We start from the raw sequence: 57,671 nt of genomic DNA on the forward strand, positions 1-57,671 counted from the left end.
TGGGCGCGTGCGCGACCTGGCTGCGCGTCACCGCCGACACTCCCCTGCCGACCGAGGTCGTCGTCGACGACGGCACCGACTACGCCGAGCTGCACTACCGGCCGATCGGCGTCGTCGGCGTGATCACCCCGTGGAACTGGCCGATGCTGATCGCGATCTGGCAGATCGCCCCGTCGCTGCGCATGGGCAACACCGTCGTCGCCAAGCCCTCCGAGTACACGACGCTCTCGGGCCTCGCGCTGCTCGCCGTCCTGAACCAGGAGCTCCCCGAGGGCGTGCTGAACCCCGTCGCCGGCGCCGGCGACCTCGGCGCCGCCCTCGTCGTGAAGCCCGAGCTCGGCAAGATCATGTTCACCGGCTCGACCGCGACGGGCAAGCGCATCATCGAGGCATCCGCCGGGAACGTCACCCGCCTCACGCTCGAGCTCGGCGGCAACGACGCCGGCATCGTGCTGCCCGATGCCGACCCGGTCGCGATCGCCGAGAACCTCTTCTGGGGCGCGTTCATCAACACCGGCCAGACGTGCGCGGCGCTGAAGCGCCTCTACGTGCACGACTCGGTCTACGACGCGGTCTGCCTCGCTCTCGTCGAGGTCGCGAAGGCGATGCCGATGGGCGTCGGCCTCGACGAGCAGAACGTGCTCGGCCCGTTGCAGAACCGCATGCAGTTCGGCGTCGTCGACCGCCTCGTCGAAGCGGCCAAGGCGTCGGGCGCCCGCGTGCTGCTCGGCGGCGAGCCCGATCGCGACCAGCCGGGCAACTTCTACCCGACGACGCTCATCGCCGACATCGACCCGCAGAATCCCCTCGTCGTCGAGGAGCAGTTCGGTCCGGCCCTGCCGATCGTGCGGTACAGCGACGTCGAGGAGGCGATCGCCCTCGCGAATGCCGCAGACGTCGGCCTCGGCGCCTCCGTCTGGTCGGGCGACCGCGACGCCGCGCGCGCCATCGCAGCGCGCGTGCAGGCCGGCACGGTGTGGATCAACTCGCACGGCGGCGTGCACCCGATGATCCCCTTCGGCGGCGTCAAGCAGTCGGGCTACGGCCTGGAGTTCGGCACCGAGGGCCTGAAGTCGGTCTCGGCTCCCCAGGTCGTCAACGGCTGAGCCCAGACGCCCGCCGAGGTGCCGCGAGTCCGCCAGGGCTCGCGGCACCTTCGTCTTCAGCTTCCTCCCAGTCCGGCGCATGGAAGAATACCCCAGGGGTATTTTCCCCACCGTGCCCGCTCCGCTCCGCGCCCCAGTCGCGGCCAGACGAATCGAGGAACCCGACCATGTGCCGAGCAGTGACCTGCAAGAAGTGCGGCAAGACCACCTGGGCCGGCTGCGGCCAGCACGTCGACTCGGTCATGCGCGGCGTTCCGCGGGGCGACCGGTGCGGCGGCCACGAGAACGACCCGTCCGAGCCCGGCTTCTTCGCGCGACTCTTCGGCCGCTGAGTCCGCCGCGGTCACGATAGACTGCTTCTCGTCCAGGCGCTCTGCTGCGCCGGTGCTCGAAAAATGGGCACGAAGCCGAACCGCGGGTGATCCCCGCCGCCGCGCGAGACATATACGGAATCCGCATCCGTCTTCGTCTCGAAATGGACACCGCCATGCCTTCGGTCTCCGCGCACGTCGCGCACGCCCTCTCCGCCCACGTCGACCACATCTTCGGCGTCATGGGAAACGGCAACGCCTACTTCCTCGACGCGATCGAACGCGCCACGGATGCCTCGTTCACCGCCGTTCGCCACGAGGCGGGCGGCGTCGTGGCCGCCGACGCGCACTATCGCGCCTCGAACCGCATCGCCGCGGCGACCTCGACGTACGGCGCCGGGTTCACGAACACCCTCACGTCGCTCGCCGAGGCGGCGCAGGCCCGGGTCCCCCTCGTCCTCGTGGTCGGCGACGAGCCGACCTCCGGCCCGCGCCCCTGGGACGTCGACCAGATCGCCCTCGCTTCGGCGGTCGGCGCCCGCACCTATACGGTCGGCCGCACCGACGCGCAGGCGACGACGGTCATCGCGATCGAGCACGCGCTGCAGTATCGGATGCCGGTCGTCCTCGCGATCCCCTACGACGTCGCCGCTGTTGAAGCCGGCCCGCTGCATGAGACGACGAGCCCGCGACGTCCCGCGCCGCTCGCGCCGGCCGGGGAGTTCGCGCACCGCCAGATCACCGAGATCGCGCTCGCGCTCGCGGGCGCGAGCCGGCCGTTCCTGCTCGCCGGACGCGGTGCATGGCTCTCCGGCGCCGGAGAGGTGCTCGGCGAGCTCGCCGCCGCCATCGGCGCAGTGACCGCCTCGACCGCGCTCGGCCGCGGCGTGTTCCCCGAGACCCGCTACGACCTCGGCGTCTCGGGCGGATTCGGCGCCGACGGCGCGATGGAGCTCGTGCGCGAGGCCGACGTAGCCGTCGTGTTCGGCGCGTCGCTCAACCAGTTCACGATGCGTTTCGGCGAGCTGTTCGCGCCGGGTACCCGCGTGTTCCAGGTCGATGTCGCCGCCTCCGCGACCCACCCGAACGTGGGCGGTTACGTGCGCGGGGACGCCTCGCTCGCGGCCCGCGCGATCGTCGACGAGCTCGAGGCGCTCGGCGCAGCGGCATCCGGCTGGCGCGATTCGATCGACGCGCCGGCCCTGCGGGCGTACGAGCCGGGCGATGCGCTCGCCGCCGACGGCCGACTCGACCCGCGCAGCACCGCGCGCCGCATCGCCGAGCTGCTGCCCGAGGATCGGGTCGTCGTCTCCGACGGCGGGCACTTCATCGGGTGGGCGAACATGTACTGGCCGGTCGCCTCTCCCGACCGCATGATGATGGTCGGCACGGCGTTCCAGTCGATCGGGCAGGGGTTCCCGAGCGTCGCGGGAGCCGCGGCGGCCAAGCCCGAGGCCACGGTCGTGCTCACCACCGGAGACGGCGGCGGGCTCATGGCGATCGCCGACCTCGAGACGGCGGTGCGCACCGCCGGAGGTCGCGGTGTCGCGGTCGTCTGGAACGACGCCGCGTACGGCGCCGAGGTGAACCTCTACGGCCTCAAGGGCCTCGCCGAGGCCCCGATGCTGATCCCCGAGGTCGACTTCGCGGCCGCGGCCGCGGCGTTCGGCGCCGAAGGCGTCGTCGTGCGAGGGCTCGCCGACCTCGACCGGCTCGCCGAATGGGCGGCGACCCCCGTGGCGGAGCGCCGCTTCCTGCTGCTCGACTGCCGCATCTCGGGCACCGTCGTCGCGCCCTACCAGGAGGAGATCGTGCGCGTGAACTCGCGCTGACGACTCGGCTCCGGCGCGGCCTGCGCGGCCACCGGACGACGTCGCCACGAACGACGGATGCCCCGGCCGGAAGGTTCCCGCCGGGGCATCCGTGTCTTCGGAACGGCTACTTCACGCCGTAGATGGCGCTCGCCGACTGCTCCGCCTCGTGGTCGGGGCCGAGCGGGATGCCCGTGCGGTCCTTCAGCAGCAGGGTCGCGATGAAGGCGACGACCATGATGCCCGCGATGTAGAACGCGACGGAGGTCGCGGTGCCGGTGGCCTGCACGAGCGCCGCCGAGATCATCGGAGCGAAGGCGCCGCCGAGGATCGCGCCGAGAGCGTAGGTGATGGAGACGCCCGAGTAGCGGATCGACGCAGGGAACAGCTCGGTGAAGTACGCGGCCTGCTGCCCGTAGGTGAAGCCGTTGCCGATCGTGAAGAGCGCGAGCCCGGCGAAGAGCAGCCAGACGTTGCCGGTGTTCACGAGAGGGAACAGCAGGAAGACCGTGGCGAGGAAGGCGATCCAGCCGATGATGTACGTGTTGCGGCGGCCGATCCGGTCGGAGACCGAGCCGGCGATCCACGTGACGATCAACCAGACGACGGCGGACCCTGCGACCGCGAGCAGCACGGGGGTGCGCTCCATGCCGACGAGGCCGCCGTCGGCGATCGGCGTGGTGGCGTAGTTCTGGATGTAGCCGCCGGTCGTCATGTAGCCCGCGGCGTTGTTGCCGGCGAAGGTGAGCGCGGCGAGGAGCACGAGCAGCCAGTGCCGCTTGAAGAGCTGGGCGATGGGCGTCTTCGTCTGCTCCTTGCGGGCGGCGATCTCGGTGAAGACGGGGCTCTCGTCCACGGACCGGCGCACGATCATGCCGACGATGATGAGCACGAAGCTCAGCAGGAACGGGATGCGCCAGCCCCACTCGAGGAACGCTTCGCCGGGCGAGATGACACCCGTCATGAGGGCGAGCACGCCCGAGGCGAGGAGGAGTCCGATCGGCACGCCGATCTGCGGGAAGGCGCCGTAGCGGCCGCGCTTGCCGTCGGGCGCGTGCTCGACCGCCATGAGCACGGCGCCGCCCCACTCGCCGCCCGTCGAGAGGCCCTGCAGGATGCGCAGGAGCACGAGGAGGAGCGGCGCGAGGATGCCGACCTGCTCGTAGGTGGGCAGCACGCCGATGAGGGTCGTCGCAGCACCCATGAGCACGAGCGTCACGACGAGCATCGCCTTGCGGCCGATCTTGTCTCCGAAGTGTCCGGCGAGGAACGCGCCGAGCGGCCGGAACAGGAAGCTCACGCCGATCGTCGCGAACGACAGGATCGTGGCGAACTCGGGGCCGGCGGGTGCGAAGAAGAGCACCTGGAAGACGAGGCCGGCGGCGCTCGCATACAGGAAGAAGTCGTACCACTCGATGGTGGTGCCGATCACGGTGGCGAAGGCGACGCGGCGGAGTTCCCGTCGTCTCGCCTTGCTCTGGGCGGGGGCGGGGGCGGGGGCGGATGTCGTGGTCATGCGGGGGCGACTCCTCTGTCGTATCCGCGGTCAGGGGCAGCTCGTCGTCGAGCCCGAGACGAGCTATCCGGTCATAATATACGATTTGAAATACGAAGAAGACTCGGCGACGCCCCCGACCGCGGACCGTCGTATACGATCACCTCGGAACCCCCTCGATGACGAAGTGGAGCACATGTTGCTGGACCAGACCCGGATCGAAGAGATCGCCGACGAACTCGTCGCGGCTCACCACGATCGAAGCACCGTGCCGCTCCTCACCGCCAGGAACCCCGGCATGACCGTCGACGACGCCTACGCCGTGCAGAGCGTCTGGGCGAAGCGACGCCAGGCCGACGGCGCACGCCTCGTGGGCCGCAAGATCGGCCTCACCTCGAAGGTCATGCAGGTGGCCACCGGTATCACCGAGCCCGACTATGGTGTCATCTTCGACGACATGGTCGTCGAGTCCGGGGCATCCGTCGAGTTCGACCGCTTCTCGAACGTGCGCATCGAGGTCGAGCTCGCCTTCGTGCTCGCCAAGCCCTTGCAGGGCCCGGATGTCACGATCTTCGACGTGCTCGACGCCACCGCCTACGTCGTGCCGGCGCTCGAGATCCTGAACTCGCACATCGAGATGCAGGGCCGCACGATCGTCGACACCATCTCGGACAACGCCGCGATGGGCGCCATGGTGGTCGGCGGCCGGCCCGTGAAGGTCGACGACGTGGACCTCCGCTGGATCTCCGCCCTGCTGTACCGCAACCAGACGATCGAGGAGTCGGGCGTCGCCGCCGCGGTGCTCGGCCACCCCGCCATGGGCGTCGCCTGGCTCGCGAACAAGCTCGCCCAGCACGACCAGTCGCTCGAGGCCGGCGAGATCATCCTCGCCGGATCGTTCACCCGGCCCATGTGGGTCGAGCGCGGCGACACCGTGCACGCCGACTACGGACAGCTGGGAGCCGTGACATGCCGATTCGAATGAACCTCCCCGCGACCCTCACGGCCCGCGTCGCGGCATCCGATCGCCCGCTCGTGGGCATGTGGGTGTGCTCGGGCAGCCCGATCATGGCCGAGCTCGCCGCAGGCAGCGGCCTCGACTGGGTGCTCATCGACGCCGAGCACTCCCCCAACGGCCTCGAGTCGATCCTCGCGCAGCTCTACGCCGTGTCGGCCTACCCGGTCGCGCCCGTCGTGCGCCCGCCGATCGGCGACACCGTGCTGATCAAGCAGTACCTCGACCTCGGTGTGCAGAACCTGCTCGTGCCGATGGTCGACTCGGCCGCGCAGGCCGCCGAGCTCGCGCGCGCGGTGCGCTACCCCGCCGACGGCGTACGCGGCGTCGGCGCCGCCCTCGCCCGGTCGTCGCGCTGGAACCGGGTCGACCGGTACCTGCACGACGCCGCGTCGACGATCAGCCTCACCGTGCAGATCGAGTCGGCGACCGCCGTCGCGGCCGTCGAGGAGATCGCCGCGGTCGACGGCGTCGACGCCCTGTTCATCGGCCCCGCCGACCTCGCGGCCTCGATGGGGCTGCTCGGCCAGCAGTCGCACCCCGACGTCGTCGAGGGCGTGCTGCGGTCGATCCGCGCGGGAGTCGCGGCGGGCAAGCCCGTCGGCGTCAACGCCTTCGTGCCCGCCGACGCGGAGCGCTACCTCGCTGCCGGCGCGTCGTTCGTCTCCGTCGGCGCGGATGTCGCGATCGTCGCCCGCGCCTCCGAGGCGCTCGCCGATCGGTTCATCCCGGCGGATGGTTCGACCCGCGCGAGCTACTGACGATCCGGCGCGAGCACCGCTCGACAGCTCGCGCCAGATCGTATATCATTTCAGATATCTAGAGACGAGGACGTCAATGACCGACGGCATCCCCACCCCCGGCAAGATCATCGCCGTGCACCTCAACTACCCGTCGAGGGCAGCGCAGCGCGGTCGCACGCCCGCCCAGCCGAGCTACTTCCTGAAGCCCGCCTCCTCGCTCGCCCCGACCGGCGCAACGCTCGAACGCCCCACGGGCACCGAGCTGCTCGCCTTCGAGGGCGAGATCGCGATCGTCATCGGCGAGCCCGCCCGGCGCGTCTCCCCTGCCGACGGCTGGAAGCACGTGGCATCCGTCACCGCGGCCAACGACTTCGGCCTCTACGACCTGCGCGCCGCGGACAAGGGCTCCAACGTGCGTTCGAAGGGCGGCGACGGCTTCACCCCGCTCGGTCCGGCCGCGATCCCCGCAGCTGGCATCGGCGAGGGCGACTGGCGCGTTCGCACCTGGGTGAACGGGCGCCTCGTGCAGGAGGACACCTCCGACACCCTGCTCTTCCCGTTCGGCCGGCTCGTCGCCGACCTCTCCCAGCTGATGACCCTCGAGACCGGCGATGTGATCCTCACGGGCACGCCCGCCGGCTCCTCGGTCGTGCTGCCCGGCGATGTCGTCGAGGTCGAGGTCGACGCCCCGGGCGCCCCCGGCGCGCCGAGCACCGGACGGCTCGTCACGACGATCACCCAGGGCACCGCCGAGTTCGGCGACTTCGGTACGAAGCCCGCAACCGACGACCTCCAGCGCGTCGAGGCATGGGGCAGCGACGAGGAGCTCGCCGCTGCCGTCGCCGTCGGCCGCGCATCGGCACCCGCCTCGACCACCGCAGCGGATGCCTCGAGCCCCGCATTCGAGCTCACCGACGAGCTGCGCGCCGACTTCGGCCGCGTCGCCGTCGCGACGCTCTCGGTCGCGCTCCGCAAGCGCGGCTACCACGACATCTTCATCGAGGGCGTCGCCGCCAACCACCCCGGCGACCGCATCGTCGGCCGCGCGAAGACGCTCCGGTTCATCCCCTTCCGCCCCGACCTCTTCCAGAGCCACGGCGGCGGCTTCAACGCGCAGAAGCTCGCCTTCGACACGGTGGCACCCGGTGAGGTGCTCGTCGTCGAGGCCCGCGGCGAGCGCGGCACCGGCACCGTGGGCGACGTGCTGGCCCTCCGCGCCCAGGTGCGCGGCGCCGTCGGCATCGTCACCGACGGCGGCGTCCGCGACTTCGACGCGGTCGCCGGATTCGAGATCCCCGTCTTCTCGCAGGGCGCGCACCCCTCCGTGCTCGGCCGGCGTCACGTGCCCTGGGAGGTCGACGTCACGATCGCCTGCGGCGGTGCAGCAGTGCAGCCCGGCGACGTCATCGTCGGCGACGGCGACGGCGTCATCGTCATCCCGCCGCAGCTCGTCGAGGAGGTGCTGGCCGAAGCGCTCGAACAGGAGCGGCAGGACGCGTACGTGGCCGAGCAGGTCGCGGCCGGGGCATCCGTCGACGGGCTCTTCCCCATGAACGCCGAGTGGCTCGCGCGGTATCGCGCCGCACAGGGGGCGTGATGACCCCGCAGACCGAGCGTTCGACAGAGAGCAAGTCGCAGCAGGCGTACCGCTTCATCCGCACGCGCATCGACGACGGCCGCTACGTGCCGGGCTATCGACTCGTGCTCGGCGCTATCGCGCGCGAACTCGACGTCTCCGTGGTGCCGGTGCGCGAGGCGATCCGACTGCTCGAGGCCGAGGGACTCGTCACCTTCGAGCGCAACGTCGGCGCGCAGGTCGCCCTCGTGAAGGAGACCGAGTACCTGCACACGATGGAGACGCTCGCGCTCGTCGAGGGCGCGGCGACGGCGCTCTCTGCACCGTTCATCTCCCCCGACCACATCCGTCGGGCCCGCGAGGTCAACGAACGGATGCGGCGCACCCTCGACGACTTCGAACCGCACCGCTTCACCGAGCTCAACCTCGAGTTCCACTCGGTGCTCTTCGAGGAATGCCCGAACCCGCACATCCTCGACCTCGTGCACCGCGGCTGGAACCGCATGACGGTGCTGCGCGACTCCTCGTTCAGCTTCGTGCCCGGGCGCGCGCACGAGTCGGTCGAGGAGCACGAGCGCATCCTGCAGCTCATCGAGCAGGGCGGCGACGCCCTCGAGGTCGAGCTCACCGCTCGTCGCCACCGCACCGCGACGCTCGACGCGGTGCTCGCCTACCAATCACGGCAATCGCACCCCGCAGCGGAGGCCGCGGAGGCGCCGCTCGGCTGAGCCGACTCCTGTCCGCCTCGCACCGACATCCACGACCCGGGACCTGAACGGTCCGACCCGCACCGACCGAAGGAAGACCGCATGACGCACTACATCCCCGAGGACCTGCCCGACCGCATCCGCCACTTCATCGACGGCGAGTTCGTCGACTCCGTCGGCGGCGAGACGTTCGACGTGCTCGACCCCGTGTCGAACGAGACGTACGTGCAGGCCGCCGCGGGCCAGCAGGCCGACATCGACCTCGCCGTCGCCGCAGCGAAGCGCGCGTTCGACGACGGCCCCTGGCCCCGCATGCTCCCCCGCCAGCGCTCGCGCGTGCTGCACCGCATCGCCGACCTCATCGAGGCGCGCGACGCCCGGCTCGCCGAACTCGAGACCTTCGACACCGGCCTGCCGATCACGCAGGCCCTCGGCCAGGCGCAGCGCGCCGCCGAGAACTTCCGGTTCTTCGCCGACCTCATCGTCGCCCAGCGCGACGACACCTACAAGGTGCCCGGTCGTCAGGTGAACTACGTGAACCGCAAGCCGATCGGCGTCGCCGGGCTCATCACGCCGTGGAACACGCCCTTCATGCTCGAGTCGTGGAAGCTCGCCCCCGCGCTCGCGACCGGCAACACCGTCGTGCTGAAGCCCGCCGAGTTCACGCCCCTGTCGGCGTCGCTCTGGGCCGAGATCTTCCGCGAGGCCGGCGTGCCCGACGGCGTCTTCAACCTCGTCAACGGACTCGGCGAAGAGGCCGGCGACGCGCTCGTCAAGCACCCCGACGTGCCCCTCATCTCCTTCACCGGCGAGAGCCGCACCGGCCAGATCATCTTCGGCAACGCCGCGCCGTTCCTGAAGGGCCTCTCGATGGAGCTCGGCGGCAAGTCGCCCGCCGTCGTCTTCGCCGACGCCGACCTCGACTCCGCGCTCGACGCGACCGTCTTCGGCGTCTTCTCGCTGAACGGCGAGCGCTGCACCGCCGGCTCCCGCGTGCTCGTCGAGCGCCCGATCTACGACGACTTCGTCGCCCGCTACGCCGAGCGCGCGAAGAACATCGTGGTCGGCGACCCGCACGACCCGAAGACCGAGGTCGGGGCGCTCGTGCACCCCGAGCACTACGAGAAGGTCATGTCCTACGTCGAGATCGGCAAGACCGAGGGCCGCCTCGTCGCCGGCGGCGGCCGCCCCGAGGGCTTGGAGACCGGCAACTACGTGGCCCCCACGGTGTTCGCGGATGTCTCGCCCGACGCCCGCATCTTCCAGGAGGAGATCTTCGGACCCGTCGTCGCGATCACGCCGTTCGACACCGACGAGGAGGCGCTCGAGCTCGCGAACAACACGCGCTACGGGCTCGCCGCCTACATCTGGACCAACAACCTCAAGCGCGCCCACAACTTCGCCCAGTCGGTCGAGGCCGGCATGGTGTGGCTGAACTCGAACAACGTGCGCGACCTCCGCACCCCCTTCGGCGGCGTCAAGGCGTCGGGCCTCGGGCACGAGGGCGGCTACCGCTCGATCGACTTCTACACCGACCAGCAGGCCGTGCACATCACCCTCAACGAGGCGCACTCGCCGCGCTTCGGCACCAACAAATAGCGGCGACCCCCGCGACATCCGCTCAGAGAAGAGAAAGCACCACCATGAACGAACCCATCATCACCCCAGACGCACCGGAGCCCGTCGTGACCGCTGCCGACCCGGTGCCCGCGCCGGTGAACCGCATCCCGACGCCGAAGGCGCCCGCGCCCGACATCCTGCGCTGCGCGTACATGGAGCTCGTCGTCACCGACCTCGAGGCCAGCCGCAAGTTCTACGTCGACGTGCTCGACCTCGTCGTGACCGAGGAGGACGAGAACACCGTCTACCTCCGCTCCTTCGAGGAGTTCATCCACCACAACCTCGTGCTGCGCAAGGGCCCCGTCGCCGCGGTCGCCGCGTTCAGCTACCGCGTGCGCAGCCCAGAAGAACTCGACAAGGCCGTCGCCTTCTACGAGGAGCTCGGCTGCCGCGTCGAGCGCCGCTCGGAGGGCTGGACCAAGGGCATCGGCGACTCGGTGCGCGTCGAGGACCCGCTGGGCTTCCCCTACGAGTTCTTCTACGACGTCGAGCACGTCGAGCGGCTCGCGTGGCGCTACGACCTCTACACGCCGGGCGCGCTCGTGCGCCTCGACCACTTCAACCAGGTCACCCCCGACGTGCCCCGCGCGGTCGCCTACATGGAGGACCTCGGCTTCCGCGTCACGGAGGACATCCAGGACGAGGCCGGCACCACCTACGCCGCGTGGATGCGCCGCAAGCCCACCGTGCACGACACCGCCATGACCGGTGGCGACGGCCCGCGCATGCACCACGTCGCATTCGCCACGCACGAGAAGCACAACATCATCGCGATCTGCGACAAGCTCGGCGCGCTCCGCCGCTCCGACGCGATCGAGCGCGGCCCGGGCCGCCACGGCGTCTCGAACGCCTTCTACCTGTACCTGCGCGACCCCGACGGCCACCGCGTCGAGATCTACACGCAGGACTACTACACGGGCGACCCCGACAACCCCGTCGTCACGTGGGACGTGCACGACAACCAGCGCCGCGACTGGTGGGGCAACCCCGTCGTGCCGAGCTGGTACACGGATGCCTCGCTGGTGCTCGACCTCGACGGCAACCCGAAGGAGCTCGTCTCGCGCATCGACGACTCCGAGATGGACGTCACGATCGGCGCCGACGGCTTCTCGTACACGCGCAAGGGCGATGAGGAGCAGGGCTTCAAGCTCGGCAACACGCTGTAGTCGCTCAGCACGGCAGTCGACGACGCCGCCCTGCGCCCGGATCTCCGGGCGCAGGGCGGCGTTCGCGTGTTCCGGGCCCCCTGAGCGCTGCAGGGATCCGGGGGCTCGGAGCCGCCTCAGGCGATCGTGAGCTCCGCGATCGACCACGGCGGGATCGGCAGGAAGCCCCGCGCCGTCAGCTCCACCCGGATCGGCGCTCCGCCGATCGCATCGCCCGTGACGATCGAGAGCGAGGCCGCCGACGGCGACGGCGTGCTGCACCGGTAGGCGAGCTGCCCCGAGCCCGACGCGTTCAGGACGAAGAGTCGGCGCACCCCGTCGAGCTCGAGGCCGACGACGCTGCCGCCGTACGCCGCGACGACGAGGGTGTCGCCGAGTCGCGCGGCCGCCGACGGGTAACCGTCGACGGGCAGGCCCGCCGTGATCTCGCCGTCGAGCAGCACCCCGCTGAGCTCGCGCCAGACCCCGAGCACGGCAGCGACCTCTGCACGATGCGCCGCCGGAAGCTGCGCGAGCGGCATCGAGATCTGCGGAACTCCGAAGAAGGCGCCGAACAGCTGCCGCGCGGCAGCGGCGGGCGTCGCCGTGGGGTCCCACATGATGGGGTCGGCGTGCACGATCTGCCCGCTCGCCAGCAGGCGCAGGTCGAGGATCGACCGACGGTTCTGGACCGCATCAGCCGGGCAATCATCGGCCCGCACCACATCGGCGAACGACGCGACGGCCGGCGAGACGTACGGCTGGCGGAACTCGATCAACGCGCCGGGACGCTCGAGGTCCACGGCATCGGCGACACCGCTGAGCAGCACGGTCATCGCCTCGCCCACGTCGACGACGTCGCCGGTCGACGGTTCGCCCGCGTACACCATGGCGTTGTTCAGGAAGTCGATCTTGAGCCCGTCGAGGTCGTAGTCGCGCATCAGCCGAGCGCAGGTCTCGACGAGGTGCGCGCGCACTTCGGGATGTCTCGGGTCGAGCACCCAGGCCCGCAGGCCTTCGGAGTAGTGCGTGGCGAAGCGGCGCAGGCGCTCGAACGCCTCGCTCTGCTCGCCGAGCAGGAGCGGCGCGATCCACAGCACGACGTCGAGGCCCTGCGCATGAAGCCGGCCCGAGAGTGCGGCGAGGTCGGGGAACTTGGCCTGATCCGGCACCCAGTCCCCGCAGCCCGCGTACCAACGACCGTCGCCGAATCGCTGCCAACCGTCGTCGACGAAGACCGAGCGGCAGCCGAGTTCGGCCGCGACGGCGACGTCGGACTCGATGAGCTGCTCGGAGATGCGCTGCGAGTAGGCGTACCAGGTCGAGTACACCGGCTCGCGCGACGCCGTCGACGCAGGCCGCACGGGCAGCTCGGCACGCACGGCCTCGGAGACCGCGCGGACCGCGCGAGCGTACGGCATCGTCTCGCCGACGATCACGAGATCGAGTCCGGACTCGAGTTCGGCGAGCCGCCCCTCGATCGGCAGGCGCACGACGAAGGTCTTCTCCTCCTCGGAGACGCCGTACTGCAGCTCGCCCTCGTGCACGAGGCAGTCGAAGCCGAAGGCGAGCCGGCTCGCGCCGTCGGCGTCGTAGAGCGCTCCGATCGGGGCGGACCTCACCGCGCTGAAGCGGTCACGCCCCTTCCAGTCGGCGGGGAGGCCGCGATCGCTCGAGAGACCCGGATTCCAGTACCCGGCGGCGTTGCCCAAGGGCAGTTCGAGCACGACCTGGCCCTCACCCTGCACCGCGAGGCGGATCCGGACGAGCCCGCCGCCCTCGCCCAGCTCGGACACCCGGACTGCGCCCCCGGTGCCGAGGCGGATGCCTCTGGGGAGCTCGGTCCACTCGATGAGCGAGAGGTGGTGGTCTTCAAGTAGCACGTGCAGGACTCCTATTGCTTGACTGCGCCGGCGAGGATGCCGGCGACGAAATGACGCTGCAGGAACAGGAACAGCACCAGGATCGGCAGCACCGACAGGAGGGTTCCCGTCATCAGCTGCCCGTAGTCCGTGGTACCGATGCCCTGCAACGAGGCGAGCGAGACGGGGATGGTGAACGACTCTGGCGTGCGCAGCACGACGAGCGGGTAGACGAACTCGTTCCACTGGCCGAGGAACAGGAAGATCGCGAGGGCCGCGATCGCAGGACGTACCGTGGGCAGCACGATCCGGCTGAACACCCGGAACTCCCCCGCCCCGTCGACCCGAGCGGCCTGGAGCAGCTCATCGGGTACGGCCAGCATCGTCTGGCGCATGAGGAAGATGCCGAACGGCATCGCGAGGCTCGGCAGGATGAGGGCCTGATAGGTGTCGAGCCAGCCGAGGGTCACCATGATCTGGAACAGGGGCACGAGCGTCACCTGCGAGGGCAGCGCGAGGGTGACGAGCACGGCGCCGAACAGCACGCCGCGCCCACGGAACTCGAACTTCGCGAACGCATAGCCTGCTGCGGTGCAGACGACGAGGCCCAACACGGTGTACACGGATGCGACGAGCACCGAGTTCCCGATCGCCCGGCCGAACAGGGTCTCGGTCAACAGGCCCGAGAGGTTGTCGAAGAACGCGGGGCCGGGCAGCAGGTTCGGCGGCGAGGAGAAGATCTCGCTCGAGGGATAGGTCGTCGCGATGATGAGCCAGTAGAACGGCAGGATCATCACGATGCTTCCCGCTGCGATCACCGTCGTCAGTACGAGTGATCTGGTGCGTCGGCCGCGGACTCCGACCAGTGCGTCGGTCATCGGGTCTTCTCCTTGAAGAGGCGGAACTGGATGAGCGAGATCACGGCGATGATGAGCGTGAGGGCATAGCCGATCGCCGAGGCGTAGCCGAAGTCGAAGTACCGGAACCCGTTCTGGTAGAGGTACATGCCGATCGTCAGCGTCGCGTTGTCGGGTCCGCCGTTCGTCAGCACGTACGGCTCGTCGAAGAGCTGGAGCGTGCCGATGGTCGAGAGGATCACGGTGAGCAGCAGGGCGGGTTTCAGCCCGGGCATCGTGATGTTCCAGAACCGCTGCCACCCGTTGGCGCCGTCGACCTGGGCGGCTTCGTAGAGTTCGCCCGGGATCGACTGCAACTGCGCGAGGTAGATGATCGCGTTCTGTCCCGTGTAGTGCCAGGTCATCGCGAGCACGATCGAGATCTTCGCCCAGAACGGGTCGACGAGCCATGGGATCGGACCGATGCCGATCACGCCGAGCATCTCGTTCACGATGCCGTCGCCCGAATCGAACAACGCCCTGAAGAGGATGCCGTAGGCGACGAGGCCCATGACGATCGGCACGAAGTACGTGGTGCGCCAGAAGGCCCGCCACTTGAGCAGCATCGAATTGAACGCGACCGACAGCACGATGCCGAGGGCGAGCATGAGCGGCACCTGCACGACGAGGATGAGGACCGTGTTTCCGAGCGCGGTGTAGAACAGAGGGTCCTGCGCGAGGCGGATGTAGTTGTCGAGGCCGACGAAGGCGGTGACGCCGCCGACGTTCTGCGTCAGGCTCACCCAGAATGCGGAGAGGTACGGATAGAGCTTGAAGGCCAGGAACAACAGGATCGTGGGCAGCAGGAACAGGTACGGCGTGAGCCGGGGATGGCCGATCGATGATCGGCGGCGGCGCGACGGCGGACGGCGGCGGTCGGTCGCCGGTCGTTCGTCGATGGTCTCGAGGAGTGCGTTCACGTTGGGTCGCTTCGTCAGGGGGTGCGCCGGCGGGTCGCACCGGCGCACCCGGCCGGTCAGTCGGACGCGAGCTTGCGGTTCGTCTGCTGCGCCACCTGTTCGGCGGCCTCATCCAGCGCGTCCTGGGGATCGGCCCCCGAGAGCAGCACGCGCGTCTGCGCGTCGGTGAGGGCCTTCAACGCCCGTGCGTAGTCGCTCGTGAAGTTGACCACGGGGGTGTCCTGCGCCAGCTCGGCGATGAAGATCGCATTCGGCGACTGCCCGTTGAAGTACTCGCTCGGTTCGGCGAAGCCCTCGGATTCGAGCATCGGCTTGTAGCCGGGGAACATGCCTCCGCCGTCGTAGACGACCTTCTGGCCCTCGAGCGTGCCGAGCGCGAAGTTCACGAACTCCCACGCCGTGCGCTGGTTCTTGCTCTCGGTCGGGATCGAGAGGTACGTGCCGCCGTTCACCGCCGCGGTGATGCCGCCGGCCTCGACGGCCGGTGGGAGGCGAACGCCCCAGTTTCCAGCCATATCGGGCGCCTCGTTCTCCATGACACCGGCCATCCAGCCGCCGGAAGGCATGATCGCGACATCGGTCTCGCCGCGGAGCGACGCGAGCAGCGTGTCCCAGCTGCCCTGCTCGTCACCGACGATGCCGAGGTCGTTCGCCTTCTTGATGAGCTCGAGGGCGTGCACGCCCGCCTCGTCGTTCATCGTGATCTCGCCCTTCTCATCGAAGTAGAACGAGCCCTGCAATGCTGTGAGGAGCTGCCAGAGTCCGGCGGAATCGGCCGCTGTCGCCGCCTTGTCCTGGTTGTAGAGGTTGACGCCCGTCTTCTCCTTGATCGTGACGCCCGCCTCGAGCAGCTGGTCCCACGTCTCGATCGAGTCGATGTCGACGCCGGCCTGTTCGAAGATGTCGGTGCGATAGAAGAAGCCGGTGGCGTTGACCTCGTACGGGATGCCGTAGACGGCACCGTCAGCGCCCGAGCCGCTCTTCCACGCTCCCGACGGGAACTCGTCGGCGAGCTTGTCTGCGCCGAAGTCGCGCAGGTCCACGAGCTCGCCGGGGAACTTCTCGACGTAGTTGCCCATGTAGTCGATACCGATGTTCAGCACGTCGGGCAGGCCGGAGCCTCCGGCGGCCATGCCGGTCGTGATCTTCTCCCAGATCGCCGGGTTGCCGACGTCCTGCACGTCGATCTCGACATCGGGGTAGAGCTCCTGGAAGGCGGGGATCGCCGCCTTGAGCCCGTCACCCGGAGCATCCCACGTCCAGATCGTGATCTTGCCCGACACGTCACCATCAGTCGCGCCGTTGTCGGCGGAGGAGGCCGAGCATCCGACGAGTGCAGCAACGCTCGCGATGGCGGCTGCTGTGACCGCCACCCCGCGTGATCGCTTGTTCAACGTGAACCTCATTGTTCGCAGTCCTTTCTCGGTGAGTCGCGTCATCGGCGACTCGGCGACAGTAACATATTGCGTGTATATATGCAGCAAGAGTCTGCAAACTTGCAACGGAGGCGATTATGGCTCAATCGGTGTTCCATCTGCGCGCGGGAGGCGTGAGCGTCGTCATCGAGGCATCCGGCACCACCCTGCCGGTGATCTGCCACTGGGGACGCGACCTCGGACCGCTCGACGAGAGCGCCCTCGCCCGCGTCGCCGAGCACGCGCACGGCACTCGCGTGACGAGCGAACCGGATCAGCCGCTCGCGGTCGGAGTACTGCCCGAGCCGAAGCAGGCGTGGATGGGCCCGCCCGGACTCACCGGCGATCGCAACGGGAGTGCAGGGTTCCCCGACTTCGATGCCGTGGTCGCCGACCTCGAGCCGGTCGATTCGGCGACGATCGCGCAGCGGCTCGTCGCCACCGCGACGGATGCCTCGAATCGGCTCGCTGTCCGCTTGGAGTTCGAGCTGCTCCGCTCCGGCCTCCTGCGCCTGCATGCCGCCGTCCGCAATGACGGTGAGGAGCGGTACCGGCTCGACGGGCTCGACCTCGCCCTCCCGGTGCCCGGCCGCACGGCGGAACTGCTCGACTTCTCGGGCCGGCACAACGGCGAACGCCGCCCGCAGCGCACGACGATCACCGACGGCACCCACCTGCGCGAGCAGCGCCGCGGACGCCCCGGGCCGGACGCGGCGACCCTGCTCGTCGCCGGGACCGACGGCTTCGACTTCGGCAGCGGTGAGGTCTGGGCGGTGCACCTCGGCTGGTCGGGCAACCAGCGCCTGTGGGCGCACCGCACGAACGGCGGACGCACCGCCCTCGGCGGCGGCGAGCTGCTGCTGCCGGGCGAGGTCGAGCTCGATCCCGGCGAGGAGTACGAGATGCCCTGGCTGTACGCCGCCTACGGCGACGGCCTCGACGATGCATCCGCTCGCATCCACGAGGCGCTGCGCGCTCGGCCGACGCATCCCGTCGTCGGCCGGCCGGTGACGCTGAACACCTGGGAGGCGGTGTACTTCGACCACACGCTCGAACCGCTCCACGAACTCGCCGAACTCGCGGCCGAGGTCGGCGTCGAACGGTTCGTGCTCGACGACGGCTGGTTCCTCGGCCGCCGGCACGACCGCGCCGGGCTCGGCGACTGGGTCGTCGACCCCGAGGTGTGGCCGCACGGACTCGCACCGCTCGTCGATCGCGTCCGCGAACACGGCATGCAGTTCGGCATCTGGTTCGAGCCTGAGATGGTCAACCCCGATTCAGAGCTCGCCCGCGCCCACCCCGATTGGATCCTCGCGCCTCAGCACCGGGACGCCCCGCTCGCCAGGCAGCAACTGGTGCTCAACGTCGGTCACCCCGACGCGCGCGCCCACTTGCGCGATCGCATCGTGGAGCTCGTCTCCGAGCACCGCGTCGACTACATCAAGTGGGATCACAATCGCGACCTCGTCGAACCCGTCGACCGCGTGACGGGCCGGGCCGGCGTGCATCGCCAGACGCAGGCGGTCTACACCCTCATCGACGAGATCCGCGCGGCCTGCCCCTGGCTCGAGATCGAATCGTGCTCGGCCGGCGGCGGCCGCATCGACCTCGGCATCGCCGAACGCACCGACCGGTTCTGGACGAGCGACTCGAACGACCCGCTCGAGCGCCAGCGCATCCAGCGCTGGACGAGCCTCCTGATGCCGCCCGAGCTGCTGGGAGCGCACGTGGGCGCTGCGACCGCCCATGTGACCGGTCGTTCCAGCTCGATCGACTTCCGCGCGATCACCGCCATGATCGGCAGTTTCGGCATCGAGTGGGACCTGCGCGATGCGACCGTCCACGAGCGTGCCGCACTGGCCGGGTGGATCTCCGAGTTCGTGCGCCTGCGCCCGCTCATCGAACGCGGCAGGCTGCACCGTCTCGAGAGCGAGCCGGCGATCATCGCCCAGACCGTCGTCTCCGCCGACCGTCGGCATGCGATCGCGACGATCGCGACGATCGACTCCCCCGCCCACCTGCCCGGACCCGCACTCCGGCTCGCCGGGCTCGACCCCGCGGCGAGCTATCGCGTGGCCCGTGTGCGACCCGACGTGGCCGCCGACCCGACGTCGACCCGGCGGCAGCCGGCCTGGTGGACGGAGGCGGGCGTCTGGCCCGGCGCCGTCCTCGCCGAGGTGGGGCTGCCGATGCCGATCCTCCGCCCCCAGGAGGCCGGCCTGATCGAACTGGTCGCCCGATGACCGGGCTCCGCATCGAGACCGACGACGCGATGCTCGCCGAGATGTTCGGCTGGGCCGTGCGGACGGCCGCCGGTTTCGTCGTCCCCGATGGTCGACGCGGGCCGCTCGACGTGTCCGAAGCCGACCCCGGCCCGTACCGCACGGCCGACTACCGGGAGAGTTACCACGCCGGCTACAAGTTCCGCAGCGGCTACTACCTCCGCGACTTCGCGCATCAGGCGGTCGGTGCGCAGCTGCTCGGGCTGGCCCGGCACAACGCCTCCATGCTCGAGAGCTTCGTCCGCACTGCGACCCCCGAGCACGGCGGTTGGCCGGTGTGGGCGCTGAACTTCGACCGGGTCACCCCGCTCGCCATCGACTACCACGGCCCCGATCACTTCGTGCGGGAGCTGCCCGCCGTGTTCGAGCTCGTCGAACTCGTGCACGTGCTCTACCGCTGGACGGGCGACCGCTCGCTCCTCGAGCATCACGGGTACTGGCGACGCACCCTGACCGACTTCGTCGCAGCCCACGACCGGGTCCTCCCGAACGGCGTGGCGGAAGCCGACGGTCCCGGCATCTTCGACGGCGCAGCGAGCTACAACGAGCGGCCCGCTGGAGCACTATTGGAAGCCGGCGATGCGTTCGCGGCCCAGTACGCGGCCAACCGCCACGCCGCGGGCCTCGAGGCAGCCCTCGGCGAGCATGAAGCGGCCGGCCGGTTCGCAGTGGCCGCCGAGCGACTCGCCGCGGTCTTCGCCGCCGAGTGGGGCCCTGCGGATCGATCAGCCGGTGAACTGGTCTCCGCTCGGGATGCCGAAGGGAACCCGGTGAGAGAATGGCTGAAGGAGGCGAACTGGTTCCCACCCCTCAAGGGTCTCGTCGACACCGACCACCCGAACCGCGCCGCGGTGCTCGAACACATCGATCGCACGTGCCGTCTCGACGCCACCGCGCCGCGCAACGTGGAGGCCCTCAGCTACGTGCCCGAGGTGTTCCTGCGGCACGGACGCCCCGACACCGCGTACGAGTGGATGCGCACCGTGTACGACGCGCGCGCCGAGCAGCACGAGGTCGCCGCGCAGGGAGCGAACGGCGACTACCCGGAAGTGTCGTTCACCCTCATCGCGCAGATCGTCGCAGGGTTCCTGGGCCTCGAGCCGGACGCGGCCGCCTCGGCGGTGACGACCCGGCACGCGCTGCCGCGCGGCGTCGGCCGCCTCGCCGCATTCGACGTCCCCTTCGGCGACGGAGGCATCAGCGTCGGCGTGCAGCTCGACGACGAGCTGTGGCTCGAGAACCTCACCTCGCGCGAGCTCGAGTGGACGCCGGTCGTCGCCCGCGACGACCGGTTCCACGATCCGCACCTCGGCCCGCCGCGCTCCGAGGACGCCCACCGTGTCGGGCCCGGCGAGCGCCGCACGATCCCCCTCTGACTCGGGGGCGAGCGAGGTCAGATCGGAGCCGGCCCGGTCGACTGCCGCAGCCGCAGCTCGGGGTCGATGAGCGCCTCGGTCGCCTGCACCGCGCGGTTCTGGATCATGGTGACGAGGGTCCGAACGCAGCTCTCGGCGAGGCTCTCGACCGGCTGCCGCACGGTCGTGAGCGGCGGATCCGTGAAGTCGAGCAGGTAGGAGTCGTTGTAGCCGATGACCGAGAGGTCCTTCGGCACCTCGAGGCCGCGCCGGGTGGCGGCCCTGATGGCGCCGAGCGCCATGTCGTCGCTCGACGCGACGATCGCCGTGACCCCGAGCGGCAGGAGTTCGTCGGCGGCGTGGCGTCCGCCGTCGACGCTGAAGTGGTGTCGCACGACGAGGTCTTCCGCGTCACTCAGCCCCCGCGCGTCCATCGCCTCCAGGAAGCCCTCGACGCGTCGATCGGCCGGAGTGTTGCCGACCGGCCCCGCGCACATCCCGATGCGCCGGTGACCGAGGTCGTACAGGTGCGACACCGCGATCTCGGCGGCCTGCCAGTCGTCGGTGGAGACGACGGGGGTGCGGGAGTTCGCGAACGCGCCGTTGACGCTCATGTACGGGATGCCGCGTGACTCGAGCAGCTGCCGGGCGACCGGATCGGCGTTGCGGAGCGTGTTGCTCGAGGACAGGAACACCGCCGCGGCGATCCCGGCGTCGAGCATGACCTCGATGTAGTCGCGTTCGACGACCGAGCCCGGCACGACCGGGCAGATCACGGCTCGCAGTCCGTGCGGGCTCAATTCGCTCTCGACCGCAGTGCACATCGCGGCGAAGATCGCGTCCTTGAGCGCCGGGATGAGCAGCAGCACGATCTCGCCCTTGACCGGGCGCTCGTAGCCGATCTTCGCCAGTGCGCGTTCCACCTGCTCTCGGGTGCTCGCCGAGACGCCGTACTTGCGGTTGAGCACGCGGCTCACGGTCGCCTCGCTGACGCCGGCGATCGCAGCGACCTCGGCGAGGCGCACCGTTCCGGCCGGCGACCGGGTTCGACGAACGGCGCCGACCTTCGGCGTCTCATCTGCAGTCGGATCTCCCATGCGATCCATTCTTGCGGATACTCCGCCTCCCGCACCGTTCCGCGGGCGCTTCGGAGCGCTCCGCCTCGATGGCACGGCATCGCACGGCGTTCACCTTCCCGACGTCCGCGGGTCATCCGTCGTCCCTACCGTCGGTGGCGGCGCGCCCGACCGCACGCCGCCCGACGAACAGGAGAACGATCGATGCCAGGCAAGACGCCCCTCAGCCGCCGGACCATCCTCACCGCCGGAGGCCTCGGCGTGCTCGGCGCCGCCGCGCTCCCGACGGCCGCGCATGCCGAATCCGGCGATGCCGAACAGCGCGGCGCCGCCGGCAGCCCGCACGCCAAGGCGCCGAAGCTGCGGTTCCGCGACGACGGCACCTTCAAGGTCGTGCAGTTCAACGACACCCAGGACGACGAGCTGACCGACCGGCGCACCGTCGAACTCATCGAGAAGACCCTCGACGCCGAGACGCCCGACTTCGTGCTCATCAACGGTGACGTCATCACGGGTGGCTGCGAGACGCGCCTCGCCGTGAAGCAGGCGATCAACAACGTCGTCTGGCCGATGGAGAGCCGCGGCATCCCGTGGGCCGTCACCTATGGCAACCACGACGAGGACTCGCTGCCGCAGTCGGGGGTCGACGAGGCGATGATGCTCGACTTCTACCGCAGCTACGACTTCAACATGAACGCCGAGAACATCGCGGGCGTCACGGGCACCGGCAACACCGTCGTGCCGATCCGCGCGGCGGGCCGCGGCAACGACACGGCCTTCAGCCTCTGGCTCCTCGACTCCGGCCGCTACGCGCCCGGCGCCATCGACGGGCAGGACTTCGCCGGGTACCCCGCGTGGGACTGGCTGCGCATGGACCAGGTGTCGTGGTACCGCGAGGAGTCGCAGCGCCTCGAGCAGAAGTCCAAGCGCAAGGTCCCCGGCCTCATGTTCATCCACATCGCGCTCTGGGAGCACCGATTCATGTGGTGGGGCGGCGTCGACACCCGCACCGAAGCGGATGCCGCGCGCGGACGCACCCGTCATGGCATCGTCGGCGAGCGCAACGAGGACGAGTGCCCCGGCCCCTTCAACTCGGGCATGTACAACGCGATCCTCGAGCGCGGCGACATCAAGGGCGTCTTCGTCGGCCACGACCACGTCAACGACTACGTGGGCAACTACTACGGCGTGCTGCTCGGCTACGCTCCCGGCACCGGCTTCGGCGCTTACGGGCTGCCCGGTGCGGAACGCAACCGCATGCGCGGCGGTCGCGTCTTCGAGCTCACCCAGTCGGGCGACGACGTCGACATCGCCACACGCGTCGTCTACGCCCGCGACTACGGGATCGACCTCACCGCGGACGACCAGCCGATGGAGCCGACGCCGCTCGCGCCCAAGCAGGCGGCGATCTGACGTTCGCCTCACCCGAACCGCGGGGCGGGCGAGCGCTCGTCGCCGGCCCGCTCCGTGGTCACGCCGTCGCGAGGAAGGCGATCGCCGCGGACTTGAACGCCCGTGACGTGAGCGTCGAGACGTGGTCGCGACCGGGCACGGAGACGAAATCGGCGCCCCACTCGCGGGCGAGCTCCTGGGCGCCGACTGGCACGGGATCGTTCTCACCGGCGACGAAGAGCACGGGGATGCCGCCCGGAATCGCCAGCGGCGCGCCGGAGACGCCCTCGATGACGGCGAGGAGGGCTTCGCGGTCGGCGCCCGCCCTGATCGCGGGGCGGAGCACCTGCTCGATCACCGGGTCGCGCGGCGCCTCGTCGCGGAGCAGCACGGCCCTCGCGTCGTCGATCGCCCACGTGGCGAAGAGCTCGTTCGGTCCGGCGCCGCCCACGACGACCCGGCGCACCCGCTCGGGGGCACTCGTCGCGAACGCGGAGACCACGCGGTTGCCCATCGAGTAGGCGATGACGTCGACGACCTCGGCGCCGGCCGAGTCGAGCACCGCGATGAGGTCGGCCCCGAGCAGTTCGGGCGCGTACGACTCGGCATCGACGGGCTTGTCGCTCGTGCCGTGGCCGCGCAGGTCGAGCGTGATCACGGTGCGGCCGGCGTCTTCGAGGGCGCGCACCCAGCCCGTGCCGTCCCAGGTGATCGCGGCATCGGAGGCGAAGCCGTGCACGAGGAGCACCGGCGGCAGCGCGGCATCCGCTTCCCCGCCCGCACCGGCCGACTCGGCCGACTCGGCCGCGTGCACGCGATACCCGATGAGCACCCCGTCGGGGGCTTCGGCGTAGAGGGTCGGTGTCGCAGCCGGGCCGGCCTGCCTCACGAGGCGGCCTCGTCGAGCACCGTCGACTCGGCGATGACGACGCCGGCATGGCCGAGTTCGGCCAGCGCGGCCGCCGACGACTCCGCAGCGACCCCCGCGATGAGGTCGGTGAAGACGCGCACGTGCTGACCGTGCTCCACCGCGTCGAGCACGCTCGCCCGCACGCAGTAGTCGGTGGCGATGCCGACGACGTCGATGTCGGTGATGCCCCGGGCGGCGAGCACGTCGGTCACGCTCGCGCCGGCGTCATCCGTGCCCTCGAAGATCGAGTACGCAGGCACGCCCTGCCCCTTGCGGATGTGCACGTCGACGGCCGAGGTGTCGAAATCGGGGTGGTACTCGGCGCCCGGTGTGCCCTCGACGCAGTGCACGGGCCAGGTGTCGACGAAGTCGGGATCGGCATCGCCGGCGAAGTGGCCGCCGTTGTCGTGTTCGCCCGAGTGCCAGTCGCGGGATGCCGCGACGAGTGTGTACTCGTCTCGGTGCTGTTCGAGCAGGCGGGTGACGCCGGCGGCGACCGCGGCTCCGCCCTCGACGGCGAGCGCGCCGCCCTCGGTGAAGTCGTTCTGCACGTCGATGATGAACAGGGCGCGGGTCATGGCTCGCTCCTTCGCGCGTCTCTCACGGCACGGCTCGGCCGATGCATCCATTCTTCCAGCTTCCGGCGACCGTCGGCATCGTGCGGAGTTCAGCGCTCGGCGAACCGCGCCGTCACTGGTTGGAGAGGTTGTCGCCGCAGAGGAAGAAGCCCGTCGTGAGCGTGTCGATCGCCTGCTTCGCCTCGTCGGTGACATCGCCGAGGGCGTAGATCGCGAACGTCAGGGTCGAGCCGTCCTGCGCGCGCACGACGCCCGAGAGCGTGTACCCGGTGTCGATCCATCCGGTCTTCGCCGAGACCGCGCCATCGGCGACCGCGTTGTCGCCCGAGAAGCGGTCGTCGTAGCCGAGCGAGCCGCGCTGGCCCGCGACCGGCAGCCCGTCCATGAGCACGCCGAGGTTGCCCTCGCGCGCGTTGATCTTCACGAAGAGCCGAGTCAGGTACGAGGGCGGCACGGCGTTGTTGTCGGAGAGGCCGGAACCGTCGACGACCGTGATTCCCGTGGTGTCGATGCCGTAGGCCGCGAGGCCCTGCAGCACGCCGGCGTTGATGGCGCCGAAGGAGTTGCCTGCACCCGTCTCGATCGCCACGAGTCGGGCGAGCATCTCTGCGGCGGTGTTGTCGGAGACGACGAGCGCCTTGTCGACGAGCTGCGCGACGGTCGGCGATTGCACCTGGCCGAGCTGCTGCGCGCCGGCGGGCGCGACGCCGCGCTCGATCACGCCGATGCCGCCGAGTTCGCCCGCGAACGCCTCGCCGGCCCGGCCGACCGGGTCGTCGCTGCGCCACGAGGTGTTGGCACCGGGGTTGTCGCGGTCTCCGTCGACCATGAGCGCGGCCATGTTCGACATGTAGCCGTCCTCGCGCTCCTTGAGCGCCCAGCTCGGCTCCCACTCGTCGCCGCTGAAGTAGCTCGCATCGAGGATGAGCTTCGTGAGCGGCGGGTTCGACGGATCGGCGGCCCACGCCGCTTCGACCTGCGCGGCGAGGTCGTCGAGGTGCGCCGCGCCCGGGTACACGGTCTCGGTGCCGCTCGACGTGCGGGAGAGCGTCGCATCGCCGCCTCCGACGAGCACGACGGAGCCCGGCTCCGAGCCCTTCACGACGGTCGTCGGCGTGCGGTAGTCGGGTCCGAGCACCGAGAGCGCGGCGGCGGAGGTCAGCACCTTCATGACGCTCGCGGTGCGCGACGCGGTCGTGCCGCCGCGGTCGTAGAGCACCTCGCCCGTCGAGGCGTTCATCACCTGCGCCTGGAAGTTCGCGAGACGCCCGTCGGCTGCTCGATCGGCGACCGAGCAGGTGCGGAGCCGGCTCGCCGCCGCGATCGTCGCAGGCACCGGTCGCGCAGGGTCGATCGTCGGCGTGGGCGTCGGGGTCGAGAGGGCGACGGATGCCGCTCCGCCGCCGCTGCTCGCGATGCCGGCCGCGACCGCGCCCGCACCGATCAGCCCGAAGGCGACGACGCCGCCCGCGATCATGAGCGGGAGGCGGTGCCTGCGGGTGAACGCCGCGATCGCTGCGAGCACGCCCGACTTCGGGGATGCGGCTACCTCGGGGGTCGAGGGCTCGGGGGTCGAGGGCTCGGGGGTCGAGGGCTCGGGGGTCGAGGGCTCGGGGGTCGAGGGCTCAGGGGCCGAGGCGTCACCGGCGTCGGGGGTCTCCCCCGCGGCATCCGTCTCGTCGATCACCCGGGAATCCTACGCGAGCCATCCTCAAGAGAACCTGATCATGCGCGGAAACCGGTGCCGCCGATCATTCTCCCGGGTAGACCAGGTCGATCTGTCGGCGGATCTCGTCGAGCGACGCCATGATCGCCACGGTCTCGTCGATCGGCAGCAAGTCACCGGTGAGGGTCCCCGCCGCGACGAGCCGCTCGACCGCTTCGGCCTGGAAGTGCATGCCGCGGCCGGTGACCTCGGAGTGGTACTCCTCGAGGATCGCGCCGTCGGCGGAGACGACGCGGAACGTCGTCGGCGAGTACCAGACGCGGTCGATCTCGATGCGGGCCTTCGTACCGAGCACGACGGCGGTGTTGGCACCCTGCGCGTTGCTCGCCGAGTGGGTGACCGCCATGCGCCCGCCGTCGTAGCCGAAGACCACGGCGACCTGTGCGTCGGCGCCGGTCGCCTTGAACGTCGCGGAGGCCTGGATCGTGCTCGGCGCGCCGAAGAGGTCCCATGCGAAGGAGACCGGGTAGATGCCGAGGTCGAGGAGCGCCCCGCCGCCGAGTTCGAGCGAGTTGAGTCGGTGCGCCGGGTCGTCGGAGAGCAGCTGCGTGTGGTCGGCGATCAGCGTGCGGAGGTCGCCGAGCGTGCCCGCCGCGATGATCTCGCGGATGCGCGCCATGTGCGGCAGGTACCTCGTCCACATCGCCTCGAGCACGAGCAGGCCCTTGGCCGCAGCGAGCTCGGCGAGGGCGCGCGCCTGGGCGGCGTTGACCGTGAAGGCCTTCTCGACGAGCACGTGCTTGCCGGCCTCGAGCGCGAGCGTCGCGCCGGCGGCGTGCATCGGATGCGGCGTGGAGACGTAGATCACGTCGACCTCAGGATCGGCGACGAGCGCCTCATAGCTGCCGTGCGCGTTCGGGATGTCGAACTCCGCCGCGAACGCGTCGGCCGACTCCTGCGTGCGCGACCCGACGGCCTGCACCGTGAATCCGTTGAGCTTCAAGTCGTTGGCGAAGGCGTGCGCGATGCCGCCGGTCGCGAGGATGCCCCACCGCAGTCGATCCGTCATGCCGACAGCCTATGCCGCCATGGAGCTCCCCCTGTTCGGGGATCCTGCGGAATCCTCATGAATGGGTCTAGCGTTCAGCCATGACGGCTGTATTCGCATGGAAGGGCCGCGTCATCGGCAGTGCCGCCGCGGCCATCATCGCCCTCGTGGTGATCCCCGCGGGGATCGCCGGCCCGGCTGTCGCCGCGCCCCCCGCATCACCCTCCTCGTCGTCGTCCGTCGCCAAGTACGTGGCCCTCGGCGACTCCGTCGCCGCCGGCCAGGGCGCCGGCGGCTATGTCGACGCCTGCCTCCGAAGTCCGAACGGGTACCCCGCACTGCTCGACGCCGAGCCGCGCACCAACCTGCTGCGCAACCCGTCGTGCAGCGGGGCCACGATCGCGGAGGTCGCGGCCGCCCAACTCCCCGAGCTGAACCGCGGCACGACGCTCGTGACGCTCACGGTCGGCGCGAACGAGGTGGATCTCACGGGCATCCTCGTGGCGTGCACGCCGCCGGCTCCGGTGGAAGCGTGCGCAGCGGCGATCTCGACTGCGACCGCGTATCTCGTCTCGGGGCAGTTGCCCATCGATCTGGGCACGCTCGTCGCAGCGGTCGCCTCGCGATCCCCGGGAGCAGAGATCCTCGTGACCGGCTACGCGATCCCCTTCACACCCGGGTACAGTCCGCTGACCGATCAGGTGAACGTGCTCACCGCCGTGCTGAACTCGCAGATCCAGGCGGGCGTCGCCGGGGTCGCGGCATCGGGTGTCGATGCGGGCTTCGTCGACGTCACCCTGTGGTTCGCCGGCCATGGCGTCGGCACCGCCGATCCGTGGCTCGGGGCCGATCCGAGCGACCCGGTGTCGTTCCTGCATCCGAACGCCGCCGGCTACGTCGCCTATCGGGACGCGCTCCTCACCGCCCTGGCCCTGCCGTGATCGAGACGTCCCGGCCACGCATCGCGCTCGCCGCAGCGCTGCTCACCGCGCTGATCGTCCTCGGCTCGGTCGCGTCGCCGTCGCTCGCCGCCACCACAGGGAAGGGCAAGCCCGGCGGCGGCAACGGGAACGGGAACGGCAACGGCGGCACCGCCCAGCTCGCCTATGCCGCTCTCGGCGACTCGTATGCGGCGGGCCTCGGCGCCGGCAGCTACCTCGAGACGAGCTGCTACACGAGCTCGAAGGGATATCCGGCTCTGCTGGACGCCGATGCGAACCTGGCGCTCGCCGCGCGGCCGGCCTGCCGTGGTGCGACGACCGCCGACGTGATCGCCACGCAGGTTCCCGCGCTTCCGGCGAACGTCGCACGCGTGACGCTCACGGCCGGCGGGAACGACGTGGGATTCGCGAACGTGATGCAGAACTGCTTCGTGCTCGTCAACAGCACGTGCGAGTCGCACATCGTCGCTGGAGAGACCATCGTGCAGAGCGGCGTGCTCGCCCAGAACGTACGCAACGCGATCGCGGCGATCGTCGCGAAGGCGCCAACCGCCCGGGTGGTCGTGACCGGATACCCGCTGCTGTTCGCGCCGACGTCGCGGTACCAGTGGGCGGCACGGGTCAACACCGGCACCGTCGCCCTGAACGACGCGATCGAGGCCGCCGCCGCCCAGGCCGGTGCCACGTTCGTCGACGTCGAGGCGCCATTCGCCGGGCACGGCATCGGCAGCACCGCGCCGTGGATCAACGACTGGAGCTGGCTGCGCTCGAACGACTCGTTCCACGCCAACGCGAGCGGGTACCAGGCATACGCCGCCGCCCTGCGCCCGGCGCTCACATGACCCCTCAACCACACGCGTTCTTCCTCGCGTGAGATGCGAACGGCCCGGAGACCCCGGGCCGTTCGTGTGCGCGGGCGACCAGAAGACCTGAATATCCTGAAACGACGAAAGGCCCGGATCTCTCCGGGCCTTTCCATTGGAGCCGCCTGTGGGAATCGAACCCACGACCTTCTCATTACGAGTGAGACGCTCTGCCGACTGAGCTAAGGCGGCGTGGCATCCGGGCGCTTGAGGCGCACCGGCTGGCACGAGAATCTATGTTAGCGGGTTTCGGGAGCTCCGTTGACCACCTTCAGCACTTCGGGTCGCCGGCGGGCACGGTGCCGTCGAGGAAGTACGATTCGACGGCGTCGTTCACGCAGGCGTTCGACTTGTTGTAGGCCGTGTGCCCTTCGCCCTCGTACGAGACGAGCACGCCGCTCTCGAGCTGCTCCGCGAGCGCGACGGCCCATTCGTACGGAGTCGCGGGGTCGCCGGTGGTGCCGATCACCAGGATCGGCGCGGCGCCCTCCGCGTGGATCTCGGCGCGTTCGCGGTCGCCCTGGTAGGGCCAGTTCACGCAGCCGAGGTCACCGAACCCGAAGTACGGGCCGATGATCGGTGCGACCTCGGCGGTCGCGGCCGCGCTCTCGCGCATCACCGCGACATCGGACTGGTACGTGTAGTCGAGGCAGTTGACCGCGGTGAACGCCTCGGCCGAGTTGTCGAGGTAGGTGCCGTCTTCGCTGCGGCCGTTGTAGCCGTCGGCGAAGGCGAGCGCCATGTCGGCCTCGCCGAACATCACCGACTCGAACATGTCGTTCAGGTACGGCCAGGAGTCCGCACTGTAGAGCGGGTAGATGATCGCCGTGACGAGGGTGTCGGCGCCCACGAGGCGGCCGTCGGTGCCGCGCAGCGGGCTTGCTTCGACGGATGCCAGCAGCCGGCTGATCTCGTCTGCGGCCTCGTCGACCGTGCCGTCGAACGGGCATTCGCTGCCCGAGAGGCAGAACTCCAGGTAGGCCTTCAGCGCGTTCTCGAAGCCGATGGCCTGGGCCTGGGACACCTCGGACTCGCTGGCGGAGGGGTCGATCGCGCCGTCGAGCACGAGCTTGCCGACCTTGTCGGGATAGAGCTCCGCGTAGGTGGCACCGAGGAACGTGCCGTACGAGAAGCCGAGGTAGTTGAGCTGCTCGTCGCCGAGGATCGCGCGCAGCAGGTCCATGTCGCGCGCCGCGCTCTCGGTGTCGACGTTGCCGAGCAGAGCGCCGGTGTTCTCGGCGCAGGCCTCGCCGAAGGCCCGTTCGGTGGACTCGACCTCGGCGATCCACTCGTCGCTGCCGCGAACGCCGGGGGTGATGCCGTAGAGGTACTCGTCCATCTCGGGAGCGTCGTAGCAGGCCACACCCGACGATCGGCCGACGCCGCGGGGATCGAAGCCGACGACGTCGAAGCGCTCCTGCAGGGGCTGCCCGACGGCGTAGTCGAGCGAGTCCATCACGAAGTCGTAGCCCGAGCCGCCCGGGCCGCCGGGGTTCACGAGCAGCGAGCCGAGCTTGTCGCCCGTCGCCACGTGGCGCACGAGGGCGAGCTCCGTCTCGCCGGCCGAGGGATCGCTCCAGTCGAGCGGAGCCTTCGCCGTGGTGCAGCCCATGCCGTCGCCGCAGGGCTCCCACTTCAGCACCTGGCTGTAGAACGGCTCGAGCTCGGCGTCGACCTCTTCGCCCGTCGGCGTCGAGACCGGCTGCTGCGGGGTCAGGAACGAGGGCGCGCAGCCGCTCAGCGCGAGCAAGGCCGCGAGGGCGCCGACGATCGCGACGGCACGCGTGCCACGCGGCATCCCTTCGACAGCCTCAGTACGGCGCCGTCGTCTGGCGGTGGTCGTGTCGGTCATGCGGCCCCTCGTTCGGTGGTCGGTCGTCGGATGGCGGAGACGAGCATCGCCTCGAGCGCGAGCGCCGGCGAGACGTTGCCGTCGATGCGGGTGCGCGCCTGCTGGATCGCGTCGAGCGTCGCGAGCGTGCGAGCAGGCGAAGCGGATGCCGCGGCCCGCTGCATGCCCGCTTCGAGCTCGCGGTTCACGAGCGGCACGTCGGCGTCGAGCTGGATGAGCAGGATGTCGCGGTAGAGCGACGCGAGGTCGACGAGGATGCGGTCGATGCCGTCGCGGAGGCTTCGAGTGGCGCGGCGCTTCTGGTCGTCCTCGAGCGCCTTCAGCTGCGGACGCAGTGCGTTCGGCACGGCCTGGCCCGGCGCGACGCCGAGCGAGTGCAGGGCGCCGGCGCGCTCTTCGGCATCGCGCAGCTCGCCGATCGCCTTGGCGTCTTCGCCGGCGATCTCGATGAAGCGAGCGGCGGTCGTCACCGCGCCGGACGCGGAACGAACGGCGAGCGCGAGCTCGAGCGTCTCGGAGCGGCGCCGCCGCGCCTCTTCGTTCGTGGCGAGCCGGTGCGCCATGCCGATGTGGCTCTGCGACTCACGGGCTGCCCGCTCGGCGAGCACGGGATCGACGCCATCGCGGCGCTCGAGGAGCGCCGCGACATCCGCGATGCTCGGCACCTGCAGTCGCACCGAGCGCACGCGGGAGCGGATGGTCGGGATGAGGTCCGCCTCGCTCGGTGCGCAGAGGATCCACACCGTGCGCTCCGGCGGCTCCTCGAGCTCCTTCAGGAGGAAGTTCGAGGTCTGCTCGGTCATGCGGTCGGCGTCTTCGACGATGATGACCCGGTGCCGGCCGATCGACGGCGCGTAGTGCGAGCGGCGCACGATGTCGCGCACGTCGTCGCGCTTGATGATGACGCCCTCGGTCGCGAGCACGTGCAGGTCGGGGTGGCTGCGGGCGTCGACCTGGGCGCGTGTGCGTTCGTCGCCGTCGGGCAGGCCCGAGATGAGGGCGGTCGCGAAGGCGTAGGCGAGGTTCGAGCGGCCCGACCCCGGCGGGCCGGTGACGAGCCACGAGTGGGTCATCTGCTGAGCGGCGGCTCCGGCACCCGTGGCACCGTCGGCGCCGCCGACACCGGCGGACTCGGCGGCCGCGCGGAACAGCGCGATCGCAGCATCCTGCCCGGTCAGCTCACTCCACACGCTCACGGTTCAACGCTACCGTCAGCGGCTGACGATGCCCTCCGCGTGATCAGAGCAGCCCGGTCACTCGGGCGCGGATCGCGGCGGCGATCTCGTCGACGGGCGATGCGGCGTCGACGACGAGGAACCGATCGGGTTCGCCGGCCGCGAGTTCGAGGTAGGCGCCGCGCACCCGGTCGTGGAACTCGGATGCCTCAGCCTCGAGCCGGTCGTAGCGGGTGCGCGCGCTGTCGAGTCGCGCGCGCGCCGACGCGGCGTCGAGGTCGAGCAGGATCGTCAGGTCGGGCGCAAGACCTTCGGTCGCCCATTCGGAGAGCCCGCGCACCGCTTCGGGATCGAGCACGCGACCCGCTCCCTGGTAGGCCACCGACGAGTCGATGTAGCGGTCCTGGATGACGACCTCGCCGCGCCCGAGCGCTGGTCGCACGATGGTCGCGACGTGGTGCGCCCGGTCGGCGGCGTAGAGCAGCGCTTCGGCACGAGGCGCGATGTCGCCGCGGTGGTGCAGCACGATCTCGCGCACCTCGACGCCGACCTCGGTGCCGCCCGGCTCGCGAGTGCGCACCACCGTGCGCCCTGACTCGACGAGCCACGCGCCGAGGAGCTCGGCCTGGGTCGTCTTGCCTGACCCGTCGCCGCCCTCGAGGGTGATGAAGAGTCCGCCGCTCACTTCTCGGTCGCCGCCTTCTTCGCGGGAGCCTTCTTCGCCGGAGCCTTCTTCGCGGGAGCCTTCTTCGCAGGGGCCTTCTTGGCGCGCGGCGCCGCCGGCCCCTTGTCGCGCTTGATCTGCAGCAGCTCGACGGCGCGTTCGAAGGTGATGTCCTCGACGGACTCGGCGCGCGGGATGGTCGCGTTCGTGGTGCCGTCGGTGACGTAGGGCCCGAACCGGCCGTCCTTCACCTTGATCGGCTTGCCGCTCACGGGGTCGGCGTCGAACTCCTTGAGCGCACTCGAGGCAGTGCGGGCGCCGTACTTCGGCTGCGCGAACAGCTCGAGGGCTCCGTCGAGGCCGATCTCGAAGATGGCGTCTTCACTCGGCAGGGTGCGCGTGTCGGCGCCCTTCTTGAGATACGGGCCGTAGCGACCGTTCTGGGCGGTGATCTCGACCTCGGTCTCGGGGTCGACACCGACGACGCGCGGCAGGTTCAGGAGCTTCAGTGCGGTCTCGAAGTCGATCTCGGCCACCTGCATGCTCTTGAAGAGCGACGCGGTGCGCGGCTTCTCGGCCGCGGGCTTCTTCGCGGCACGCTTGGCCTTCGGCTTCGGCGCGTCGACCACCTCGCCGGTCGCCGGGTCGACGGTCGCTGCGGCCTCGGCCTCGGGAGCCGCGACGGGCTCGGGGTCGAGCTCGGTGACGTACGGTCCGAAGCGGCCGTCCTTCACGACGACCTCCTTGCCGTTCTCGGGGTTCACGCCGAGCACGCGGGCCTCCTGCACGGGCGCCTCGATGAGCTCGCGGGCCTTCGCCTCGGTGAGCTCGTCGGGCGCGAGGCCCTCGGGCAGGTTCACCCGTCGGGGCGCCGCGTCGGGAGCCGCGCCCTCGTCGACGATCTCGAGGTACGGGCCGTACTTGCCGATGCGCAGCGTGATGTCGGCCGCGATCTGCACCGAGTTGATCTCGCGGGCGTCGATCTCGCCGAGGTTGTCGACGACCTGGCGGAGACCCCGGTGCTTGTCGGAGCCGAAGTAGAAGCTCGAGAGCCAGTCGACGCGGTCGGCCTCGCCGGCGGCGATGTGGTCGAGGTCGTCCTCCATCTCGGCCGTGAAGTCGTACTCGACGAGGTCGCCGAAGTGCTCTTCGAGCAGCCGCACGACCGAGAACGCGACCCAGCTCGGCACGAGTGCCTGGCCGCGCTGCGTGACGTATCCGCGGTCCATGATCGTCGAGATGATCGAGGCGAACGTCGAGGGGCGGCCGATGCCGAGCTCCTCGAGTCGCTTCACGAGGCTCGCCTCCGTGTAGCGCGGCGGCGGCGACGTCTCGTGACCCTTGGCCTCGAGGTCGGCCATGGCGAGCGACTGGCGCTCCTTCAGCGGGGGCAGCTTCGCCTCGCCGGGCGTCTCTTCGGCGTTGCGCTCCTCGTCGCGGCTCTCCTCGTATGCGGCGAGGAAGCCGCGGAAGGTGATGACCGTGCCGCTCGCGGTGAACTCCGCGATCGTGCCGCCGACCGGCGCCGACGCCTCGGCGGGAGCCGGGGCATCCTCTGCCGTGGGCCCGACCTCGATCGTGACCGTGGCCGTCTGGCCCTTCGCGTCGGCCATCTGCGAGGCGACCGTGCGCTTCCAGATCAGGTCGTAGAGCTTGAACTCGCTGCCGCGCAGCACGCTCGCCAGCTCGGCGGGCGTGCGGAACACCTCGCCCGACGGGCGGATGGCCTCGTGCGCCTCCTGCGCGTTCTTCGACTTGCCGACGTACACCCGGGGCTTGTCGGGGATCGAGTCGGCTCCGTAGAGCGCGGTCGCCTGCGTCCGCGCGGCGGTGATCGCCTGCTGCGACAGCGACGACGAGTCGGTGCGCATATAGGTGATGTAGCCGTTCTCGTAGAGCGACTGCGCCACGCGCATGGTGTCGCGCGCCGAGAGGCGGAGCTTGCGGGCGGATTCCTGCTGCAGCGTCGACGTCGTGAACGGGGCAGCCGGGCGACGCGAGTACGGCTTCGACTCGACCTTGGAGACGGTGCGCGAGACTGCGTCGTCGGACAGTGCGGTCACGAGCGCAGCTGCGGTCGCCTCGTCGAGCACGACGGCCTTGCTCTTCAGCGTTCCGGCGTCGTCGAAGTCGCGGCCGGTCGCGACGCGCTCGCCGCCGAGACGCACGAGCTTCGCCTCGAACGAGGTGGCGCCCTCGGATGCCTCGGCGGAGAAGCGCCCCGCGAGGTCCCAGTAGCCGGCGGCGACGAAGGCGAGGCGCTCGCGCTCACGGTCGACGACGAGTCTGGTGGCTGCGGACTGCACGCGGCCGGCGGACAGGCCGGGGCCGACCTTGCGCCAGAGCACGGGCGAGATCTCGTAGCCGTAGATGCGGTCGAGGATCCGGCGGGTCTCCTGCGCGTCGACGAGTGCGGTGTCGAGATCGCGGGTGTTGTCCTTCGCCTTCTGGATGGCGTCTTTCGTGATCTCGTGGAAGACCATGCGGCGCACCGGCACCTTGGGCTTCAGCTCCTGCAGCAGGTGCCACGCGATGGCCTCGCCCTCGCGGTCCTCATCAGTGGCGAGGAGCAGTTCGTCGGCGTCCTTCAGCGCTCGCTTCAGTTCAGCGACGGTCTTCTTCTTGGAGTCGGAGACCACGTAGTACGGCTCGAAGCCGTTGTCGACGTCGACGGAGAACTTGCCGAGCGGGCCCTTCTTGAGCTCTGCGGGCAGGTTCTTCGGCTCGATGAGATCGCGGATGTGCCCCACGGAGGACAGCACTTCGTAGCCGTCACCCAGGTATTGGGCGATCGACTTCATCTTGGTGGGCGACTCGACGATGACCAGTTTTTTCGCGCCTGACACCAGACTCCTCTTTGTTGACAATTGGGACGAGAACGCACATTCGAAGCCGCGCCCCCGAGCGGTGTGCCATCAGCCGGCGAAAATGCTGCGCCGACAGCCACACCATACACACACTGGCCGGGAGGAGGCGCACCGGGCGAATCGGAATCGACCCGACGACGCGCGCGGAACCCCTTGCGCTTCGCGCGGCGCCGAGGAGAATTGCCCGCATGGACACCTCAACGACGGGCTCGTACACGGCGAAGCTGATCGACGGACCACTCGAGGGCAAGACGGTGGCCACCGCCTTCCTCGAGTCGGGAGATCCACGACCGCGCATCGAGCTGAACACCGACCAGGGCAAGCACTACATCTACTCCCGAGGTGCCGGCATGGAGTTCGCGGCGCCCGGCGACGATCGACCCACCGCGATCGACTATCGATTCGTGGAGACCGTCTTCGACTGAGCGATCGGACCGCGCCAGACGGTCGACGACCGCTTCGTGGAGACCGTCTTCGACTGAGCGATCGGACCGCGACGACGTTCACCCCATCCAGCCGGGAGGCCCCGCTCGCGCCGAGGCGGTGACCGAGAACCCCGGCACCGCCTCGATGACGACCGTGACGGATGCCGCGGGGCCGTCGCCCTCGCAGGAATCGAGCCGAGCGCCGTTGCGCGCAGCGATGGCGGCCGCGAGTCGACACGGCACGCCCGGCACGGCGCCCGAGATCGCGTCCGCCGCGGCGAGGGCGGCCGCGTCCGCGGCATTGGACGCCCGCTGCGACACGACGAAGACGCCGAGCAGTCCGATGAACGCCACGGCGAGCGCGGTCATCGCGCCGATGATGCCGACGGCGAGCACGGATGCCGCACCGCGCTCGTCTCCGCGGCGCACTCGCGCGTCACGCCGCGATGCGTCGGCCGACACCGGCGCGCGCATCACCGGCCACCCGTCACTGCGCAGGACTCGGCGCGCAACTCGATCGCCGCGAGCAGCCCGCCGCCGGAGGCGCTGAGCGTCGCGCACACGAACTCGCCCTCGATCGCCGCGGAGAGATCGGCCCCGCCCGAGACGCGGTCGGCGATGACGCCCGCCTCGGCCGCGGATTCGCCGCGCCCGAGTGCGCGGGCGGCGTCTGCCGAGGCATCCGTCAATCGCACCTGCTGCGCCGCCAATTGCACCGAGGCGAGGCAGGCGGCGAGCACGAGCGCGATGGCGGGAAGCGCGACCGCGAACTCCGCGGTCACGCCCCCGCGCTCGCTCTCAGCCGACCGTGAGCGCATTCCGCACAAGGTCGGTGAGGATGCCGCGCACCTCGTCTCCGCGGAGGATGATGACGAGGAGGCCGGCGAAGCCGACCGCCGCCATCGTCGCCACCGCGTACTCCGCGGTTGCTGCACCCCGCTCGCCGGCGAACCGCACGGCGATCCGTCTGACGATGGTGCGCGCACGGCCTCGACGAGTGCGCCCCCGGGGGCGTTCGATACTGGAGTTCGCGTGCATGGTGTTCCTTCCTGTGGTGCCGGCTCGCCGGCGGTCGGGTGGCACGAGTCGGGTCGGGTCACACGGCACCGCCGAGGGTGCCGGTGACGACCGAGATCATGAGCGGCGCGACGCCGAGCAGCACGAAGGCCGGGAGGACGCACAGTCCGAGCGGCAGCATCAGGCGCACTCCGAGCGCGGCGGCCCGTTCGATGCCGGCCGACCGCGCCGCGCGGCGCAGCCGGAACGCCTCGGCCCGGAGGAGCTCGGCGACCGGGGCGCCGGCGCGCGCCGCGAGGCCCAGCACGGCATCGACCTCCGCGCCGTCGCCGGCGTGCGGCACGTACCGCTCGATCGTGCCGCGGGCCAGGGCTCGTGCGCGGTCGATCGAGACTCCGCTCGACATCGCGATCGCGAGCAGTTCGAGTTCGAGGCCGGCGTCGGCGCGCGATCGCCCGGCGCGGGCGGCCAGCGCCGTGTTCCACCGGTGGCCGCCCCACAGGCACGCGAGGCCGAGCGCCAGGCAGACGAGTCCGATGGGGTTGCCGAAGAGCACGCCGAGCGTGTCGAAGCCGAGCGTCGCCCCGAACAGCACCGCGATCGCGGGCAGCGCCATCACGAGTCGTGCGCTCGCCGCCGGGCCCGCGAGCGCGGCACGCACCTCGCGGCGGAGTTGTGCCTCGTCGCGGAGCACCGCGGCGAGCTCCCGCAGGCTTCCCGCGAGCGGTGCACCGGACTCTGCGGCCACGCGCCACGCCGCGGCGAGCACCGGCCAGGCAGCGGATGCTCCGGGGTGCGCCTGCAGCGCTTCGGCGATCGCCGGCGCAACCGGGTCACCGCGTTGCGCGGCCGACGCCGCGAACGAGAGCACCTCCGCGTCGGGCGCCGGCGCCGACTCCGCGCCGACGTGGCTCCACGCGCTCACCGCGGGCACGCCGGCCGCGAGCAGCACGGCGAGTCGCTCGGTGAGGGCGGCGATCGCGTCGACCTCTGCGGCCGGGTCGCGCCGCCGTCGCAGCCCGAGGCGGTGGAGGAGTCGGGAGGGCCGCGGCATCCGCTCGCTCACATCGCCTCGACCACGAGGCGGTCGTCGCGCTGCTCGAAACGGCCCATCTGCGCGAGTCGGCGTCGGCCGTCGACGCGCTCGAGGTGGAGCACGATGTCGAAGGCGCTCACGGTCTGTCGCGCGAGGGCGTCGGGCGAGAGGCCGGCGATCGACCCGAGCGCCTCGAGCCGTGCCGGAACGTCGGCGAGCGAGTTCGCGTGCAGCGTGCCCGCCCCGCCGTCGTGGCCGGTGTTCAGCGCCGCGAGGAGTTCTCTGAGCTCGGCCCCACGGCATTCCCCGACCACCAGGCGGTCGGGTCGCATGCGCAGCGCCTCGCGGAGCAGCGCGTCGAGCCCCACACGACCGCTTCCCTCGAGGTTCGCCTGCCGCGCCTCGAGCGAGACCACGTGCGGGTGGTCGATCTGGAGCTCGGCGACGTCTTCGATGACGACGAGTCGCTCGTGCACAGGCGCCTCGGCGAGCAGCGCCGCGAGCAGCGTGGTCTTGCCCGTGCCGCCCGCCCCGGTCACGAGGAGGTTCCTGCGCGCGCCGACCGCCTGCCGCAGCACCGCCTCCTGGGCGGCGTCGACCATGCCGGCCCGCGCGAGGGCGGCGAGCGGGAATCCCCCGGGCCGGGGAACGCGCACCGAGATCGTGGTGCCTGCCGCCGACACGGGCGGCAGCACGGCGTGCACCCGGATGCCGGCGCCGAGGCGCACATCGACCGCGGGCGTCGCCTCGTCGATGTGCCGCCCGCCCCGCGCGATCAAACGCACGGCGAGCGCGCGCACCTCGGCCTCGTCGGCCGTCCAGCCGTCGTCGCGCTCCGCGCCGCCGCCGCGATCGATCCAGAGGCCGCGATCGCCGTTCACGAAGAGATCGGTGACCGGTCCGTCGAGGGCGAACGGTTCGAGCGGCCCGAGCACGGACAGATCCGCCCCTGGCCGGTGCACCGCGTCCGTCGACGCGGAGCTGCGACCCGCATCGAGGTCGCGAGCGAGCTGCGCATCGCGCGGTGCGTCGGGAGCCGCCGGGGCGCGCGACGGCGAGCCGCCGGCGTCCCGAGGACCGAACGCGCGCTCGGCAGCCGGCGGGACGAGTGGTTCGCGCTGCCAGGACGGCGACGCCACGAAGGCATGAGTCATGTCGCGAGCGTAGGAAACGACTCGGCACCCGAGGCATCCGCTCGACCGCGGATATGGAAAGAGCCTCCCCCACGCCGTTGTGGAGGAGGACTCGATCGGATGCAACGCCGACAGGGCGATGCTTCTTTAACAAAAGGGGGCGGCACCCATTGGGGGGAACAGGTGCCGCCTCGGCAGCGCAAGGATTGGGGGGAATCGCGAGCGCTGCAGGCCACGAAACGAGTGTTCGGGCGGTACTCAGCATACGGCTTGCGGAAGGATGCGCAAGCATTTTTTGTCCTCATTTGTGCCGACACACAGAAATCTCTGCGCTTGGACACAGGAAGGCGCGCCCTTCGACCGGAAAATCCATCTGCGACGCTACACGACGGCAGGATTCCTCACCTCATCGGAGCGGCGGGTAGTGTGCTGCGTGGGGCAGGCGACCCATCCGAAGAACACTCGCGAAGGAGCGACTGAAGAACCATGACCGTTCAGATCGATCACGCGCTCGAGGAGATCCGGCGATTCCGCCCGAGCCCCGAGTTCGCCGCCCAGGCCGTCGCCGATGAGCGTCTCTACGAAGACGCAGCGGCCGACCGACTCGGCTTCTGGGCCGACCAGGCCCGCGGCCTCCTCTCCTGGAGCACCCCGTTCACCCAGACCCTCGACTGGTCGAACCCGCCGTTCGCCAAGTGGTTCCACGACGGCGAACTGAACGTCGCGTACAACTGCCTCGACCGGCACGTCGAGGCCGGGCTCGGCGATCGCGTCGCCCTCCACTTCGAGGGCGAGCCCGGCGACAGCCGCTCGATCACCTACGCCGAGCTGACCGCCGAGGTCAAGCGCGCGGCGAACGCGCTGCTCGCACTCGGCGTGCAGGCCGGCGACCGGGTCGCGATCTACCTGCCGATGATCCCCGAGGCCGTCATCGCGATGCTCGCGTGCGCCCGCATCGGCGCCGTGCACTCCGTCGTCTTCGGCGGGTTCTCGTCGAAGAGCCTCCAGTCCCGCATCGACGACGCGCAGGCCGAGGTCGTCATCACGGCCGACGGCGGCTACCGCAAGGGCAAGGCGTTCCCGCTGAAGCCGACGGTCGACGAGGCCATCGCGGCCGCCGAGACCACCGTTCGCTCGGTGCTCGTCGTCGACCGCACGGGCGGCGACATCGACTGGGTCGAGGGGCGCGACGTGTCGTGGAGCGAACAGCTCGCCGCCGTCGACGCGGAGCACGAGGCACAGGGCTTCAACGCCGAGCACCCGCTGTTCATCCTCTACACCTCGGGCACGACCGGGAACCCCAAGGGCATCCTGCACACCTCGGGCGGTTACCTCACGCAGGCGGCGTTCACGCACAAGAACGTCTTCGACCTGCATCCCGAGCGCGACGTCTACTGGTGCACGGCCGACGTCGGCTGGATCACCGGTCACTCCTACGTCGTCTACGGACCGCTCGCCAACGGCGCCACGCAGGTGCTCTACGAGGGCACGCCCGACACGCCGCACCCCGGCCGCTGGTGGGAGATCATCGAGAAGTACCGGGTCTCGATCCTCTACACGGCGCCCACCGCCATCCGCTCGTTCATGAAGCAGGGACGCGACGTCGTCCGCGACTACAACGTGCGGTCGCTGCGCCTTCTCGGTTCGGTCGGCGAGCCGATCAACCCCGAGGCATGGATCTGGTACCGCCACGTCATCGGCGGCGGCTCGATCCCCGTGGTCGACACGTGGTGGCAGACCGAGACCGGCGCGATCATGATCTCGGCGCTGCCCGGCATCACCGACCTGAAGCCCGGTTCGGCGCAGGTTCCGGTGCCCGGCATCTCGATCGACATCGTCGACGACGAGGGCAACCCGATCGAGGGCGAAGGCGGCGGACTCCTCACGATCACCGAGCCGTGGCCGTCGATGCTGCGCGGCATCTGGGGCGACCCCGAACGCTTCAAGGAGACGTACTGGGAGAAGTTCGGCGACAAGTACTTCGCCGGCGACGGCGCCCGCCGCGATGAGGACGGCGACATCTGGCTGCTCGGCCGCGTCGACGACGTCATGAACGTCTCGGGCCACCGGCTCTCGACCGCCGAGATCGAGTCCTCGCTCGTCGCCCACCCGTGGACGGCCGAAGCAGCGGTCGTCGGCGCCTCCGACGAGGCGACGGGCCAGGCGGTCGTCGCCTTCGTGATCCTGAAGGCCAGCCAGGCCGACCATGTGACCGACGTCGCGGCGGCCAGCGACGAACTGCGCAAGCACGTCGCCCAGCAGATCGGCGCGATCGCCCGGCCCCGTCAGGTGTTCATCGTCAACGAGCTGCCGAAGACGCGCTCGGGCAAGATCATGCGACGCCTCCTCCGCGACCTCGCGGAGGGCCGCGAGATCGGCGACACGACGACGCTCGCCGACACCTCGATCATGCAGGTCATCGGCGAGCAGGTGAAGTAGCCGCTCAACGGCCTCGAAACGACGGATGCCGCGTCGGGAGCGATCCCGACGCGGCATCCGTCGTTCGTGGTGAGGCTCTGCTAGGCGAACTCGACCACCAGTTCGAGCTCGACCGGCGAGTCGAGCGGCAGGACCGTGACCCCGACCGCCGAACGGGCATGGCGGCCGGCGTCGCCGAAGATCTCGCCGAGCAGCTCGGATGCGCCGTTGATGACGCCCGGCTGGCCGGAGAACGACGGGTCGGATGCCACGAAGCCGACCAGCTTCACGATGCGGGTGACCCGGTCGAGCGAGCCGATCTCGGCACGCACGGCCGCGAGGGCGTTGAGCGCCGCAGTGCGGGCGTACGCCTTCGCATCGTCGGCCGGCACGAGCCCGTGACCGTCGCCGACCTTGCCGGTCGCCGGCAGTGCGCCGGCCGTGAAGGGCAGCTGGCCCGAGGTGTAGACGTGGGCGCCGGTGACGACGGCGGGCACGTACGCGGCGACGGGCGGCGCGACGTCGGGCAGCGCGATGCCGAGCTCGGCCAGACGCGCCTCGACGGCGGCCATCAGGCCTGTCCCTCGAACTGCTTGGCGGCCTGCGCAGCGGCGGCTGCGCCCGCGGATGCCGCGGCCGACGACTCGCCGCCGGTCGGGCGCTTCAAGTAGGCGACGAGGCCGCCCTCGGGCCCCTGCACGATCTGCACGAGCTCCCAGCCCTCGGAGCCCCAGTTGTTCAGGATCGCCGCCGTGTTGTGGATCATCAGCGGAGTGGTGATGTACTCCCAGGTCGTCATGGTTCCTCGTCTCTCTGTCGCTTCGCGTCGATCGCGCGCTGCGCCGGTGTCGGCGGAGCGCGGAATTCCCGCGCATCGGCGCGCCTCCGCCGCGATGCCGCGTTCAGCCTGCATAGCGGGATTTGTCAGCCTTCTCCGTTAAGCTCCACTATATGTCTGCCCAAAAACGTACGATGAGCGACGTCGGCGCCGGAATCCTCGGCTTCGTCGGCATGAGCGCTCTCGCCGGCGTGCTCGTCACCGCCGCAGTGACTCCGGCCCTCGCCGTCACCGGCATGGCCGCGAACAACAGCATCACGATGTTCGAGAACCTGCCCGGCTACCTGCAGCCCGGCGAGCTGTCGCAGAAGTCGAACATCTACGCGACACAGGCCGACGGCTCGCGCTTGCTGCTCGCATCGTTCTTCGACGACAACCGCGAAGAGGTCGGTTGGGACGCCATCAGCCAGTACGTGAAGGACGCCGCGGTCGCAGGTGAGGACCCGCGCTTCTACGAACACGGCGGCGTCGACATCCAGGGCACGATCCGTGGAGCGCTGAAGACGTTCACCGGCGAGGACACCCAGGGTGGCTCGTCGATCACGCAGCAGTACGTGAAGAACGTGTTGATCAACAACAACACGAAGAAGGCGACGAACCAGGAGGAGTTCGAGAAGGCCTACGACGAGGCGACCGAGGTCAGCGTCTCGCGCAAGCTCAAGGAGATCCGCTACGCGATCGCCCTCGAGAAGGAGGTCCCGAAGGACGAGATCCTGAAGGGCTACCTGAACATCGCCGCGTTCGGCGGGCGCGTGTACGGCATCGAGTCGGCAGCCCAGTACTACTACGGGAAGACGGCGGCGACCCTGGCACTGCCCGAGGCCGCGAGCCTCATCGCCATCGTGAACTTCCCGGATGCGCTTCGCCTCGACCAGCCCGAAGACGAGGAGAACGGCGCAGCCACCGTCGTCAAGGGCGAGGTGGTGCCGTACGCGCTGAACAAGGATCGTCGCGACTACATCCTCGACAAGATGCTCGAGTACAAGAAGATCACGGCCGAGGAGCACGCGGCCGCGGTCGCGACGCCGGTCGCCCCGGCGATCACCGCGCCGAGCACCGGCTGCCAGACCGCCCCCGGGGCTGCGACGTACTTCTGCGACTACGTCACATGGGTCATCAAGAACCACTACGACGACCCTGCGACCACCGATGTCAACGAGGGCTCCATGATGCTCCGGACCGGCGGCCTCGACATCGACACGACCCTCGACCTCGACCTGCAGGCCCGTGCCGAGCAGGCGATGGCTGAGAACGTTCCGATGGTCGACGAGCGATTCGACGTCGGTTCGGTCGCGGTGAGTGTCGAGGTCGGCACCGGCAAGGTCCTCGCGATGGTGCAGAACAAGAAGTACTCGCAAGACGAGGAGCAGCTCAATTCGAGCGCCGAGTTCGAATCGATCAACTACGCGACCGACTACGCGTACGGCGGCTCGAACGGCTTCCAGCCCGGGTCGACGTTCAAGGTGTTCACCCTCGGCGAATGGCTCAACGAAGGCCACTCGCTCAGTGAGTCCTTCAACGGCAATCGCCGCGTCTTCACCTCCTTCCCCGACAGCTGCAACGGCACCTGGCACGGCTCCTTCGATCCGAAGAACGACGATGGGAGATCAGCGAACAACGCCGTCGACGCGACGAAGTACTCGGTGAACACCTCGTTCGTCGCCATGGCGCAACAGCTCGACCTCTGCAAGATCAAGGCGACCGCCGAGGCCTTCGGTGTGAAGCGGGCCGACGGCAATCCGCTCGGCACGCCGGTCTCCGAACCCGAATGGACGTTCCAGCCCTCCGCCGTGCTCGGCACCGAGGAGGTCTCGCCCCTCAACATGGCGAACGCCTTCGCCGGCATCGCGAACAACGGGTCGACGTGCTCGCCGATCGCGATCACCGCGATCACCGACGCCAACGGCGAACCGGTGGCGCCGCCTGCCTCGACGTGCACGCAGTCCGTCGCGCCGAACGTCGCCGCCGGCATGTCGTACGCGATGGCCCAGACCTTCAACGGCGGCACCGCGGGCGCATCGAACACGTACACCGGCGTGCCGCACATCGGCAAGACCGGCACGACCGATGACAACAAGGACACTTGGATGAACGGCGCCTCCACTCGCGTCGCCACCGCGGTCTGGGTCGGCAGCGTCACCGGCGAGGCCGACCAGCGTCGCCTCGACGACTGGGACAGCGGCCCGGTCGCCACGGCTCGCCACCGCATGTGGAAGTCGATCATGACGCTCGCCGACGAGAAGTACGGCGGCGGTGACTTCACGAAGCCCGACCAGTCTGCGTTCAAGCAGGTGCTCGTCGACATCCCGCAGGTCTCCGGACTCTCGTTCGACGCCGCGAAGCAGGCGATCGAGACCGCGGGCTTCGTCGCCGAAGACGGCGGGCAACAGGATTCGAACCTGCCGGCAGGCACGGTGTCGGGCACCGACCCGACCGGTCAGGCCGGCAAGGGAACCACGATCCGGATCTTCACGAGCAACGGCTCGATGACCGGCGTGCCGGACGTCGTCGGCATGACGGGCGACCAGGCCGAGGCCGCACTGAAACAGGCCGGCTTCAAGGTGCAGCGCCAGAACGAGAACACCGTCGACCCGACGAAGGTCGGCGTGGTCCTCTCGCAGAACCCGGCGGGCGGCGGTTTCGCCAAACCCGGTGACCAGATCACCATCACGGTCGGCAAGCTCGGCGGGGGCGGCACCGCTCCCGGCGACGACTAGCCGTCGTTCCGTGGGCAAGGAACAGACCTCACCCGCCGCGGCGATCGCCATCGCGATCGCCGCGGCGGGCGCTGCCGCATTCGCATACGGCTCGCTGATCGAGCGCACGCGCTGGACGCTCCGGCGAGCCGATGTCCCGGTGCTCCCCCCGGGCGCCGAGCCGATCCGCGTGCTGCACCTCTCCGACCTGCACATGGCACCCTGGCAGCGCGACAAGCAGGAATGGGTGCGCAGCCTCGCCGGCCTCCGTCCCGACCTCGTCGTCGACACGGGAGACAACCTCGGGCATGAGCGCGGCATCGAGGGCATCCGCCATGCGTTCGAGCCCTTCCGCGGAGTTCCCGGCGTCTTCGTCAACGGGTCCAACGACTACTTCGGACCGGTCCTGAAGAATCCGTTCGGCTACTTCACCGGGCCGTCGCGCCTCGGCGCTCGCGCGAAGCAGCTCGACATCGGGGAGCTGCACGCGTTCTTCGACGAGCTCGGCTGGCAGGACCTCGACAACACCGCTGCCGCACTCGACCTGCGCGGCACGCACTTCGAGTTCTTCGGCGTCGACGACCCGCACAAGGGCTACGACCGGCTCGATCTCATCACCGCGGCCATCGACGAGCTGCGCGCCGACGACCCGCTGGGCGAGGAGACGTGGCCCGACGGGGCATCCGCTGCGTCGCGCCCCACCGTGACCGTCGGCGTCACGCACGCGCCCTACCAGCGTGTGCTCAATTCCTTCGTGAATCACGGGGCGCAGCTCATGCTCGCGGGGCACACGCACGGCGGACAGGTGTGCGTGCCCGGCTACGGTGCGCTCGTCACGAACTGCGACATCCCGCGCGACCAGGTGAAGGGCCTCAGCGTCTGGCGGCACGGACTGCGCTCGGCGTTCCTCAACGTCTCCGCCGGCCTCGGCACGTCGATCTTCGCTCCCGTTCGCTTCGCCTGCCCTCCCGAGGCGACGTTGCTCACGCTTCTGCCCACGGAGTAGTCGCCGCGCACTGCACGGCCGTCGGCCGGCCGGCCGAGGTGGTCTGCGGGCCTCGATTTATCGGCTATTCTGGTTGAGGCCCGCAAGGGCCGACCCGGGGTGTGGCGCAGCTTGGTAGCGCGCGTCGTTCGGGACGACGAGGTCGCAGGTTCAAATCCTGTCACCCCGACCGGGTGAAACCCCCTCCTTCGGGAGGGGGTTTTCTCATTCCCCGGGCGATGAGCCGCGTGCCCCGCTGCGAGGGACGCGAGCACGGCCGCTACGGCCGGCCGATGCCGCGGTATCGCCAGCCTGCAGCGCGCCACGCCGCGGGGTCGAGCACGTTGCGCCCGTCGATGACGCGCCGCTCCCCCACGAGCCGTCCTGCGGCCTCTGGATCGAGCGTGCGGTACTCGTTCCACTCCGTTGCGAGGATCACGAGGTCGGCGCCCGACAACGCCTCACGCATCGTCGACGCGTAGCGCAGGCCCGGACGCCGCTCACGGGCGTTCTCGATGCCCTCGGGGTCCGTTGCGACGACGTCGGCGCCGAGCTCCTGCAGACTGGCGGCGATGTCGAGCGCCGGCGAATCGCGCACATCGTCGGAGTCGGGCTTGAAGGTCACTCCGAGCACCGCGACCTTCTTCCCGATGGCCGAACCGCCGAGATCGGCGACCGCGAGGTCGACCACGCGACGGCGTTGCCGCAGGTTGATCGCGTCGACCTCCGCAAGGAAGGCGAACGTCTCGCCGAGCCCGAGCTCCTCGGCCCGGGCCGTGAAGCCGCGGATGTCCTTCGGCAGGCACCCGCCGCCGAACCCGACGCCGGCGTTCAGGAAGCGCCGGCCGATGCGGGCGTCGTGGCCGATCGCATCGGCGAGCGCCGTGACATCCGCACCGGTGGCGTCGGCGATCTCCGACATGGCGTTGATGAAACTGATCTTGGTCGCGAGGAACGCGTTCGCCGCGACCTTCACGAGCTCGGCCGTCGCATAGTCGGTGACGATGCGCGGAGTGCCCGCCTCGATCGCGGCGCGATAGACGTGATCGAGCACGGATGCCGCGTGGTCGTCGCCCTTCGCGACGCCGTAGACGAGGCGATCGGGCGCCAGCGTGTCCTTGACCGCGAATCCCTCGCGGAGGAACTCGGGGTTCCAGGCGAGACTCGCGTGCCCGGCCTCGGCGGCGAGCCGGTCGGCCAGGCGAGCGGCGGTGCCGACCGGCACGGTGCTCTTGCCGACGACGAGCGCTCCCTCGACGAGATGCGGCAGCAGGGCGGCGAAGGCCGCGTCGACGTGGGAGACGTCGGCGGCACCGGTATCGGCCGCCTGCGGGGTGCCGACGGCGAGGAAGTGCACCTCGGCGCCGGCGGCATCGGCGATGTCGGTGCTGAAGCGCAACCGCCCGCTGGCGGTCGCCGAGGCGAGGATCTCGGGCAGGCCGGGCTCGTAGAACGGCGGCCGACCGGCGGCGAGCGCCGCCACCTTGCTCTCGTCGACGTCGATGCCGACGACGTCGTGGCCGAGTTCGGCCATGGCGGATGCGTGCACCGCACCCAGATAGCCGCAACCGATCACCGAAATTCGCATGCCGACCCTTCGTCCTGGGCTTCCATTCTGCCGTACCGGCCCACCCGATAATCTGGACGGATGCCGGCCAAGCGTCGAACGATCGCCCGAGCAGTGCTGGGTCCGTACCTCCTGGCGCTCGCCATGATCGTGTTCCTGCCGGCACGTGATGCACAGCAGGTCACCGGCGTCGTCGGCTGGATCGCCGACGGGTTGGCCGCGATCGGCGTGCCCAGGGAGCCCGCGGCCGTCGCACTCGAGTTCCTCGCGAACGTCGCGCTCTTCGTGCCGTTCGGCGCGTTGCTCGCGCTCGCGTTCCCGAGAACTCCCGTCTGGGGCATCGTCGCGATCGGCACGGCTGTCAGTGTCGGCATCGAACTCGTCCAGCTCGCGCTCCCCTCGCGCGTCTCCACGATCTCCGACGTCATCGCGAACACGATCGGAACCGCGCTCGGACTCGGGCTCACTCTGTGGTGGGCGCGCGCGCGGCATCCGCTCGACTCCGCCCGCTCGCCCATCTGAGCAACCGCTCGAGCGGACCGCGGCCGAGGTACCGGCGCCACAGCCAGGCGAAGAGCATCGACCCGACGACCAGCCCGAGGAGCAACTCGGTGGAGTCATCCGTGTAGGTGCCGTTCTCGACACGGATCGACGCGGCGATCACCACGAGGTGCAGGGTGTAGACGCTGAGCGGCATCGACCCCATCGCGGTGATCGGCGAGAGCACCGCACCGGCGATCCGGCGCACCGTCGGCCGGGCGAACGCGGTCAGCAGCAGCATCCCCGCGACGACGACCACGCCGACGCCGACGTTGCCGACCGCCTCGAGCGAGGTCCGCAGCGCCGAGGTCCAGCGATCGGCTTCGTCAGCGGATGCCCCGGCGTTGCCGCCCGGCATCAGTGCGACGATCGGCAGCAGCACGGCGGCCACGGTCGTGCCGACGGCCGCGGCGACCCCGACGACCCGTGGCGAGGTCAGGTCGAAGCGCGCCAGCGCGAGCCCGATGAGCATGACCGGCACCCACACGACGACGGGGTAGGCACCGCTCACCACCCAGCCGACGAAGAGGCCGAGCGGCCCCGATTCCAGTTCGACGACCGGGTCGGTCTCGCTCGCGAGCTCGGCGAGCCCCGGCATGACCGCGAGCAGGGCGATGCCCAGGCCCAGGGCGATGCGTGGCGGGACGAACAGCAGCGGCAGCATGAGGAGGAATGCGAGGCCGTAGACGTCGAGGATGATGTAGACGAGCGGGTGCAGGGTCGAAGCGATGAGCAGCCCCAGCACGATGAGGATCACGGCCCGGATCGCGATCTGGCGACGGAGCCCCGCGCGGCCGTCGCCGATCGGCCGGGTCCCACCCGAGATGAACGCCAGCCCCATGCCAGCGGTCAGGGCGAAGAGCAGTCGCGGCCGTTCGTCGGCGATCTCGAGCAGCGAAGCCAGGTCTGCGGATGCCGCGGCGGGTGCGACGTGCGCGACGAACATGCCGATGAGTGCGAGGCCTCGAGCCGCGTCGACGCCGTCGACCCGCACCGCTGTTCGCCCAGCGGGTGGCTCCGTGGCGAGGCGGGCGGCGTCGCTGGTCACCTGATGACGACCGTCGGCGCCGTCAGGTTGGCGAGCACTCCCTGGCTGACGGATCCGAGCAGGAACCTCGCGATCGCCCCTCGCCCGTGACTGCCGACGACGAGGAGGCGCGCTTCGGAGGCGGCCTCGGCGAGTTCGTTGACCGGGTCGCCGGCCGCCACGACCCGACGGATCTCGAGGCCGGGATGGGCTGCGGCGATCGGGGCGAGTGCCGCTTCGAGGATCTCGGTCTCGGCCCGGGAGAGGTCTTCGGCCGCGATGAGCGGAGCGCCGTAGCCGTACTCGCCTCCGACCATGGCGGCGACGTCCCACGAATGCACGGCGACGAGTGGCTCGCCGAGACGACGGGCCTCGTCGACCGCGAATGCGAGGGCGTGGTCGGAGGCGTGGGAGCCGTCGACGCCGACGACGATGCCTCGTCGGTCGCCCGGTTCCAGGTCGGGGACGACCGCGACGGCCGAGCGGCTCACCGCGGCGATCCGCAGGCCGAGCACGCGGCGTCGGCTGGCCCGTCGGCCGCCATGCCAGTCGCTGCCGACGACGAGCATCCCGACCTCCCCCGAGATGCGCTCGAACACGTCGACGGGCGAACCCTGCTCGAGGGTGGTGACGGTCTCGATGCCGGCGTCAACGGCGGCCACCGCTGCCGCGGCCTCCTCGAGGCACTCGTGCGCTCGACGCTCTGCAGCGCGCCGCACGTCGTCATCCGCCCCCGCCTCACCGCGCATCGCCGAGATCGAGCTCTCATCGACGACGTGCACGAGCCGAAGCGTGCTGCCGAACGCTGCAGCCCGTTCGGCGGCCCATCCGACCGCTCGCATCGTGGCGGAGCCCCCGGTGCCGACGCCCACCGCGATCTCGTTCATGGCGCACCTCCGTGGAGTCTCACTCCATCTTCACGCGCCGCGCGCCGAAAGCGCCAGCCCCGAACCGGCGATCCGGCTCGCCGACCCGCCGATGACGCCGCTTTGCCGACACCGCAGCCTCAGTGGCGCCCGTTCAGTACGCCGCTGCTCTCCTCGAGGTAGCAGACGCCGCAGAGCGACTCGTAGGTGACCGATTCACCGTCGATCGCGACCTGGTCGCCGTCGAAGACGAATCGTCCCTCGATGAGCCGCGCATTGAAGATGGCCTTTCGCCCGCAGCGGCAGATGGTCTTGAGCTCTTCGAGGCTGTGTGCGACTTCGAGCAGCCGCCGGCTGCCGGGGAACGCCACGGTCTGGAAGTCGGTGCGGATGCCGTAGGCGAGCACCGGCACGCCGTCGATGAGTGCGATGCGCAGCAGATCGTCGACCTGGTCGGAGTTCAGGAACTGGGCCTCGTCGACGAGCAGGCAGCTCACCTCGCGCCCGCTCTGCGCCACCACGACGCTGCGATGGGTGTCGAACAGCTCGCGAACGCTCGAATCGGGCGCGATGGTGAAGTCCACCTCGCGCACGACTCCGAGGCGCGACACGATGTCGCAGTCGCCCTTCGTGTCGATCGCGGGCTTGGCGAGCAGCACCCGGTGCCCGCGCTCCTCGTAGTTGAACGCCGCCTGGAGCAACGCCGTCGACTTGCCGGAGTTCATCGCCCCATAGCGGAAGTACAGTTTCGCCATCTACTCGAGGTACCCGTCCTCCGCCGCTCGGCGGATCAGCTCGGCTTTGCGACTGGCAGGGCGCCCCGCCTTGGCGTACTTCTCGCGTACGCGTCGCAGGTAGGTCTTGGCCGTCTCGTAGCCGACCTCCATGCGCCGGCCGACCTCGACCGTGCTGAGACCCTGCGCATAGTACCGAAGTGCCTTCTCCTCTGCGGCGCTCAGGGCGACGCCGTGGTGATCGACCACGTCGCCTGCGCCCGCAGCATCCGTGCGCGATGCCGCTGCCGGATGCCGCGGCAGCCGCTCACCGTTCATCACGCGCCGTGCGTAGTCGACGAGCTGGTCGGCCGGCAGCGTCTTGGATACGAACCCTGCGGCCCCCGCCACGAGCGAGCGTCGGCGCGACTCGTCGTCGTCGATCGCGGTCACCACGACCACTTTCGCTCCGGCGGCACGACAGGCCCTGATGCGCGATTCGATCGAGACGGTGTCGCCGAGTTGCAGGTCCATCAGCACGAGGTCGACTGGGAACTCGGGGTCGCGGACGAGATCCATCCAGCTCGTGGCACGGATCACCACCGTGAAGTCCGAGGCGAAGTCGGTGAACCATCGCGCGAGACCGTCGACGATCAGTTCATGGTCGTCGAGGATCGCCAGCCGATGCGGCGGTGTCGGCACCGGTGTCGGTGCGTGTTCAATCGATGTCATAGCTCAACCCCACAGTCACATTCTCTCGCGTCAGCGACGCATCCGCTCTGAATGCGACCGCTCGTGCCACCGCGACGAATCGATCGAGTTCCCGACGGCTCGGCGGGGACGTCCCCGTTTCGGCGACGAGCGTGATGTCACCGTGCGTCTCGCCGTCGGCGTCCGCGGCGAACGACACGGTGATGAGCTGCGATCGCGCGGCGTCGCCGAGCCAGGAGATGAGCGCGGTCAGCGCGGAACGCTGATCGGCGGTGAGCGCAGCAGCCGCGCCGGTGGGATCGTCGACGATCGTGTCGACGCCGCGATTCATCCGGATGTTGGCAGCGAGATCGTCGAGCCAGGTCGACTCGATACCGGCCCGCAGCGCCCGCCGGAGCGCCTCCGCGAGCTCGCGTGCACGGTCGGCATCCGCCACGGAGATGCGGTCGGCCGTCATGACTCCCGCGAGGAACGGCAGCACCTCCCGGCCGAGCACCGACACTCGGCTCTGCTGCACCGATCGAGCGATGCCGGCGCGCAGCTCAGTGTCCCGCTGGAGCGCAGCGCGATTGGCCTCCCGCTGCCAGGAGAGCGTCTCCGCCACGATCCCGTACGAGTACCCGGCCGCCGCCGCCGACATCGCGAGCACCGATGCCGAGTTCAAGGTGATGAGGGCGGCGACCGGTGCGGTCGACTCCGTGTACATGGACGCGCCGACGACGAGGATCGACAGCACCGCCGCCGAGAGCACCCCGGCCAGCGCCGCCGACACCCACGTGCAGAACGGCGCGAGCGAGAGGATCAGCATGCCGATGACGGCCGGCCCGAAGTCGTCGTAGAGCTGGCGGTTGTTGCCGATCGTGCTCACGTACTCCGCGATCGCTGCGCCGACCGCCAGCATCACGACGAGCCAGAGTCGGTCGTTCGTGAACGGCGCACGAGCCGGCGAGGCCGCGAACGAGGCGGCCGTGCCGGCCGCCGCGACGAGCACGAGCGCGATCACCGCAGCCAACGGCGAACCGACCTCGCCCCAGTGCGACCACGTCAGCCCGGCGGCCAGCAGGAACGCGAGCGTTGCGCCGATCGCCACGATCGGCGACGCGCTGATCGCCCCGACCGGGTCGGCCTCCTGCTGGGTGAGGCGCAGATGTCCGCTCATTCGCCGCCCTCCGGCACCGTGAGCACGATGGTCGTGCCGATGCCCTTCGTCGACCAGAGACGCACGGTCCCGTGCTCCTGCTCGATGCGGGCGCGGATCGAGGTGCGCAGCCCGATGCGGTCGGGCGGCACCTCGCTCTCCTCGAAGCCCACACCGCTGTCCATGACCGCGACGGTCACCTCGCCACCGCCGAGGCCCAGTGCGAGCTCGGCCTGGTCGACGCCGGCGTGCCGAGCGACGTTGATGAGGCATTGCGCGACCGCCGCGTCGAGTGCGGCGACCCGGCGCGGGCCGAGGGTGCCGAGCACGGCGAAGTCGCCGGTGACCCGCACCTCGAGGCCGGCGTTGGCGGCCGACGAGAAGGCGTGCGCGAGCGATGGCACCGTCTCCTCGACGGGTGCTCGAGCGTCTGGAGCGACACCGCCGCGTGCACGGCCGCGCCATCCGTTCTGCCGTCCGTTCCGCGCGGGCGGGGTGTCGGCGGCCGGCGCGAACGAACGGGGTCTGCCGGCGCTCCGGACGCCCGGCCCTGCATCGGAGTTCTCGCCCAACGCGTGGTCGATCGCCCAATCGCGCCCCACGATGAGCCCGAGGTCCTGACGAATGCCGACGCGCAGGCGTTCGTCGACCGGGCCCGATCCGGCTGCGGCGATGGCCACCAGATGACTGAGGGCGGTGTCATGCAGTCTCGCAGTGGCGCGGAGCTCGTAGTCGTGGCGGATCGCGAGTTCTCGGGTCTGCTGGCTCGCTCGGTGCAGACCGGTGTCGCGTCGCATGTCGGACAGGCGCGTGACCCCGTCGAAGACCCGGACGATCACGACGACCGCGAACGCGAAGCAGACGGCGAAGTTCGGCGAGTACACGCCGCCCGCGACGGCGACGCCGAGGAACGCCGCCGCCTCGCCGAGTCCGAAGCCGAGCGTCGCCCAGGTGAGGCCGATCGCCGAGCCGCTGCCCGCGCCCCCGACGAGGAGCAGCGCAGTGGCGGGCAGAGCGAGCACGGCGTTGTTCGTCGACGGGAACTCGCCGTCGTCCATCACCATGACCGTGACCGTGAACACGACGCCGGCGCCGACGACGAGGTAGAGCACGGTGAGCGTGACCGTGGGAAAGCGCGCGACGAGGGCGAGCAGGGCGATCATGACCAGCGCGAGCAACGACCCGACCCACCGGCCCGGTTGCTGGCCGAAGGTCGCCATGACGGCGCCGAGCACCACACCGATCGCCAGGCAGGTGAACGCCGCCCAATGACCGGCGTTCGCAAGTGCCCGGCTCAGCGATTCCCGCGCGAGGTGTCCCGGCAACCCCAGGGTCATCGTGGTCCTCCGCTCGTACAGCCCCTGCGAACACCGATGTTCGGGCCTCTGCGGATTATCCCAGTTTCCGGGCTCGCCGCGCGGACGACTCGGTCAGAACAATGCGGACGGGTCGGGCGGAAGACTGAGTGAACCGGGCAGATCGTCTGCTGCTGCGAGCGATCGCGCACCACCGAGGGGCCGGCGTCCGGAAGCCGGACCGTTCGCGAGGGCCGACGACCGCACTCCCCCGGTGACGGGGTCCTCACGACCGTGCTCGAGGCCGTGCGCCCTGATCAGCGGCCGGATCCGCTGGCCGAGCCACTGTCGATAGGCCTTCGGCGCGTAGGCGTTCGTGCCGTAGTACATGGAGCGGTACTTCGGCACGAGTTCGGGGTGGGCACCCTCGAGCCACTGCATGAACCACGGCTTCACCCCGCCGCGCAGATGCAGCGCCGAGTAGAGCACGCTCGTGCCGCCCGCCGCCTTCACCGAGCGCAACGCCTCGTCGAGGTGCGCCTTCGTGTCGGTGAGGTAGGGCAGGATCGGCATCAGGAACACCGCGCAGTCGAGCCCGGCCTCGCGCACCGCCGTGACCGTCGCGAGCCGCGCCTTCGTGCTCGGCGTGCCCGGTTCGACGGAGTGCTGCAACTCGTCGTCATAGATCGCGATCGACATCGCGACATCGACGGGCACGAGCCGGGAAGCCTCGACGAGGGCCGGCAGATCGCGTCGCAGCAGCGTGCCCTTCGTGAGGATGCTGAACGGAGTGCCGCTCGACGCGAGCGCCTCGATGATGCCGGGCATGAGCGCGTAGCGCCCCTCGGCCCGTTGATACGGGTCGGTGTTGGTGCCGAGGGCGACGGGTTCGCGCCGCCACGACGGCTTCTCGAGCTCGCGTCGCAGCACGTCGGCGACGTTGACCTTCACGATGATCTGCCGGTCGAAGTCGTCGCCGGCGTCGAGGTCGAGGTAGGTGTGCGTCGGCCTCGCGAAGCAGTTATGGCTGACGACGCCATTCGCGATGAAGTCCCCGGTCGTCGTGGTGATGTCGAGCATGTCGACGACTTCGTCGAGCTGCTCGATCGAGACGATCTGCAGGTCGCTCGCGGTCTTCACGGCAGAACCCACGAGCGCGAGCTTCCTCGTGATCGCCGGTCTGGAAGTGTCCGACGAAACTCCTCTGCCGCGGTTTCCGAATCCCATCAGCGAGTTCGACGTCGTCAGGTACGGACGTCGGGCGCTCCCGGACATGCGGCCCGTCACGTGCTTCCACCCTCGCGCGGTGAGGAACCGATGGTCACCGCTTGCGATGAGCTGTGTGCCGTCGGCCAGTGTGACTCTGTAGGCCGGCTTTCGAGTCGACCATTTCGCAACGATCTTCGACGTCGTGTATCGCCGATACCGACCGTCGACCCGCGTGCCGAGCACCTCGTCGCCGACCTCCACCGAGCTCAACACCTGCTCGCGCCCGTCGGCCATGGTGATGAGGGTGTCGGGGTGCAGGCAGTACGTGCATGCATGGGTGCAGCCCCGGTAGGGATTGATGGTCCACCCGAAGGGCATCGCCGACTGGCCGGGCACGCGATTGAGCGCGGACTTCGCGAGCACCTCGTGGAACGTGACGCCGGCGAAGTCGGGCGTCTGCACCGAGCGCACGAGGTTGTTGAGCTTCGCGAGCCCGGGCAATGCGCCCGACTGCTCGACGCCCAGCTCCTGCCCGCTCCACCGCATACGGACATTCGAACACATGTTCGAATGAAGTGCAAGCGGATGCCGCGGCGACACGCCCCGCGGCATCCGCTCGCCTCACCGGAGCGCCGCAGCCGGCACCGCGCTGCCCGCGGCCAGCTCGAGCGTCCCGCCCGACCACCGTCGACGGAGCCACCGGTCGTGGCTCGCGATGACGACGGCGCCGGGGTAGGCGCCGAGCGCCTCCTCGAGGTCGGTGGCGAGCCCGAGCGAGAGGTGGTTCGTCGGTTCGTCGAGGAGGAACACGTGCGGCGGCCTCGCGATCACGAGCGCGAGCGCGAGCCGGCGCTGCTGCCCGACCGAGAGCGCCCCGACCGGACGCGACTCGTCGCGCGGCGCGATGAGCCCGAGACCGCTGAGCGGCACCTGCTCCGCACGCCGCTCCCCGAGCACGCGCTCGTACAGGCGTCGCGGCGTGGCATCCGGCTCGGCGAAGCGCACGTCCTGCTCGAGCAGCTGCACGCGCAGTCCCTTGCGCCGGTGCACGACGCCGCGATCGACGCGCTGCGCGCCCGCGAGCACGTTCAGGAGCGTCGACTTGCCCGCGCCGTTCGCACCCGTCACGAGCAGCCTGGTGAGCGGTGCCACCTGCAGCGCCTCGAGCGAGAGGCGGCCATCGACCGCGACCTCCGACAGGTGCAGCAGGAGGCCGGATTCCTCGTCGAACGCGTGCGACCCCGACGGGATGCCGGCGAAGACGAGCGGCGCAGGCGGCTTCCGCACCTGCTCGCGCTCCAGGGTCGCGAGCCTGAGCTGGGCGTTGCGCACCCGCCGGCTGACCTGCTGTTCGACCCGGTCGCCCCTGCGCCCGAACGCCATCTTGTTCCGGTCGGAGATCGGCGCATCGTGCGAGACCGCGCGTGCGGTCTCGGCGAAGCCGATGCGGAGGCGCCGCAGTTCCTCCTGCTCGTCGTCGTACTGCCGGAGCCAGCGCTCGCGCTCCTCGGCCTTCACCTCGAGGAACTCGCTGAATCCGCCGCCGAAGACGGCGCCGCCCGAGGCGGCGAGCGCCTCCTCGCCGGACGCCTCGTGGCCCGCTCCTGCCCCCGCACCCGCACCCGCACCCGCGAGCGCGAGCGCGCCGGCCCGCCCCGGGTCGAGGTCGAGCAGCCCGGTGGCCGCGCGGTCGAGGAACGCACGGTCGTGGCTCGCGAAGACGACGGGGCCGCGCCAGGCGCGGAGTCGATCCTCGAGGAACGTCGCGGCCGCGTCGTCGAGATGATTCGTCGGCTCGTCGAGCAGCAGCGCGTCGGGCGCGCTGAGGAGCAGCGCGGCGAGCGCGAAGCGCGATCGCTGACCGCCGGAGAGCTCGTCGATGCGGCGGTCGAGACCGAGGCCGGCGACGCCGAGCCCGTCGAGCAGCTCGTCGCGGCGTGCCCCGGCGCTCCAGACCTCGGCGCGTTCAGCGGCGTCGAGCGCAGCCGAGTAGCGCGCGGCGGAGACGGCGGAGTCGCCTCCACCGAGCGCTTCCGCTGCAGCATCGAGCTCGCGTTCGATGGCGCGGACCTCCGCGAGCGCGGCCTCGAGCACCTCGCCGATGCGTTCCTGCGGCTCGAACGGCAGCTCCTGCGAGAGCAGCGCGGTGCGCCGCGGCCTGGTGATGCGGCCGGAGGTCGCGGCTTCGGAGCCGACGGATGCCGCGGCATCCGCTCGCTCGAACCCGCCGGCGATGAGCCGCAGCAGCGTGGACTTGCCGACCCCGTTCTCGCCGATCAGCCCGAGGCGCTGCCCCGGGGAGACCGCGAAGCCGAGGTCGGAGAACACGCGTCGATCGGAATACGAGACGGAGAGCCCGTCGACGCGGAGATGGTGGGAATGGATGACGGATACAGCCATGCGGTACGCCCTTTGCGCAAATGCCCCCGGGCGGCCGTCGGATGCCGCGGCGCGCGTCTCGTTCGCACGATGCACCGAGCTGGCGGAACGCGGGCGCGCGGCGCCGGCGACCGCCCGGGAGCGGAGAGGAGTCCCGCCGGGCATTGCCGTGAACGGGTGCACGCGAATGCTCGCGCGGTCAGCACGGGGTGATCAGAACCGTGCGCACACCCGATGTCAACGGCGCCTCAGGCGCGGGACGGGGGTGTGTGCTCACTTCATAGCGGGTACGACGGTACCAGAGCCGGCCCGGAATGCCAACCGGCACCGGGCCGCCACGTGCTGACGACCGGGAGCGTGCGTCAGGCGGTGAGGTCGAGCACCTTC

General features: G+C 70.3%; 50 protein-coding genes and 2 tRNA genes (2 of these 52 cut by a window edge). 20 read left to right on the top strand and 32 right to left on the bottom strand.

The genetic code is table 11. From position 1 onward, the window contains the following. The 3 genes from ASE14_RS06010 to ASE14_RS06015 form a co-directional block, all read left to right on the top strand. Positions 1–1,106 carry the 3' portion of an aldehyde dehydrogenase family protein gene (locus tag ASE14_RS06010; protein WP_056652285.1) on the top strand. It extends 304 nt beyond the left edge of the window, so 1,106 of the gene's 1,410 nt are visible here — the last part of the coding sequence; its start codon lies beyond the left edge, outside the window; its stop codon occupies positions 1,104–1,106. 167 nt (positions 1,107–1,273) lie between these two features. After that, positions 1,274–1,438: a hypothetical protein gene (locus tag ASE14_RS20910; RefSeq protein WP_200953284.1), complete on the top strand. Its 165-nt coding sequence runs from the start codon at positions 1,274–1,276 to the stop codon at positions 1,436–1,438. 155 nt (positions 1,439–1,593) lie between these two features. Next, a complete protein-coding gene (locus ASE14_RS06015; protein ID WP_056652290.1) occupies positions 1,594–3,249 on the top strand; it encodes a thiamine pyrophosphate-binding protein in 1,656 nt (551 codons plus the stop codon). A gap of 106 nt (positions 3,250–3,355) precedes the next feature. On the opposite strand, the gene ASE14_RS06020 is transcribed toward ASE14_RS06015, so the two are convergent. Beyond that, on the bottom strand, positions 3,356–4,744 hold the full coding sequence (locus ASE14_RS06020; protein WP_056652292.1) for an MFS transporter: 1,389 nt from the start codon (positions 4,742–4,744) through the stop codon (positions 3,356–3,358). A gap of 178 nt (positions 4,745–4,922) precedes the next feature. On the opposite strand from ASE14_RS06020, the gene hpaH reads away from it, so the two are divergent. The 6 genes from hpaH (at position 4,923) to hpaD (ending at position 11,550) form a co-directional block, all read left to right on the top strand. Next, on the top strand, positions 4,923–5,708 hold the full coding sequence (gene hpaH / locus ASE14_RS06025) for a 2-oxo-hept-4-ene-1,7-dioate hydratase (RefSeq protein WP_056655883.1): 786 nt from the start codon (positions 4,923–4,925) through the stop codon (positions 5,706–5,708). Continuing rightward, positions 5,693–6,499: an aldolase/citrate lyase family protein gene (locus tag ASE14_RS06030; RefSeq protein ID WP_157372838.1), complete on the top strand. Its 807-nt coding sequence runs from the start codon at positions 5,693–5,695 to the stop codon at positions 6,497–6,499. Before hpaH ends, ASE14_RS06030 begins: the two co-directional genes overlap by 16 nt. A gap of 76 nt (positions 6,500–6,575) precedes the next feature. Then, positions 6,576–8,078 carry a fumarylacetoacetate hydrolase family protein gene (locus tag ASE14_RS06035; RefSeq protein WP_056652295.1) on the top strand — a complete coding sequence of 501 codons (1,503 nt, stop codon included), beginning with the start codon at positions 6,576–6,578 and terminating at the stop codon, positions 8,076–8,078. Continuing rightward, on the top strand, positions 8,078–8,785 hold the full coding sequence (locus ASE14_RS06040) for a GntR family transcriptional regulator (protein WP_056652300.1): 708 nt from the start codon (positions 8,078–8,080) through the stop codon (positions 8,783–8,785). Before ASE14_RS06035 ends, ASE14_RS06040 begins: the two co-directional genes overlap by 1 nt. An 81-nt stretch (positions 8,786–8,866) precedes the next feature. Continuing rightward, positions 8,867–10,363, top strand: coding sequence for a 5-carboxymethyl-2-hydroxymuconate semialdehyde dehydrogenase (gene hpaE, locus ASE14_RS06045; protein ID WP_056652303.1), 1,497 nt, complete (start codon positions 8,867–8,869; stop codon positions 10,361–10,363). 44 nt (positions 10,364–10,407) lie between these two features. Continuing rightward, positions 10,408–11,550, top strand: coding sequence for a 3,4-dihydroxyphenylacetate 2,3-dioxygenase (gene hpaD / locus ASE14_RS06050; protein WP_200953285.1), 1,143 nt, complete (start codon positions 10,408–10,410; stop codon positions 11,548–11,550). Positions 11,551–11,666: 116 nt separating this feature from the next. On the opposite strand, the gene ASE14_RS06055 is transcribed toward hpaD, so the two are convergent. The 4 genes from ASE14_RS06055 to ASE14_RS06070 are packed head-to-tail and all read right to left on the bottom strand — an operon-like array spanning position 11,667 to position 16,613. Next, positions 11,667–13,412 (bottom strand): glycoside hydrolase family 36 protein, encoded by a 1,746-nt coding sequence (locus ASE14_RS06055; RefSeq protein WP_056652306.1) that lies wholly within the window; start codon positions 13,410–13,412, stop codon positions 11,667–11,669. Between the two features lie 11 nt (positions 13,413–13,423). Continuing rightward, positions 13,424–14,269, bottom strand: coding sequence for a carbohydrate ABC transporter permease (locus ASE14_RS06060; protein ID WP_056652309.1), 846 nt, complete (start codon positions 14,267–14,269; stop codon positions 13,424–13,426). Then, positions 14,266–15,207 carry a carbohydrate ABC transporter permease gene (locus tag ASE14_RS06065; protein ID WP_200953286.1) on the bottom strand — a complete coding sequence of 314 codons (942 nt, stop codon included), beginning with the start codon at positions 15,205–15,207 and terminating at the stop codon, positions 14,266–14,268. Before ASE14_RS06065 ends, ASE14_RS06060 begins: the two co-directional genes overlap by 4 nt. A gap of 56 nt (positions 15,208–15,263) precedes the next feature. Beyond that, complete coding sequence (locus tag ASE14_RS06070) at positions 15,264–16,613, bottom strand: sugar ABC transporter substrate-binding protein (RefSeq protein ID WP_162257710.1); 1,350 nt, start codon at positions 16,611–16,613, stop codon at positions 15,264–15,266. Positions 16,614–16,720: 107 nt separating this feature from the next. Here ASE14_RS06070 and ASE14_RS06075 point away from each other — a divergent pair, with 107 nt between their 5' ends. Both ASE14_RS06075 and ASE14_RS06080 read left to right on the top strand, forming a co-directional pair. Beyond that, positions 16,721–18,865, top strand: a complete 2,145-nt coding sequence (locus ASE14_RS06075) for an alpha-galactosidase (protein ID WP_056652315.1) — start codon at positions 16,721–16,723, stop codon at positions 18,863–18,865. After that, a complete protein-coding gene (locus ASE14_RS06080) occupies positions 18,862–20,280 on the top strand; it encodes a hypothetical protein (protein WP_056652318.1) in 1,419 nt (472 codons plus the stop codon). Before ASE14_RS06075 ends, ASE14_RS06080 begins: the two co-directional genes overlap by 4 nt. Positions 20,281–20,297: 17 nt before the next feature. Here the strand turns inward: ASE14_RS06080 and ASE14_RS06085 are convergent, their stop codons facing one another. Next, on the bottom strand, positions 20,298–21,356 hold the full coding sequence (locus tag ASE14_RS06085; RefSeq protein ID WP_082600247.1) for a LacI family DNA-binding transcriptional regulator: 1,059 nt from the start codon (positions 21,354–21,356) through the stop codon (positions 20,298–20,300). A gap of 183 nt (positions 21,357–21,539) precedes the next feature. On the opposite strand from ASE14_RS06085, the gene ASE14_RS06090 reads away from it, so the two are divergent. After that, positions 21,540–22,748 carry a metallophosphoesterase family protein gene (locus ASE14_RS06090; protein WP_056652319.1) on the top strand — a complete coding sequence of 403 codons (1,209 nt, stop codon included), beginning with the start codon at positions 21,540–21,542 and terminating at the stop codon, positions 22,746–22,748. Between the two features lie 58 nt (positions 22,749–22,806). On the opposite strand, the gene ASE14_RS06095 is transcribed toward ASE14_RS06090, so the two are convergent. The 4 genes from ASE14_RS06095 to ASE14_RS06110 form a co-directional block, all read right to left on the bottom strand. Further along, on the bottom strand, positions 22,807–23,616 hold the full coding sequence (locus ASE14_RS06095; RefSeq protein WP_056652322.1) for an alpha/beta fold hydrolase: 810 nt from the start codon (positions 23,614–23,616) through the stop codon (positions 22,807–22,809). Then, the gene (locus tag ASE14_RS06100; RefSeq protein WP_056655896.1) at positions 23,613–24,215 is read right to left on the bottom strand and encodes an isochorismatase family protein; all 603 of its coding nucleotides are present in this window, start codon (positions 24,213–24,215) and stop codon (positions 23,613–23,615) included. Before ASE14_RS06100 ends, ASE14_RS06095 begins: the two co-directional genes overlap by 4 nt. A gap of 112 nt (positions 24,216–24,327) precedes the next feature. Continuing rightward, on the bottom strand, positions 24,328–25,902 hold the full coding sequence (locus tag ASE14_RS06105) for a D-alanyl-D-alanine carboxypeptidase/D-alanyl-D-alanine-endopeptidase (RefSeq protein ID WP_235511122.1): 1,575 nt from the start codon (positions 25,900–25,902) through the stop codon (positions 24,328–24,330). A 64-nt stretch (positions 25,903–25,966) separates the two neighbouring features. Beyond that, positions 25,967–26,950: a Gfo/Idh/MocA family protein gene (locus ASE14_RS06110; protein WP_056652325.1), complete on the bottom strand. Its 984-nt coding sequence runs from the start codon at positions 26,948–26,950 to the stop codon at positions 25,967–25,969. A gap of 80 nt (positions 26,951–27,030) precedes the next feature. On the opposite strand from ASE14_RS06110, the gene ASE14_RS06115 reads away from it, so the two are divergent. Beyond that, entirely contained in the window at positions 27,031–27,870 is an 840-nt protein-coding gene (locus tag ASE14_RS06115) for an SGNH/GDSL hydrolase family protein (protein WP_056652328.1), read from the top strand. Further along, positions 27,867–28,712 carry an SGNH/GDSL hydrolase family protein gene (locus tag ASE14_RS06120; protein WP_056652331.1) on the top strand — a complete coding sequence of 282 codons (846 nt, stop codon included), beginning with the start codon at positions 27,867–27,869 and terminating at the stop codon, positions 28,710–28,712. Before ASE14_RS06115 ends, ASE14_RS06120 begins: the two co-directional genes overlap by 4 nt. A 137-nt stretch (positions 28,713–28,849) precedes the next feature. Here the strand turns inward: ASE14_RS06120 and ASE14_RS06125 are convergent. The 5 genes from ASE14_RS06125 to topA form a co-directional block, all read right to left on the bottom strand. Further along, a tRNA-Thr gene (locus ASE14_RS06125) sits at positions 28,850–28,925 on the bottom strand. Positions 28,926–29,004: 79 nt separating this feature from the next. Further along, positions 29,005–30,585, bottom strand: a complete 1,581-nt coding sequence (locus tag ASE14_RS06130) for an alpha/beta hydrolase (protein WP_082600251.1) — start codon at positions 30,583–30,585, stop codon at positions 29,005–29,007. After that, positions 30,582–31,781, bottom strand: a complete 1,200-nt coding sequence (locus ASE14_RS06135) for a DNA polymerase III subunit delta' (RefSeq protein WP_056652338.1) — start codon at positions 31,779–31,781, stop codon at positions 30,582–30,584. The genes ASE14_RS06130 and ASE14_RS06135 overlap by 4 nt, the downstream gene beginning before the upstream one ends. A gap of 43 nt (positions 31,782–31,824) precedes the next feature. Then, positions 31,825–32,445: a dTMP kinase gene (tmk, locus tag ASE14_RS06140; protein ID WP_056652342.1), complete on the bottom strand. Its 621-nt coding sequence runs from the start codon at positions 32,443–32,445 to the stop codon at positions 31,825–31,827. Continuing rightward, on the bottom strand, positions 32,442–35,270 hold the full coding sequence (topA, locus tag ASE14_RS06145) for a type I DNA topoisomerase (protein ID WP_082600253.1): 2,829 nt from the start codon (positions 35,268–35,270) through the stop codon (positions 32,442–32,444). Before topA ends, tmk begins: the two co-directional genes overlap by 4 nt. 209 nt (positions 35,271–35,479) lie before the next feature. On the opposite strand from topA, the gene ASE14_RS06150 reads away from it, so the two are divergent. Next, positions 35,480–35,716, top strand: a complete 237-nt coding sequence (locus ASE14_RS06150; RefSeq protein WP_056652348.1) for a hypothetical protein — start codon at positions 35,480–35,482, stop codon at positions 35,714–35,716. A gap of 78 nt (positions 35,717–35,794) precedes the next feature. Here ASE14_RS06150 and ASE14_RS06155 read toward each other — a convergent pair whose 3' ends face one another. The 5 genes from ASE14_RS06155 to ASE14_RS06175 all read right to left on the bottom strand — a co-directional run bounded on the left by ASE14_RS06155 (position 35,795) and on the right by ASE14_RS06175 (position 38,923). Beyond that, positions 35,795–36,178, bottom strand: coding sequence for an Rv3654c family TadE-like protein (locus ASE14_RS06155; protein WP_235511124.1), 384 nt, complete (start codon positions 36,176–36,178; stop codon positions 35,795–35,797). Between the two features lie 11 nt (positions 36,179–36,189). Beyond that, positions 36,190–36,498, bottom strand: a complete 309-nt coding sequence (locus tag ASE14_RS06160; protein WP_235511125.1) for a TadE family type IV pilus minor pilin — start codon at positions 36,496–36,498, stop codon at positions 36,190–36,192. A gap of 16 nt (positions 36,499–36,514) precedes the next feature. Then, entirely contained in the window at positions 36,515–36,691 is a 177-nt protein-coding gene (locus tag ASE14_RS06165) for a DUF4244 domain-containing protein (protein ID WP_235511402.1), read from the bottom strand. A gap of 121 nt (positions 36,692–36,812) precedes the next feature. Continuing rightward, positions 36,813–37,787: a type II secretion system F family protein gene (locus ASE14_RS06170; RefSeq protein ID WP_056652356.1), complete on the bottom strand. Its 975-nt coding sequence runs from the start codon at positions 37,785–37,787 to the stop codon at positions 36,813–36,815. Positions 37,788–37,795: 8 nt separating this feature from the next. Then, complete coding sequence (locus ASE14_RS06175) at positions 37,796–38,923, bottom strand: TadA family conjugal transfer-associated ATPase (RefSeq protein ID WP_082600255.1); 1,128 nt, start codon at positions 38,921–38,923, stop codon at positions 37,796–37,798. A gap of 465 nt (positions 38,924–39,388) precedes the next feature. Between ASE14_RS06175 and acs the strand changes: the two genes are divergently transcribed. Next, positions 39,389–41,341: an acetate--CoA ligase gene (gene acs / locus ASE14_RS06180; protein ID WP_056652358.1), complete on the top strand. Its 1,953-nt coding sequence runs from the start codon at positions 39,389–39,391 to the stop codon at positions 41,339–41,341. Positions 41,342–41,421: 80 nt separating this feature from the next. Here acs and ASE14_RS06185 read toward each other — a convergent pair whose 3' ends face one another. Both ASE14_RS06185 and ASE14_RS06190 read right to left on the bottom strand, forming a co-directional pair. Beyond that, positions 41,422–41,892: a RidA family protein gene (locus ASE14_RS06185; RefSeq protein ID WP_056652361.1), complete on the bottom strand. Its 471-nt coding sequence runs from the start codon at positions 41,890–41,892 to the stop codon at positions 41,422–41,424. Further along, the gene (locus ASE14_RS06190; protein ID WP_056652364.1) at positions 41,892–42,119 is read right to left on the bottom strand and encodes a hypothetical protein; all 228 of its coding nucleotides are present in this window, start codon (positions 42,117–42,119) and stop codon (positions 41,892–41,894) included. Before ASE14_RS06190 ends, ASE14_RS06185 begins: the two co-directional genes overlap by 1 nt. Before the next feature lie 173 nt (positions 42,120–42,292). Between ASE14_RS06190 and ASE14_RS06195 the strand changes: the two genes are divergently transcribed. The 3 genes from ASE14_RS06195 (at position 42,293) to ASE14_RS06205 (ending at position 46,029) form a co-directional block, all read left to right on the top strand. Continuing rightward, on the top strand, positions 42,293–44,875 hold the full coding sequence (locus ASE14_RS06195) for a transglycosylase domain-containing protein (protein WP_235511126.1): 2,583 nt from the start codon (positions 42,293–42,295) through the stop codon (positions 44,873–44,875). A 10-nt stretch (positions 44,876–44,885) separates the two neighbouring features. Further along, complete coding sequence (locus tag ASE14_RS06200) at positions 44,886–45,860, top strand: metallophosphoesterase (protein WP_056652367.1); 975 nt, start codon at positions 44,886–44,888, stop codon at positions 45,858–45,860. A gap of 95 nt (positions 45,861–45,955) precedes the next feature. After that, positions 45,956–46,029 (top strand) — tRNA-Pro (locus ASE14_RS06205). Between the two features lie 90 nt (positions 46,030–46,119). On the opposite strand, the gene ASE14_RS06210 is transcribed toward ASE14_RS06205, so the two are convergent. Then, positions 46,120–47,427 (bottom strand): UDP-glucose/GDP-mannose dehydrogenase family protein, encoded by a 1,308-nt coding sequence (locus ASE14_RS06210; RefSeq protein ID WP_056652370.1) that lies wholly within the window; start codon positions 47,425–47,427, stop codon positions 46,120–46,122. Positions 47,428–47,487: 60 nt separating this feature from the next. Here ASE14_RS06210 and ASE14_RS06215 point away from each other — a divergent pair, with 60 nt between their 5' ends. Further along, positions 47,488–47,928 carry a VanZ family protein gene (locus tag ASE14_RS06215; protein ID WP_056652373.1) on the top strand — a complete coding sequence of 147 codons (441 nt, stop codon included), beginning with the start codon at positions 47,488–47,490 and terminating at the stop codon, positions 47,926–47,928. Here ASE14_RS06215 and ASE14_RS06220 read toward each other — a convergent pair. The 9 genes from ASE14_RS06220 to ASE14_RS06260 form a co-directional block, all read right to left on the bottom strand. Next, positions 47,870–48,994, bottom strand: a complete 1,125-nt coding sequence (locus tag ASE14_RS06220; protein ID WP_157372840.1) for a DUF418 domain-containing protein — start codon at positions 48,992–48,994, stop codon at positions 47,870–47,872. The genes ASE14_RS06215 and ASE14_RS06220 overlap by 59 nt on opposite strands. After that, positions 48,991–49,860, bottom strand: coding sequence for a universal stress protein (locus ASE14_RS06225; RefSeq protein WP_056652378.1), 870 nt, complete (start codon positions 49,858–49,860; stop codon positions 48,991–48,993). Before ASE14_RS06225 ends, ASE14_RS06220 begins: the two co-directional genes overlap by 4 nt. A 119-nt stretch (positions 49,861–49,979) precedes the next feature. Next, entirely contained in the window at positions 49,980–50,594 is a 615-nt protein-coding gene (locus tag ASE14_RS06230) for a thymidine kinase (RefSeq protein ID WP_056652383.1), read from the bottom strand. Next, positions 50,595–51,284 (bottom strand): response regulator transcription factor, encoded by a 690-nt coding sequence (locus tag ASE14_RS06235; RefSeq protein ID WP_056652386.1) that lies wholly within the window; start codon positions 51,282–51,284, stop codon positions 50,595–50,597. Next, on the bottom strand, positions 51,271–52,422 hold the full coding sequence (locus ASE14_RS06240; RefSeq protein ID WP_056652390.1) for a hypothetical protein: 1,152 nt from the start codon (positions 52,420–52,422) through the stop codon (positions 51,271–51,273). The genes ASE14_RS06235 and ASE14_RS06240 overlap by 14 nt, the downstream gene beginning before the upstream one ends. Then, entirely contained in the window at positions 52,419–53,738 is a 1,320-nt protein-coding gene (locus ASE14_RS06245; protein WP_157372841.1) for a sensor histidine kinase, read from the bottom strand. The genes ASE14_RS06240 and ASE14_RS06245 overlap by 4 nt, the downstream gene beginning before the upstream one ends. 93 nt (positions 53,739–53,831) lie before the next feature. Beyond that, positions 53,832–55,517, bottom strand: a complete 1,686-nt coding sequence (locus ASE14_RS06250; protein ID WP_369816460.1) for an Rv2578c family radical SAM protein — start codon at positions 55,515–55,517, stop codon at positions 53,832–53,834. 9 nt (positions 55,518–55,526) lie between these two features. Continuing rightward, positions 55,527–57,305 carry an ATP-binding cassette domain-containing protein gene (locus ASE14_RS06255; protein ID WP_056652398.1) on the bottom strand — a complete coding sequence of 593 codons (1,779 nt, stop codon included), beginning with the start codon at positions 57,303–57,305 and terminating at the stop codon, positions 55,527–55,529. 341 nt (positions 57,306–57,646) lie between these two features. Then, positions 57,647–57,671: the end of a malate:quinone oxidoreductase gene (locus ASE14_RS06260; protein WP_082600257.1), read on the bottom strand. Its footprint extends 1,535 nt past the window's final position; 25 of the gene's 1,560 nt are visible here — the last part of the coding sequence; its start codon lies beyond the right edge, outside the window; its stop codon occupies positions 57,647–57,649.

Origin of the sequence: Agromyces sp. Root81 (assembly GCF_001429165.1) — a bacterium.
Taxonomy (GTDB): domain Bacteria; phylum Actinomycetota; class Actinomycetes; order Actinomycetales; family Microbacteriaceae; genus Agromyces.

Bases quoted from the DNA above. Each gene is read 5' to 3' on its own strand.
- ASE14_RS06070 (WP_162257710.1), bottom strand. From the start codon at position 16,613: ATGAGGTTCACGTTGAACAAGCGATCACGCGGGGTGGCGGTCACAGCA.
- ASE14_RS06090 (WP_056652319.1), top strand. From the start codon at position 21,540: ATGCCAGGCAAGACGCCCCTCAGCCGCCGGACCATCCTCACCGCCGGA.
- ASE14_RS06175 (WP_082600255.1), bottom strand. From the start codon at position 38,923: ATGACTCATGCCTTCGTGGCGTCGCCGTCCTGGCAGCGCGAACCACTC.
- ASE14_RS06060 (WP_056652309.1), bottom strand. From the start codon at position 14,269: ATGACCGACGCACTGGTCGGAGTCCGCGGCCGACGCACCAGATCACTC.
- hpaD (WP_200953285.1), top strand. From the start codon at position 10,408: ATGAACGAACCCATCATCACCCCAGACGCACCGGAGCCCGTCGTGACC.
- ASE14_RS06170 (WP_056652356.1), bottom strand. From the start codon at position 37,787: ATGCCGCGGCCCTCCCGACTCCTCCACCGCCTCGGGCTGCGACGGCGG.
- ASE14_RS06255 (WP_056652398.1), bottom strand. From the start codon at position 57,305: ATGGCTGTATCCGTCATCCATTCCCACCATCTCCGCGTCGACGGGCTC.
- ASE14_RS06130 (WP_082600251.1), bottom strand. From the start codon at position 30,585: ATGACCGACACGACCACCGCCAGACGACGGCGCCGTACTGAGGCTGTC.
- ASE14_RS06210 (WP_056652370.1), bottom strand. From the start codon at position 47,427: ATGCGAATTTCGGTGATCGGTTGCGGCTATCTGGGTGCGGTGCACGCA.
- ASE14_RS06230 (WP_056652383.1), bottom strand. From the start codon at position 50,594: ATGGCGAAACTGTACTTCCGCTATGGGGCGATGAACTCCGGCAAGTCG.
- ASE14_RS06190 (WP_056652364.1), bottom strand. From the start codon at position 42,119: ATGACGACCTGGGAGTACATCACCACTCCGCTGATGATCCACAACACG.
- ASE14_RS06225 (WP_056652378.1), bottom strand. From the start codon at position 49,860: ATGAACGAGATCGCGGTGGGCGTCGGCACCGGGGGCTCCGCCACGATG.
- hpaE (WP_056652303.1), top strand. From the start codon at position 8,867: ATGACGCACTACATCCCCGAGGACCTGCCCGACCGCATCCGCCACTTC.
- ASE14_RS06150 (WP_056652348.1), top strand. From the start codon at position 35,480: ATGGACACCTCAACGACGGGCTCGTACACGGCGAAGCTGATCGACGGA.
- ASE14_RS06115 (WP_056652328.1), top strand. From the start codon at position 27,031: ATGACGGCTGTATTCGCATGGAAGGGCCGCGTCATCGGCAGTGCCGCC.
- ASE14_RS20910 (WP_200953284.1), top strand. From the start codon at position 1,274: ATGTGCCGAGCAGTGACCTGCAAGAAGTGCGGCAAGACCACCTGGGCC.
- ASE14_RS06085 (WP_082600247.1), bottom strand. From the start codon at position 21,356: ATGGGAGATCCGACTGCAGATGAGACGCCGAAGGTCGGCGCCGTTCGT.
- ASE14_RS06035 (WP_056652295.1), top strand. From the start codon at position 6,576: ATGACCGACGGCATCCCCACCCCCGGCAAGATCATCGCCGTGCACCTC.
- ASE14_RS06240 (WP_056652390.1), bottom strand. From the start codon at position 52,422: ATGAGCGGACATCTGCGCCTCACCCAGCAGGAGGCCGACCCGGTCGGG.
- ASE14_RS06100 (WP_056655896.1), bottom strand. From the start codon at position 24,215: ATGACCCGCGCCCTGTTCATCATCGACGTGCAGAACGACTTCACCGAG.
- ASE14_RS06110 (WP_056652325.1), bottom strand. From the start codon at position 26,950: ATGACGGATCGACTGCGGTGGGGCATCCTCGCGACCGGCGGCATCGCG.
- ASE14_RS06015 (WP_056652290.1), top strand. From the start codon at position 1,594: ATGCCTTCGGTCTCCGCGCACGTCGCGCACGCCCTCTCCGCCCACGTC.
- ASE14_RS06235 (WP_056652386.1), bottom strand. From the start codon at position 51,284: ATGACATCGATTGAACACGCACCGACACCGGTGCCGACACCGCCGCAT.
- ASE14_RS06030 (WP_157372838.1), top strand. From the start codon at position 5,693: ATGCCGATTCGAATGAACCTCCCCGCGACCCTCACGGCCCGCGTCGCG.
- ASE14_RS06080 (WP_056652318.1), top strand. From the start codon at position 18,862: ATGACCGGGCTCCGCATCGAGACCGACGACGCGATGCTCGCCGAGATG.
- ASE14_RS06075 (WP_056652315.1), top strand. From the start codon at position 16,721: ATGGCTCAATCGGTGTTCCATCTGCGCGCGGGAGGCGTGAGCGTCGTC.
- acs (WP_056652358.1), top strand. From the start codon at position 39,389: ATGACCGTTCAGATCGATCACGCGCTCGAGGAGATCCGGCGATTCCGC.
- ASE14_RS06215 (WP_056652373.1), top strand. From the start codon at position 47,488: ATGCCGGCCAAGCGTCGAACGATCGCCCGAGCAGTGCTGGGTCCGTAC.
- ASE14_RS06245 (WP_157372841.1), bottom strand. From the start codon at position 53,738: ATGACCCTGGGGTTGCCGGGACACCTCGCGCGGGAATCGCTGAGCCGG.
- ASE14_RS06195 (WP_235511126.1), top strand. From the start codon at position 42,293: ATGAGCGACGTCGGCGCCGGAATCCTCGGCTTCGTCGGCATGAGCGCT.
- ASE14_RS06185 (WP_056652361.1), bottom strand. From the start codon at position 41,892: ATGGCCGCCGTCGAGGCGCGTCTGGCCGAGCTCGGCATCGCGCTGCCC.
- ASE14_RS06020 (WP_056652292.1), bottom strand. From the start codon at position 4,744: ATGACCACGACATCCGCCCCCGCCCCCGCCCCCGCCCAGAGCAAGGCG.
- ASE14_RS06040 (WP_056652300.1), top strand. From the start codon at position 8,078: ATGACCCCGCAGACCGAGCGTTCGACAGAGAGCAAGTCGCAGCAGGCG.
- ASE14_RS06250 (WP_369816460.1), bottom strand. From the start codon at position 55,517: ATGCCGCGGGGCGTGTCGCCGCGGCATCCGCTTGCACTTCATTCGAAC.